The following is a 55,979-nucleotide window of genomic DNA, read 5'->3' as shown; positions in this document are numbered from 1 at the left end:
GCCTATATGGCGCGACTTTACGATCCATTGGGCACCGGCGATCTTAACGGCTGGTTGTCCGGAGTGAACTGTCCTCGCAATGATTATACTTGCTTCCTGGAGACCGCCGCCAACGGTCTTAGTTTTGTGAGTCTCAATCTCTACGGCGTGATCCACAGTATGGATCGGTCGGTAGGGCCTGACGCGGGACAGCCGATAAGCATCGATTACGGAAATCTCATCGGAAGACCTGCCGGAATGGCTGAGAGCCAGATGGTTATCGGCGGAGCGGTCGGCTGGTCTTCACGCGGAGTTTTTATTATCGACGACCAGGGGCGGGTTCGATTGACACACCACGCGGACGCCCACGACATTGCGGCCGAATGGGACAGTCTGGGGGCCATGCTGAAGGCCGAGACCACGCGCATAGCTTCGCTTCTGGATCTGACGGGGGAGCCCCTTTCGACATATACGGCTTTGATGCACCCAGGAGGGCGGCGTTGGGAGACCGAAACGGAGCCGCTGACCACGGTTCACTAAACTCAGAACGACGAAAGCCGGCCCCACCTTGCGGCGGAACCGGCTCCCGTCATCCCTTGACGCACACCACCTGACGCAGGGTGTGCACGACCTCGATCAAGTCGGTCTGGGCCGCGATGACCGCGTCGATGTCCTTATAGGCCATCGGGGTTTCGTCGATCACCTCGGCGTCCTTGCGGCATTCCACGCCCTCGGTGGCGCGGACGTGGTCCTCGATCGTGAAGCGGCGCTTGGCTTCGGTCCGGCTCATGGCCCGACCGGCGCCGTGCGAGCAGGTGCAGAACGAATCCGCATTGCCCTTGCCGCGGACGATGAAGGACTTCGCCCCCATCGAGCCGGGGATGATGCCCAGTTCACCGTCCTTGGCCGACACGGCCCCCTTGCGGGTCAGGAAGACGTCCTTGCCAAAATGCTTCTCCTTCGAGACGTAGTTGTGGTGGCAGTTCACCGCCTCCTGCGTCGTCTTCAGATCCGGCCAGAAGGCCTTCAGCACCCCGAGCACGCTGTCCATCATCACCTCGCGGTTGGCGCGCGCGTATTTCTGCGCCCACGACACCGCCCGTACATAATCGACGAAGCCGTCCGTGCCTTCCGGGAAATAGGCCAGGTCCTGGTCGGGCAGGTTGATGTGCCAGCGGCGCATCTCGTGCTTGGCCCGTTCGATGAAATAGGTCCCGAACCGGTTGCCCACCCCGCGCGAGCCGGAGTGCAGCATCACCCACACGTCGCCGGCCTCGTCGAGGCACAGCTCGATGAAGTGGTTGCCCGTGCCCAGGGTGCCCAGGTGGCCGAAGCCGCGCGGGTGCGCCGCCTTGGGGTGTTCTTCCACCACGGCGTCATAGCCTGCCTTTAGATCGGCCCAGCGCGTCACGGCCGAGGCCGGCGGTTCGGCGGCCCAGGCGCCCTTGTCGTTGCGCCCGCCGTTGTCGGTGCGGCCGTGCGGAACGGCGGCCTCGATGGCGGAGCGGATCGCCGACAGGTCGTCGGGCAGGTGTTCGGCGCGGATCGAGGTCCGCACCGCCATCATACCGCAGCCGATGTCCACGCCCACGGCGGCCGGGATGATGGCCCCCACGGTCGGGATCACCGACCCCACCGTCGCGCCCATGCCCCAGTGCACGTCCGGCATGACCGCGACGTGTTTGTGGATGAACGGCAGCGAGGCCACGTTCTTCAGCTGTTTCAGCGCCGCATCCTCGATGGGCACCCCTCGGGTCCACGCCTTGATCGGCGCGCCCGAGCCTTCGATCACGTCATAGCCTGACATGGCCGACGTCTCCTTCTCTGTCTGTGATCCTCCCGGACCGGACGGAGAGACGTCGCTTGCGGATACAAGAAACCCCTCCGGCCGGTGGCGGGAGGGGTTGCTGGAAAACCGAAGTCGATGACCGGTCGTTCCCTACCTACCCCTCACGCATGCGCATTCGTCCTGGACCGGCAGTCGGTCCAAGCCCTTGGGCGCATTGATGGTGGCGTAGTGAGTGAACATGGGTCTCTCGTCTTCGGAGGTGGGCGGATACACGGCTAAGGTGGTGGGCTGCAACCCCCGACGTTGGAAAAACCTGATACTGCCGTTTTTTGGCGGCAGGTCTGCTAGGCTCGCGCTGTGTCCCGCTCCGAACGTCTTCTCGATCTGCTGAACCTGCTGCGACGGCATCGCCGGCCCGTGAGCGGTCGTGCGCTGGCCGCTGAGATAGGGGTCAGTCTGCGCACCCTGTATCGCGACATCGCCAGCCTGCAGGCGCAGGGGGCGACGATCGAGGGGGAGGCGGGGGCGGCTATGTGCTGAAGCCGGGCTCTCTGCTGCCGCCGCTGATGTTCACGCCGGAGGAAGTGGAGGCCCTGGTGCTGGGCTCGCGCTGGGTCGCGGACCGGGCCGATCCGCGGATGCGGGACGCAGCCCTGGGGGCGCTGGCGCGGATCGCGGCGGTGCTGCCGCCCGATGGGGCGCGCGCATCCTGACGGGAACCGGCTGCGGGTCTATGCCGTGGCGGCCTGACGGTCGGCTTGTCCGAGGTCCGGCGCGCGCGGGATTTCGACCGTGAAACGGGAGCCGCCGTCGGACTCGGCGTCATGGAAGGCCCGGCCGCCGTGGGCGTCCGCGACGGCCCGCACCACGGCCAGACCGAGGCCGGAGCCGGAGGCGTAGGTGGTGTGGCGTTTGAACGGCTCGAAAATCTGGGCGGCGCGATCTTCGGCGATGCCGGGGCCGCTGTCCTTGACGGATACCTGGACCACTCCGCCTTCGGGCGCTGTACGGATGCACAGACGTCCCGGCGTGGCGTGGCGGCGGGCATTCTCGATCAGGGCCATGGCCGCCTGTCGAATCCGCGTCGGATCGCAGACGACGACAGTGGGTTTCAGCGCCCATTCGGTCTCGAAACCGGCGGCGGCGAGGCCCGGCGCCACGGCGCCGCGCAGATCGCCGATCACTTCGGCCAGATCGACGGTCTCGAGCCGCAGGTCGAGGTGATCGCTGTCGGCCAGGCTGACGACCCGCAGGTCCTCGACCACTCTGGCCAGGCCGTCGATTTGGCGCAGCAGACTGGTCAGGGTGCGTTCGTCGATCTCGAACACCCCGTCCGCCACCCCCTCCAGCCGGCCTTTCAGAATGGTGACGGGGGTGCGCAGTTCGTGGGCGATCTTGGCGTTCCAGGTGATCATCCCGGCGGCCAGGGCTTCGAGCCGCTCGGCCATGCGGTTGAAATCCTCTACGAGCTGGGCTGTTTCGCCCAGGGCGCGCTCGCCGACCACGGCGCGGGCGGTCAGGTCGCCGTCGGTGATCCGGCGCGCGGCGGCGGCGAGCGAGGCCAGGGGGAGGACGATCCGGCGGGCCAGTTGCGCCCCGGTCAGGACGGAGGCGCCGACGGCGGTCAGAACGGCGGCGGCGATCACCGCATAGTCGAAAAGCTGCGGGCGCCAGTGGTGCGGGGCGGCGACCGCGTCGGGGTGGTTCTCAAACACCCAGGCGTAGACGACGAAGGCGCAAAGCGCGCTGAGCGCAAACCCGGACAGGGTGACGAGCGCCATGCGAACGGCGATCTTTCGCCCTGTGGCGGAAATCCGCATCAGGCGTCCGGCTCCAGCCGATAGCCGACGCCGCGCACATTGGTCAGCAGTCCCTCGGCGCCGGTGCTCTCCAGCTTGCGACGCAGATGGCTGACGTGGCTGTCGATCGTGCGCTCCAGCACGTCCTGGTTCGGGAAGCAGGCTTCCATGATCTCGGCGCGGGTGAAGACGCGCAGCGGGATACGGGCCATGTGGGCCAGGATGCGAAACTCGGTCAGGGTCAGGTCCAGCCTACGCTTGCCCTCGGGCGTGATGACCGCAGCCAGGTAGTTCTCCAGCTGGACCTCCAGGGGGCCGACGCGAAGAACCTTGGCGTTGGGAGCGCCGACACTGCGGCGCAGTATGGCGTGGACGCGGGCCACGACCTCGATCGGCTTGAACGGTTTGACGATATAGTCGTCGGCCCCGATCCGCAGGGCCTGAAGCTTGTCCAGATCCTGATCCAGGGCGGTGACCATGATGACCGGGGTCTCGCCGCGACGACGCAGTTCTCCCAGAACGTCCCAGCCATCACGCACCGGCATGCGGACATCCAGCAGGACCAGGTCGGGCTTCAGCGAAGCGTGCAGATCTATCGCCTGCTGGCCGTCCGAGGCGATGGCCGTGCGGAACCCTTCGCGACGCATATAGGCGTCCAGAATCTCGACGATCTCGCCCTCGTCGTCGGCGATCAGGATCAAACTGCTCATGACATCTCCATGCCGTCGCCATCGCGCCGGACGCGCGCGAGGTCCAGTACAACTGGACGTCTTCGGATAAATTTCACTCGGTCTCCACAAACACGAGATGCGCCCGAATGACAAAACCCCCTCCCGCCGGGCGGCGGAAGGGGGCTCTGGCCTGTTCGTTCGAAACGATCAGTAGGAGGCGCGCAGCTCGATGCCGAAGGTGCGCGGGTTGTTGAAGTTGCCGTAGTCGCCGATGGTGGCGCGGTTGGACGGGTCACGACGATAGACGTGAGCTTCGTTCAACAGGTTGCGCGACCACAGAGAGACCTCCAGCAGCGGGCCCCCGTCGCGGGTGGTGATGTCGGCCAGGGCCAGGCGACCGTTGACGATGAAGGACGAGTCGTTCTTCAGCTCGAACTGGTCGAAGGCCTGGGTCGCATCGGCGTAGTTGCCGTCGATGTGCGCCTTGAAGGTCCCCGCGAACAGCGGAGCCGTGTAGTCGGCGGCGACGCTGAAGGCGTTTTCGGGGGTGTAGGCGATGTAGACCTGCTGGACGACGCCCGAGAACGGGTTACGCGTCGGCGGCACTTCGGCATCCGTATAGGCGTAGGACGCCGACAGGGTCAGGGCGTTGGTGAGGCGCGCCGTGCCTTCCAGTTCCACGCCCTTAATCTTGGTCGTGCCGGGGGCGTTGATCGTTTCCAGCGTGTTCCGCGTCGAGGAGCCGATCACGGTCACCAGGCTGAAGTCGATCTGGCTGTCTTCACGCTCCGAATAGAAGGCGGCGGCGTTGAGGCGCAGACGGTGGTTCAGCCAATCGCTCTTCATCCCCAGTTCGTAGGACTTGATGTCTTCCGGGCCGAAGGAGCGATAGGTCAGCGAGCGCGAGCTGGCGCCGCCGGCGCGATAGCCGGTGGCGTATTTGGCGTACAGGTTGACGTCGTCGTTGACGTCATAGGCCACCGTCACCATCGGGTTGAAGCGCTCGGTCTTCTTGTCGAAGGTGTAGTTGGTCGCCGCATTATTGACCTTCGACAGCACGCCCGACTTGTCGTCCTGGGTGAAGCGGCCGCCGGCGGTGATGTGCAGGGCGTCGTTCAAGACTGACGGGGTCCAGGTCGCCTGGCCGTAAACAGCCTTGGACTCGGATTCGGCGCGGCTTTGGCGGTCGATCGAGCGGTGGCCGCGGATGGTCGGGGTCGGGTCGTTGATGGTGTAGCCGGTGCCGTCCGCATTCCACTTGTTGGTCGAGGGCGTCGAGGCGTCGTCCGAGGCGATTTCCTTGAAGTAGTAGAGGCCACCGACATAGTCGATGCGATCACCCAGCGAACCGATCGCCTGGAACTCCTGGCTGAACTGGTGTTGCCACAGGCCGGCCAGCGAATAGCGGCTGAAGTTCGAGTTCGGGCCGACGACGGGCGGCCGGTGGGCGCCGGCGATGTTGTCATACTGTTCGACATCGACTTCGCGGTAGGCGCTGATCGAACGCAGTTCCAGATCGTCGTTCAGGTGATACGACAGGTGCAGATCGACGCCCTGGGTGTCGTCGACGCTCCATTGTTGCGGCACGCCGATGTCGGCGACCTTCATGCGGCTGTCGCCGTTGACCTGAACCAGCGGCGACAGGGCGCGGATGCTGCCCGACGGAACGCTGGTCGAGGTGAAGGGCACGACGGTCAGGCCGTTGGGGTTGTAGTTCAGCAGCTGGGTATAGAACGGCGTGTTCTTGTCCTTGCTGATGTCGGCCGCCAGGTCGGCGGTAAAGTTTTCGGTCGGGGTCCAGCGGACCTGACCGCGCAGGCCGCGACGGTCGTAGGCGCCGAAGCCTTCTTCGCCCGGCAGGGTATTCTTGGTGACGGGGCCCTGAACCGAGACCACGCCGTCCATCTTGACGGCGAAGTCGCCGATGGCGGGAAAGTCGACGTGCAGTTCCGAGTTGTAGGAGTCATAGTTGCCGACGCCGGCGACGGCGCGCAGGCCGAACTCGCCCGTGGGCTTGCGCGTCACCAGCGACAGGGCGCCGCCTTCGGTGTTGCGACCGAACAGGGTGCCCTGGGGGCCCTTGAGGACTTCGATCCGTTCGACGTCCAGCAGTGCGGCGCCAAGGCCGTGCTGGCGGCCCATATAGACGCCATCGACGTAGATGCCGACGCCCTGTTCGCGAGCGGGCTGGTTGGCGTCGTTCGGCACGATGCCGCGGATGCCGATGGTCAGGGCCGATTGGCGGGCTTCGAAGGTGGCGACGCGCAGGCCGGGAACGGCGCCGTCAGCCAGGTCCATCAGGCTCTGAACGTGGCGGTCTTCCATAGCCTCTGAGTTCAGCACCGAGATCGAGATCGGCGTGTCTTGCAGATTGGTTTCACGCTTGGTGGCGGTGACGACGATGTCGTCCAGGCCAGCGGGCGCGGCGTCAGCGGGCGCCGGTGCGGTTTGGGCGAAGGCGGAGAAGGGCGCTGCAAGAAGGGCGGTGCCCAGCAGCAACTGGAGGCGGAGTTTGTTTTGACGGTGCATTTATATCCCCTGCTTGGTCGCTGGGGGATTACGGCACTATTGCGATGCGCACTTTACAGCTGTGTAACGCTCGGATGCATTATTGATGTATGGCGACAGTTCGAGTATTCGCGCAAAATACTGACGTTCTCCATCAAATCTCCACAAAGACGGCCTGTCTCCCATTTATTCGACTGACCGCTAAAGCGCCTCCAGGAAGGCGACGAGGTCGGCGCGTTCCTGGGGTGTCAGGTTCCGTTTCGCCAGCAGGGGATCGGTGGTGGGGAAGAGGGGATCGTCCTTCTGGTCCGGACCGGGGCGGGGGCGGGCGCCGCCGGCGTCGTAGAGGGCGACCACGCCATCCAGCGTCGGCAACAGGCCGTTGTGCATCCAGGGGCCGGTACGGCTGATGTTCAGCAGGGAGGGCGTTCGGAAGGCGCCGACGTCGGCGGGGTCGCGGGTGACGTCATAGCGGCCCAGATCCTGGCGTTCGCGACCGTAGAAGCTGAGGCCCAGATTGTGGAATTTCTGGTCGCTGAGCAGGGGGCCGGAGTGGCAGTTGGCGCAGCCGGCCTTGGTGCGGAACAGGTGCAGGCCGCGCAGCTGTTGGTCATTCAGGGCGTCGGCCCGGCCGGCCAGGAAGCGGGCGTAGGGGCCGCTGCGGGGCTTCAGGGTGCGCTGGAAGGCGGCCAGGGCCTTGGCGATGCGGTCGGTGGTGACCTCGGACGAGCCGAAGGCCTGGGCGAAGGGGGCGGCGTAGGACGGGTCGGCGGCGATGCGGGCAGTGACCACGGGCAGGTCGGCGGCCATCTCCTTGGCGTCGACGATGGGGTGCAGGCTCTGCTCTTCCAGGGTCTTCACCCGACCGTCCCAGAACAGGCTGGTCGCCCAGGCGGCGGTGGCCACCGAGGGGGCGTTGCGCCGACCCCTCTGGCGGTCATGACCGAAGGAGGTGCGGAGACCGTCGGCGAAGCCCAGTTCCCGCGCATGGCAGGAGGCGCAGGCGATCTGGCCCGAGGCGGACAGTTTCGGATCCTCGAACAGGCGCTGGCCCAGGGCGGCCTTCTCCGGGGTGGTCGGATTGTCGGTCGGCTCGGGCGCCGGGGGCAGGGGGGCGAACTCGGCGAAGGTCGCGCCCTCTTGCAGGAGCGGGCGGGGCCAGGTCTCGGGCGCGCCGGCGTAGGCGAGGCGGAGCTCGCCGTCGCTGGACGGCGTTTGGACGCGCGACACCGCCGCCCCCACGCCCAGATGGAGCGCAAGGACGGCGACGACGAGGGCGGTGATGTCGCGGGCGGGCTTCAATGTCTTCAGTACTTGTACTTCAGCGTGACCCAGATGTTCCGGCCCAGCTGATAGGGCTGGGTCGTGGCGGTCGAGTTGTTGTTGCGGATGGTGTCGAACAGGTTGTTGACCCGCAGGTCCAGGGTCGCCGTGCCAAACTGGCTGCGGGCGATCTCGGCTTGAAGCGACAGATTGGTGTCGATGGAGGCGTCGTACTGGACCTCGCCGTAGACGTCGTAGGACGAGCCGCCGACGGTGATGTTTTCGCCCGTGTCCTCGACCTGTTTGAACTCGTCCTTGAAGCGGGCGTTGACGTTGGTGCGGATCCGGCCGTTCAGCCAGGTCGATCCCCAGTCGGCGTTGATGATGATGGGGGATGCGTATTCCGGGCGCTGGTTGTCGGCCAGCGCCTTCCACATCGAGACGACTTCGCCCTTGTAATAGACCAGCTCGGCCGCCGTATCCTCAAGCTCGTCATAGTACTCCATCGCCGAGGTTTCGGTGTGGGAGAAGTTGCTGTTGAACGAGATCGTGTGGCGGCCGAAGTTGCGCAGCCATTCGACCGACAGGCCGCGATAGCTGGAGGAGCCGTCGTTGTCCGCGGTCGAGACCGTGCGGGAACGCGTCCCCGAGGTGTCGCTGACATAGGTCTCGGTGGTCGTGGTGAGCGAGAACTGGTCGTGGCCTTCGCGCAGTATGCCCTTGATCCGGTATTCGCCGCCCAGCAGGCCGCCGCTGACGGCCGCCGTCAGTTCGTCGGAATAGGGCGTCTTCAGATCGGAGTCCGAATATCGAGCCGACGACGTGTGGGAATACAATGTCCAGTCACCGTAAACGCCGCCTGAAGCGGTGCGGCGATAGGTGTAGTTGTCGGGTGCGTTTTCACGCAGAGCGTAACCCAGGAAGCCGCGGCTGTAGTAGCGGTTCAGACCGACCGTCGCGGTCATGCCGAACCAGGGCAGGTCGTGGGCGACGGACAGGCGCGGCGAGAAGTCGTGGTTGCCCAGGAAGGTCTCGTGATCGTAGCGGAGACCAGCCCGGACGTCGAAGCCGCGCCAGTCGAAGTTGTAGTTGCCCCAAAGGCTGTAGGTCTGCAGATCCACCTCGGTCTGGTAGGCCTTATAGATCGAATATTGCGCCAGGACGTAGGAGCCGGGGACGCAGGTGAGGGCCGCCGCCTCTTCCGGGTAAAGGCATTTGATCGCCGAACTGACCGTGCTGCGTGAATAGGCGTAGTTGTCCTGAGGGCGGTTCTTTTCCGCCGTCGTATGGGTGAAGTCGAAGCCTGCGGTCAGCTTGCCGCCGGCTAGGGGTTGCGACCAGGTCGTCTTGAGGCCGTAGTCCTGCTGCGACTGTTCCAGATCGCCGAAACTGCCCATGGTGCAGTTGGTGCTGGTGCACCAGTCGACGCTGGCGACGGACGAGGGAAGGCTGAGGTTTATGGCGGGGGCGTCGCGGTCGTTGTCGGAGTCGGCGTAGGTCAGTTGGACGCTCCAGTCGGCGATCCCACGCTTGCCACGCAGGCGCAGGTTGGAGGCCAGGCCGCCGCCGTGCTGGTACATCTGGTTGTCTATCCCGTTGCCCGAGGCGTTCATGCTCTCGTAGGGGCTCCAGGTGATCTGGCCGTCCAGCGTCAGGTCCGCCGCCAGGTCGTACTCGCCCTTCAGCAGGAAGTTCTCGCTCTTGCTGGTTTGGCCGAACGGTCCGCCGCCGTAGGTGTCGCCGCGATAGTAGGTGACCGTGGCCTCTGAGTAGTTGTAGCCGCCGATCAGACGCAGGCGATCATTCACCGGCAGATCGACGGTGAAGCCGTAGCGCGACTTGTCGTAGTCGGGCTTGTCGGGATAGACGCCATTCAGCTCGGCGCGCACGGCGTCGGTCATCCGATAGCTGGCCATGTCCGTCTGGGTGAAGCCGTAATAGGCCGTCGCGCCATAGGTATGGGCCGGGGCGCGGGTCTTGATATCGACCACCCCGCCCAGGAAGCCGCCGTACTCCGCCGAGACGTTCGAATCGATCAGCTTTATCTCGCCGACCAGGCTGGAATCGACCCAGATGGACTGGGCCGAAGCCGCGCCGGCGACTTCGTCATAGTGCTGGGCATTGGTGTTGAATGTGTCGAGACGCGAGTTCACGCCGACGCCGTCCAGGACGAAGAGGTTGTCCAGGTAGCTGGACCCGGAAATCGAGATGCGCGAGGGGCGCAGGTCTTGAAGGCTCTCGTCGTCAGCCATGCCTTCGTCAGCGCTGAACTGGACGGTCGGGGCCAGCTTCAGGAGTTGGTTGGCGTCGCCTGAGCCGGGAGCCCGGTCCTGGACCGACTCGCCGCTGAAGACCGTCGTGCCGGAATCGACGGCGGAGCCGAAGCTGTAGGCGGCGGAGGCCTTCGATTCGTCGGTGACGACTACGGTGGGAATGGCTTCATCCGTTTGGGGCGTGGTTTGCGCTTGCGCGGCGCCGGCCAGCAGAAGCGCCGCCACACTGGCGGATGAGACGAAAACAAGACGCATGATGGTGACCCCGAGCCCAAACAGAAGGGGCCGCGACTTACGCCCAAGAAAACCTACATGCAACTCATTCTTAGTTGCGTTCTCAACAATCCGGTTCTATTCGGTCGCGCATGCCGTCCGAGTTTGTTTCCCCACTCGTCAAGGCGGGGACCGGAGCGGTCGTCGCCGTTGTCCAGATGGGCCTGCTGGCCCTTCTGACCGTAGACGCCGTGCGCGCGCCTGCGCCGGACCAGGGCGGGGCGCCGGTGATCGAGTTGACGCTGACGCCGCGTGCGGCCTTTGACAGTGTAAACGGATCGACGGATTCGACGGCGGCCAAGGCTGAAGACGCCGCCGAAACAGCCCGGAAGCCGACGCCCAAGACTGCGCCGACCCCACTGGAGGCGCGGGTGACGCCGACCCCATTCCCTGCGCTGGAGACGACGCCCATCGCCCTGGCGTCCGTCGCCTCGGCGCCGCTCGCGACGATCCAGACCGAAGGGACGGGCCGGGGAGAGGCGGGCGCGGATGGGGCGCGGGATTCGCGGCGGGGTATGACGGGCGGCGGGGCGGCGGCGACGACCGGCGCCAATGCCGGCGCCCAGGTGGACGACTATTACGCCCAGGTCCTGCGCTGGGTGGAGACGCACAAGCGCCACCCCGGCGGGGTCACGGGCATGGTGACGGTCGCCTTCACCCTGGATCGGCGGGGGCGGGTCAGCAACGAGCGTATATTGACCGGCAGCGGCCGGGCCGCGCTGGACGCCGCGACGCTGAGCCAGATCAGGGCCGCAGAGCCCTTTCCCCGGCCGCCGGCCGATACGACCTGGCGGACGCGCGAGTTCCGCGTGAGGCTGGATTATCGGCCGCGCGAGGGCGGGCGATCCGCGCGCTGAGGCTCAGACCGCGACGGCCGTCGTATCGCGGATGAAGCCGCCGCCCAGGACGCGGTCGGGGTCGGTCGGGTCGTACAGGGCGCAGGCCTGGCCGGGGGCGACGCCTTCTTCGCCCTCGTCGAAGACGATGCGGACATCACCGTCGATCAGAGCCAGACGGGCGGGCGAGGGCTGGCGCGTCGAGCGGACGCGGGCCAGGACGGGTAGGCCGGACGTGGCGGCCTCCTGGATCGTGGCTTCGTCGCCCAGCCAGTTGGTTTCTTCCAGCGTCAGGGACGCGGTCAGCAGGGCTTCGCGCGGGCCGACGATGACGCGGCGGGTTTCGGGCTCCAGCTTGACGACGAACAGGGGCTCGCCCACGGCGACGTTCAGGCCTCGGCGCTGGCCGATGGTGTAGTCGGTGATGCCGGCGTGGGTTCCCAGCACCCGGCCGTCCATGTGCACGATCTCGCCGGCCTCGCGCCCCTGCGGACGCAGGCGGTCGATCAGGGTGCGATAGTCGCCGGAAGGGACGAAACAGATGTCCTGGCTGTCCGGCTTGGCGGCGATCTTCAGGCCCAGTTCGGCGGCGACGCCGCGCACCTGGGGCTTTTCCAGATCAGCCAGGGGGAAGCGCAGATAGTCGAGCTGGTCCTGGGTGGTGGCGAACAGGAAATAGGACTGGTCGCGCGAATGGTCGATCGCCTTGCGCATCTGCGAGCGATTGCCGACGGCGGCGCGGCGGACATAGTGGCCCGTCGCCATGGCCTCGGCGCCCAGGTCGCGGGCGACGTCCAGCAGGTCGCGGAACTTGACCGTCTGATTGCAGCGGATGCAGGGGACCGGGGTCTGGCCCTTCAGATAACTGTCGGCGAACTGATCGATCACCGCGTCCTTGAACCGGCTTTCATAGTCCAGGACATAGTGGGGGATGCCGATCATTTCGGCGGCCAGCCGGGCGTCGTGGATGTCCTGGCCCGCGCAGCAGGCGCCCTTCTTCTTCAGCGCCGCGCCGTGGTCGTAGAGTTGCAGGGTCACGCCGACGACGTCATAGCCCGCCTTGTGCAGCAGGGCGGCGACGACGGTGGAGTCCACGCCGCCCGACATGGCCGCGACGATGCGCGCCCCGACCGGCAGGCCGACCGCCGCCCGCGCGCTCTCTACCGCCGCATCCATGTCGGTGCGGCGAATATCAGGAACGGGGCAAAGGTCTTCGACCAGGGTCATCGCCGCCATTTAGTGCGGAACCGGCGCGAATTCGAGGCCTCAGCGAAAAGCGGTGTCGATATCCATTCTATCATGGAGGACGCGGAGCACGACGACTGTCTGGTCCTTTACGATATAAACCAGACGATGGCGGGGTCTTTGGACCTGCGAGGGAACGGCTCTGAGGTGCAGTGAAAGCACGCCAGGGCGGGTGACCTTGAGCGGGTGAGCCTTTGGTCCGCCGGGATCGTCGCGTATCATCATCAGGCCACTCAGGATCAAACTGCGATACCGATCTGCAGCCGCCTCTCCGAAAGATTTGCGGCTCGAGACCAGTAGACGATCAATGTCTCTGCGCGCCGGCGAGGCGATTATGCTTGCTTTCAATCGCGGCCCAGACCGTCAAGCCAGGCTTTGATATCCTGGACTTCCTCGCAATCACCGGCGTCGAGGGCGTCCAAGCCTTCCTGGACCAGCGCTTCGAAACGTTCCGTCTTGTCACGCCAGTCGGCGACAACAGCCGCAATGGCGCTTTGTCTGTCGACAAATCCGTTCGGCCCCACGTGGCGGTCGATAAACTGAACCAACGGATCGGGCAGTGTCAGAGCGAGGTCGGCCATGTACGGCAGAATAGTCCATCTGCCCGCTCAGGCCAACGCCAGCCAGCCGCAACGACAAGGGCCGCACCCGTTTCCGGATGCGGCCCCTTCTTCTGGGTCGTCTTCGGGGAGAAGCCTCAGGAGCGGTAGCTTTGGATTCGCGTCGTGCGCAGACCCTGCATGCCCCATTTGTCGATGGCCTTCTGCCAAGCGAGGAATTCTTCCGCCGTCAGGCGGTACTTCGCCAGAGCGTCGTCAAGGCTGAGCAGGCCGCCGCGAACGGCGGCGACAACCTCGGCCTTGCGGCGGATCACCCACCGATCCGTATTGGACGGCGGCAGATCGTTCAGGGTCAGGGGCGTGCCAGTCGGTCCGACCACGTATTGTTCGCCTTTGCTATTCAGGCGTCGCTCTTGCAACATGGGCTTATGCCTCTTTCACCAACACCGTAGTGTCATGAATGTAGGCCGGGCCCGCTAAGTTCGGTTTAAGCGTCGTGGTGAAGGAACGAATAAAATCCTTCCCCGCCCGAACGACTCTGTAAACCTTCCTTGAGCGACGATTCATTGAAACTAACGTTTAGTTACTCGCCGATCAGCGTTTGATGTTGATGAGTTCGGCGAGCATTTCGTCCGCCGTGGTGATGATCTTGGACGAGGCCGAATAGGCCCGCTGGGTCGTGATCAGGCCTGTAAATTCAGACGACAGATCGACGGTCGAGGACTCGAGCTGTTGGGCCGCCACGGTCCCTGCGCCGCCGGTGCCCGCCGCTTTCAGGTTGAAGGTGCCGCTTTCCAGGCTGACCGCGTAGGCGTTGCCCGAAACTTCTTTCAGGCTGTCGGGGCTGGGGAAGGTGGCGATGGCGACCTGGGCGATGCGGCGCATGACGCCGTTGTCGAAGATGGCGGTCACGAAGCCGCCTTCGTCGATGGTGATTTCGCTGAGGTTGCCGAAAGCGGTGCCGTTGGTGATGGTCGACTGCACCACCGAGGCGGTGTTCAACTGGCTGAGACCACCGGCGGAGGTATTTAGGTCGAGGGTCACCGTCTGAGCCGCGATGCCCAGGCCATCGGCCCATTTGACCTTGCCGTTATCGGTCGGGTCGGCGGGGTCTATCGTATTGCTCGGATCGGATTCCAGGAAGGACAGGGTCGCCTGTTCCGGATCGTCGAACAGGCCCTTGCCCGCCGGCCACGACTGCATCGTCTCGATATCGAGACGGCCTGATGGGGTGAAGGCGATTAGGCCCGTCTTGATCTGGCCGTTGTTGTAGGGGGCGCCGGTCACGACGTCGTCGGCCGGGACCGCGACCACTTCAGCGTACCACTGGTTCGGTTCGGCGCTCTTGAGGAAGCGGATTTCCAGGTTGCGCTGGCCGCCCTTGGAGTCCGAGACCGGGATATTCATCTTGAAGTCCGGCTTGACGCCCACCGGGTTGTCGTCGTCGGCGTTGTACATCGCCATCGAGTTGACCGAAGGGTCATACTTGGTCTTGGCGATGCCGTCCGAACTCATGCCGATGTCAGCGAAGTTGATCGCGAAGGGCGTGCCGGGAACTGCCGGAGATCCGCTGGTTGGCGTGATGGTGATGGCGGTCGCCGTCGCCGCAGCTGAACCGTTGGTTCCCCCCGAAGGAACAAAGCTCGTCAGGGCGCCGGCCGCATAGGTCGCGGTGCCGGTGATCTTGGTGATGCCGGTTTTGATCGTCACGTCATAGGTGTTGGCGCCGGTGCGGACGTAGGACACCTCCATGTCGTGCTCGACCGGCGGTGCGGCGGCGTCATCGACGCCGGTGTATTTGCTTGCCGCCGCTGCGGTCGAAACTATCTGGGTCGAGCGCAGGTTGGCGTTGACCTGAACGCGGGTGGTGGGTTCAGCCGTACCGCCGACCTGGCCGATGTTGATCGAGCGCAGGCGCGACAGGTCGGACGGATCGGTCGAGATGTCGCCGTTGGAATCGACGGGCCAGCCTTGCAGATACAGACCGGCGCTGTTCTTCAGATAGCCCATGTTATCGACGCGGAAGGCGCCAGCGCGGGTGAACAGGCGCGTATCGGTGGCGCCGACGTTTTCGGCCTGGGTCGTGGTGACGAAGAAGCCCTGGCCGCTGACGGCGAGATCGGTGTTCTCGGTCGTGCGCTGGAGCTGGCCTTCTTGACTGACGAAGGCGCGGGTGTTCGACATGACGCCGCCCGCGGAATAGGAACCGCCCGCGCGGGTCTGGCTGTTGACCAGGGTCTGGAACTCGCCCTGAGAGCGCTTGTAGCCGACGGTGTTGACGTTGGCGATGTTCTGGGAAATCGCGGCCAGGGCGGCGGAGTTGGCGGCCAGGCCGGACACGCCTGCCAGCATTGCGCTGTTCAAGCTCATGAATACGCTCCTTGAATGGAAGTCATCGGGAAGGCGGCGGAGCGCATCATGCGGCCGCCTCCTCGGTCGGGACGTCCGGATTCTCCGTATCGTCATTGTCTGCGGCGGCGGTGATCTCGGTCAGCGAGATCACCGTCGAAAGCGGAAGTATGGAGTCGCCGATCACCAGATAGGGGGACCCGTCGTACATCTCGACGCCGGTGACGCGGCCGCGGATCAGGGCCTGGCTCTCGATCTTGGCGGCTTTGGCGTCGGTGGCTGTTACCTTCAGAGTATAGACGCCGCCGTCCTCGGCCTTGTCGCCGTTGGTCATCGTGCCGTCCCAGGTGAAGTCGTGTAGGCCGATGGTCTTGTCCGGCGCATCGCCTTCCCAGACGACCTTGCCGGTGCTGTCGACCACCTGCAGCTTCGCCTTGTCGGCGGTGGCGGCCAGTTCGTAGCTCCAGTTCGCCTTGCCGTCTTCCAGGGACGTCGCCGTCCAGGCGGCCGTCACCTGTTTGCCGATATAGTTTGCGGCGCTGTCCAGGGTGCCGGTTTGAGCGTTGACCAAGCTTGTCAGCAGGTCGTTGGTCAGCAGCTGTTGTTCCACCCCAGACATCTGGGTCAGCTGGGCGGTGAACTCGTTGGAATCGAGCGGGGACAGCGGATCCTGGTTCTTCATCTGCGTGGTCAGCAGGCTGAGGAAGGTCTCCATGTTGGAGGCCAAGGTCGCCTTCCCGCTGGTCAGGCGGCCCTGGGCGTCGACGGATGAAATGGCGGTAGCCATAGGGTCAGACCCTCACATCGACGCGGTCGCGCGTCTGGGAATGGTTGGTCCAGGCGCCCGGAGGGGGCGTGACGGAGAGATCGGCCTGGGTGGTCTGGTGCGCGGCGCCGCCAAACAGGGGCTGGCGTTGCTGTTGCTGGCGGTCGAAACCGCCGCCGGACGAGGTGTCGCGTTGGGTGAAGTCGAGCGAGTCGCTCGCGACCTGGAAACCGGCGTCCTGGAGCTGACGGCGCAGTTCGTCCGCCCGGCCGCGCAATTCGGCGGCGGCGGCCGGATTGTCGAAGGCGAGACGGGCGGCCAGCTGGCCGTCGGAGCCGATTTCGAGACTGACATCGACCCGACCCAGATCTTCGGGCGTCAGGACCATGTCGAACCGGGTCGAGCGGCCTTCCAGCTTGCGCGCGATCTGGGCGGCGAGATGGGCCGTTGTTTCGATCGTGGCCTGGGACAGGGAGGAGGCGGCGGCCTGGGTCGTGATGGTCGCCCCGTCGAGCGCGCGGGCTTCGGCAGGCGCGTCTACGGGCGTCATCGGGTCGAGCGATGGCGCAGCAGCGTTGATGAGCGGGGCGGCGGCGGGCGTCGCGCCGTCAGTCGTCGGTGCGGCCTGGCCCAGCGTCGCTTGCCGGGTCTGACTCGTGGTCGATGCGGCGTCGGCCATGGCGACATGGTCCGTGACGAGGGCTTCGGATCCGCCTTGCGTCGCCGGGGTCGCGTTAGTTGACGCGCCCTTGTCCTGTCCAGAGCGCAGAGGGGCCGAAAGCGTGGACGGATCCGCCGCCGCCTTGGGGGACGCCGCCAGCGACGCTTGCGCGGCCTTGGGCGTGAGGACGGGGGTATCGGACGGGGCTGTCGCAGGCGCTTCTGCCTGGGCTTCCATCGCCTGGGTCTCTACCGCCAGGGCCTCTACCGTCTGGGCCTCCACAGCCTTGACCGCTTCAGCAACCGCCAGGTTGGAGACGACGGCCGCAGTCTGAACAGGCGTGACGGTCTGAGCGGCGGCCGCCGCCGGTTGGACCGAGACCTTGATTTCTGCCTTGGTCGATGAGGGATCGATCAGGTGTGGCGTCTCGGTCGCCTCGGGCTTGGCGGGGGTGCTGGAAACAGGCTTCGCCGCCGGTTTTTCGGTCGCGGTTGCGACGGCCGCCTGCATCTCGAGGGCGGAAGCAGCGACGGCGACGGACGGTTCGACCTTGGCCGAGGCTGACCCCGCGGAATTTGACGGTGGCGGCGACGCGGCGGCGACCGCCGTAGCGGCCGGACGAGGCGGCGGAGCAGCCTCAGGCGTCGGCGGCGCGGTCGTGACAGCATCAAGAGATGCGAGCGCCGTCTCGGCGGCCGTCTGTTGATCCTGGGTGGACGCCGTCTGGGTCGAGGACGACGAAGCAGCCAATTCAGACCGCTTTGCGGGCGTCGCAGCGCCGTCGGTGGTCAGGCCCGACGCCGGGGTCAGGACGAGGGCGTCCTGGGCGACCTGGACGGCGGATGTCCGAGCCGGACCTGCGTCCTCGGTCGCGCCGGCGATAGAGGCGGACTCGGCCGGCGGCGTCGGGGTCGGTATGGCGATAGGGGCCGTCTGGGGGACCATCGGCGGCAGAGGCGTGGCCTCAGAGTCCGAGATCTCAACGGCGGCTTCCGCCGGCGCGTCTTCTTCACCCGGCGCCGGAAGCTCGGACGTGACCGGCGCGACTGCGACGTCCGCTTCGGGAGCGACAGCGACACTCGCGGTGGCCGCCGCCTCGGCGTCGCTCAGGTCCGTGGCCGAGAGGGCCTGGAGGGAAAGCCGGCCTGGCGCGCGATGAGGGGCTTCGACCTTCGTCGTGTCCGTCTGGCCCAGGCCTTGGACGACGTCGGCGAGTTTCGAAGAGAACAGACCTGCGGTCTCGCCGTCTGTACCGCCGGCCGCAGCAGCGGGCGTTCCGGCGGAGGCCGGAGAGGCGGAGGCGAACAGGGCGAATGCGGACGGCATGAGGGCGCAGGCGACTTTCAGGGTCTGGGCGGCGCCTGCTGCGCCTGGTTCTTCGGGACGGCCGTCGCAAAGGACGGGCCAACTGAAGCGGTGTTGAAAATAAAGGGGAAAATCTGCCATCCCAGCCGGCTGAGCGCTTGAGGTCGGTCGTTTCTTGCCGTCCCTTCGCTACTTTTTGCCCGGCATCGAATGCATCGAACCTGTGTCGATATGGTCAGGAAGCGGTGCATCAGATTTCGTAATCGACACATTTGGCCCAGAGCTTGCGCGCCTTACCGGTCATGAAGACTGCGCGATCGGCAATGTCGTTTGAAAACAACGCTCTGGTTGAGCGGTGGCGGCGCGTGGCCGGGCAAGATTTGCGCGCTGCAGGGCAGGGCCTGCCGGGTAAGGCGAGGGAGACGGTTCCATGTCGCTGACGTCCATCATGAACATCGCGACCACGGGTTTGCAGGCCGCGCAGACCCAGTTGCGCGTGACGTCGGACAATATCGCCAACGTCAACACGGCCGGCTATGTCCGCAAGATCGCGGATCAGGCCGCCGCCGTGACCGAGGGCTACGGCGCGGGCGTGGATGTCTCGCGCGTTCGTCTGGCCACCAATCGGTTCCTGCAAGCCGCCGGCATGGGGGCGAACGCCGACGCCGCGCGCCAGAATGTGCGTTACGAACTGTACGATCAGATCCAGACCCAGTTCGGCGATCCCAGCGGCGACGGCGGTTTCTTCGCCAAGGTCGACAAGCTGTTCGCCAGCTATGCGACCCTGGGCGAAAGTCCGACCTCATCGGCGGCGCGGCAGGACACGGTCTACAAGACCCAGGCCATATTCAACGATGCTGCGGACATCGCGGCGGACATCCAGTCGGCGCGGCAGGAGGCGGACAGTCGTCTGTTGAGCGCCGTCGAAACGGTCAACCCGCTGCTGGAACAGATCGACAAGCTGAACAAGACGATCGCCGCCGGCTCGATCATCAATCAGGACGTGACCGGGGCCCAGAACGCCCAGCAGACGCTGATCAACGAGCTGTCCCAGTACATGGACGTCAAGATCGAGTCGCGGGCCAACGGGGGCGTAACTCTGCGAACCGGGGCCGGTATGACCTTGGTCGGCGACGGCCATGCGACCCTGTCCTACAAGGCTGCGGGTACGGTCGATCCCACTACGGCCTTCTCCGACCTCATGGTCACCGAGCCCAACGGCACGCGGTGGCCGCTGTTGGACGGGGTCTCGTCGGGCGAGATCCGCGGTCTTATCGAGTTGCGCGACACCGACGCGCCAGCCGCGGCGGCGCGGCTGGGCGAGCTGACGGCCAAGCTGGCGGACGAGCTGAACCGCGCGCACAACGCCAACAGCAGCGTTCCGGCCCCGACCGTGCTGAACGGTCGAAACACCGGTCAGTCGCTGACGAACGCCCTGACAGGTTTCACCGGCAAGACGACCATAACGGCGGTGGACAGCGCGGGCGTGATCCAGGCCTCGGCCGAGATCGTCTTTTCCGGCGCCACCATGACCGTCAACGGGGTGGCCGCCGACCCGACCACCTTCCTGGCGACGGTCAATGCTCAGTTGGGCGGCGAGGCCACGGTCGGCTTCTTCGACGGACAGCTGCGGGTCGAGGGGCAGGGCGGCAATGGCGTCGCTGTCGCCGATGACGCGACCACGCCCAGCAGCAAGGGCGGGCGTGGCTTCTCGCACTGGTTCGGCTTGAACGACCTGGTCAGCACGACGACCCCCAGCTTCTACGACACGGGCCTGACCCTGACGTCGCAGCATGGTTTCGACACCGGGGAAAGCCTGACTTTCCGTATCGGCAGCGCCTCGGGCGCAAGGCTGCGGGATATCTCCATCGCCGTTCCGAGCGGGACTGGCACGATGGGCGAACTGCTGACCGCGCTGAACGATCCGGTGGCGGGCGTGGGGCGCTACGGCGCCTTCAGTCTGGACGCCGGGGGGACGCTGAGCTTCAAGGCCTATGACTCCGCCTCCACGACCCTGAGCGTCGTAAAGGACAATACGACCCAGAATCCCTCGGGCGTGACGATGTCGCAACTGTTTGGTCTGGGCGAGACGGGTGCGACACGCGCCAGCGCCTATTCCGTCCGCAGCGACATCCAGAAGGACCCGGAAAAACTGGCCCTGGCGCAGTTGAACCTAGCGGCGCCGGCGGGAACTTCGGCCTTGAGCAAGAACGACGGTCGCGGCGGTCTGCTGCTGGCCGATGCAGGCCGCAAGAACGTCAACTTCGCCGCCGCCGGCGGCAATAGCGGCGGAACCAAGAGCCTGTCGGCCTATGCGGCCGACTTCGCCGGCGACATCGGCGGCAAGGCCGCAGCAGCCAAGACCGCCAGCGAGACCGCGACGGCCCTTGCCCAGGAGGCGGACAGCCGCCGCAACTCCGCCGAGGGGGTCAATATGGACGAGGAACTCGTCAACATGACCACCTTCCAACAGGCCTACAACGCCTCCGCCCGCCTGATCCAGGCGAGCAAGGACATGTACGACGTGCTGATCGGGATCCTGCAATGACGCGTGTCGCCACCTTCGGAAATTATCAGTCCGCGCTCCTCAATCTGATGAGCGCCCAAAACCGCGCCGAGTTGGCGCAGCAGCGCATCGACAGCGAGACCATCGCCACCGACATGTCCGGTTACGGACGGGGCGCCGAGCAGCTGACCAGCCTGACCTCGACCCAGGCGCGGCTGGAAGGGTTTATCGGGGCGGGCGAGAGCGCGGCGGCGCGGCTGAGCGCTCAGGACCTGGCGATGAACCGCATCTACGACGCCGGCACGGCTGCGCGCGAGGCGATCGCCAACGGCATAGCGGCGGGCAACATCACCAATATGATGACCGAGCTGGGTCTTCAGTACCAGACCGTCCAGAGCGGGCTGAACGCCCAACACCAAGGGGCCTATCTGTTCGGCGGCGGGCGCGGCGATGCGGCGCCGGCGACGGCCAATACGATGGCGGATCTGGCCGCCGCCCCCTCGACCGCCTCGACCTTCGTCAATGACGATCTGAAACAGAAGTCGCGCATCGACGAGAACACCATGGTCGAGACGGGCTTTCTGGCCAACGAGATCGGCGGGCCCCTGACTGAGGTGTTTCGCAACATGCAGGCCTATCAGAACGGAACCCCGGTGATCATCGGCGGCGTCACCTATACGCCCGCTGGTGCAGGCGCCCTGACCGGTCAGCCCGGCGCGAACGTCGTCGCCTTCCTGACCGCCCAGATGGGGGAGTTCAGCAAGGCGAACGAGGGTGTGACGAACCAGACGGCCAAGAACGGCCTGGTTCAAAACCAGGTCGAAACCGCCCTGGATGCGCACGAATCCCAGAAGCTGGCCCTCACCAAGCTGATGACCGACAAGGCGGGATATGATCCGGCTCAGGCGATCACCGACCTGCAGGCGGCCCAGGTGGCGATCGAGGCGTCGGCCCAGGTGATCAATTCGCTTCGCAGCACCTCGCTGCTCGATCTTCTCCGCTAAGCGGTCGGCCCAGCCGATGTCGAGCGTGGGGTTCCGGCCTGTCGCTGGCGGCTGGATTCGTTGATGATCTGATCGCGACGGTGCGCCTTATAAGGTGGAGACCCGAACGAATCGCACTCGGCGGCGTTTGCATAGGTCGTCAGCGTGGCGGTTAGGGAGATCAAATGGGGCGCGCAGGTTCGACACAGTGCAAAAGGAAAGCGCCAAACAGATGTCATCGCACGTTGACTTCCCCGGGAGGCTTGACCATTAGGCGGATCAGGATTTCGGCTGGTCCTCGCGTAGCTTGGGATCGTCCGGGGGCCGTTCTGACTTCCGGGGCGCGATGAGCCAGACCGATTACGAAATCACGGATGCGGGCGACGGCGCGGCGAAGCTGCGTCTTGTCGGCGACTGGACGACGACCGCGCTGGGGCGCCTGCCTCAAAGGCTGGACAAGGATCTGAACGGTCGCAAGATCGAGAGCATAGACACTCGCGACCTCGGCCGTTTCGATACGGCCGGGGCTCTGGCCCTGGTTCAGGCGTCGCATTGCGGCCTTCCTGAGTCGGCCTGGGCGGATCGGCCTGAGGCCGGTCGCATCTACACGATGATCGAGACGCTGGAACGCAAGAGCCCGTCTCCGCCGCCGCGGGCCGGCGCCTTCACCCGCAGCTTCTCCAAAATCGGGCGCGGCATCTATGATTTCGGGGGCGAGGCGATGTTGTCGCTGGCCTTCCTGGGGCGGTTGATGGCGGCCGTGGTCGAGGCGGCCAAGCACCCGGGCGGAATCCGCTGGCCCGCCTGGGTCAGCCAGGCCGAGCGCGCTGGGCTGGACGCCATCCCCATCGTGATGATCACCAACTTCTTTATCGGGGCGGTGGTGGCCTTCATCGGCGTGGACCTGCTGACCGATTTCGGCGCCCAGGTGTTTGCGGTTCAGCTGATCGGCGTGGCCATGTTCCGTGAGTTCGCCGTGGTGATCGCCTCGGTCCTGCTGGCCGGGCGCTCGTCTTCCGCTTTCGCCGCTGAGATCGGTTCGATGCGGATGAACCAGGAGGTCGACGCCATGCAGGTGATGGGCGTCAATCCGTTCCAGGCTCTGGTGGTGCCGCGTCTGGCGGCCCTGGTGCTGATGCTGCCGCTGCTGACCTTCATGGGGATGATCGGCGGGCTTTTGGGCGGGCTGATCGTCTGCTGGACCTCGCTGAACCTGGGGCCGGCCTTCTTCTTCCAGCGGCTGGTCGAGGACGGCGCCATGGCCCAGCACATGATGGTGGGGCTGGTGAAGGCGCCGGTCTTCGCCCTGGTGATCGCGGCCATCGGCTGCCGTCAGGGCATGTCGGTGGCGGGCGATGTCGAGAGCCTGGGGCGGCGGGTGACGGCGGCGGTGGTGCAGGCGATCTTCGCCATTATCCTGCTGGACGCCCTGTTCGCCCTGATCTTCCTGGAGCTGGACATATGACCGACGCGACGATGTCGGCCGCCGCGCCGGAAGACAAGGTCGAGAACCTGATCGAGGTGCGCGGCCTGTTGAGCCGGTTCGGCGAACGGACCATCCATGAGAACCTGGATATCGACCTCAAGAGGGGCGAGGTCATGGGCGTGGTGGGGGGATCGGGCGCGGGCAAGACCGTGCTGCTGAACACCATCATCGGCCTGAAGGAGCCCGAGGGCGGGTCGGTCAAGGTGCTGGGCTATGACCGCGCCACCCTGACCGGCGACGAGGCCGCGGACATTGAACAAAGGACGGGCATCCTGTTTCAGCAGGGGGCGCTGTTCTCATCGCTGACCGTGCTCGAGAATGTGGCCTCGCCGTTGGTGGAGCACACCAAGCTGCCGAAGTCGGTCATGTACGAACTGGCGGAGCTGAAGATCGCCATGGTGGGCTTAAAGCCCGAGCACCATCATCTGAAGCCGGCCGAACTGTCGGGCGGGATGAAGAAGCGGGCCGGCCTGGCGCGGGCCTTGGCGCTGGATCCCGAACTGGTGTTTCTGGACGAGCCGACGGCAGGGCTGGACCCCATCGGGGCGGCGGCGTTTGACGAGCTGATCCGCCAGCTGTCGGACGATCTGGGGCTGTCCGTCTTCATGATCACACACGACCTCGATAGCCTGTACGCCATCTGCGACAAGGTGGCGGTGCTGGCCGACAAACGGGTCGTGGAAAAAGCCACGGTGCAGGAGCTGGAAGGCTCTGATCATCCGTGGATCAAGGAATACTTCCTGGGGCCGCGCGGTCGCGCGGCCACCAAGGCGGCTTGAGGAGAGCCACGTATGGAAAGAGACGCACATTACGCCGCCGTCGGGATCGCCACCGTCTGCCTTCTGGCGGCCCTGGCGGTGTTCACGATCTGGCTGGCGCGGCTACAGTTCAACAGCGACTATGATCTGTACGACATCGTCTTCTACGGGCCGGTCAACGGCCTGTCGGAAGGGGGCGAGGTGCACTTCAACGGCATCCGCGTCGGTGAGGTGACGGACCTGAACATCGACACCAAGCGCGGCGACCAGGTCATCGCCCGGGTGCGGGTGGACGGCACGACGCCGGTCCGCGTGACCTCGCGCGCCCAGCTGGAGCCGCAGGGCATCACGGGGCTGAACTACATCCAGATCACGGCGGGCTCGCCCAACAGCGCCCTGCTGAAGGACCAGTATCCGGACAATGTGGTGCCGGTGTTGCAAAGCCAGCCGTCGCCCATCGCCGAACTGCTGAGCGGTTCGGGCACGGTGCTGGCTCAGACGGTGGATGCGTTGAACCGGATCAACCGGGTCATGTCGGACGATAATATCCGCAGCTTCTCGACCAGCGTGAAGAACGTCGAGGCCCTGACGACCGAGCTGGAGGCCCGCAAGGCCATCTTCGCCGAGCTGGAAGAGGCGGTGAAGAACGCCAACGCCACCATAGTGGAATACCAGGGACTGGCGGCCGACTTGCGCGCCGTGGTCAATACGGACGGCCGCGAGGCCATCGCCAATATCAACCAGGCCACGGCTGAGGCGCGTGTCGCCATCGCTTCGGCCAACCGCTCGATCAACGGCTTGGAACGACCGCTGGGCGACTTCGCGACGACCAGCCTGCCGCAACTGAGCGGAACCATCGAGGAACTGCAGGAGGCGACCCGGTCGCTGCAGGCCCTGATCGACGACGTCCGCGCCAGCCCGCGCGACTTCATCGGGAAACCGCAATCGAAAGAGCTGGAGGTGCAGCCGTGATCCGTTCTCTGGTTCAACTGGGCGCCGTCGCCGGCGTCGTCGTGTCGCTGAGCGGCTGTTCGCTGCTGTCCACGCCGGATCCGGTGCAGAACTATCGGTTCGGCCTGCCGCTGGATGCGCCGTCGGTCGAAGGCGAAACGCCGGCGCCCCTGTCGGTGTCGATCCGCCGGATCGAGTTTCCGGCAGCGAGCGGCGACGACAGGATCCTGGGCGTCACCGGGACCGAGACGGCCTATATCGGCGGCGCGCGCTGGGTGTCGCCGGCTTCGACCCTGTTCGACGACAGCCTGAAGGCGGCGTTCGCCAATCGGGCGGACCAGATCCGCGTCCTCGGCCGGCGCGAGCCCGGCACGCCGCCGCTGGTGCTTCAGGTGACGGTGACGAGCTTCGAGGCGCGCTATGCCGCGCGGGGGGCGACGCCGGACGTGGTGATCACCGCCCGCGCCCAGTTGCGCACGACGCCCGAGCGTCGCGCGGGCGGGGATGCGGCGATCCGCCCTGAAGAGGGACGGTCGGTCGAGCGGGTGTTCACCGTGACCCAGCCGGCGAGCGAGAACCGAGTGTCGGCCATCGTCGCCGCCTTCGACACGGCGACGCGGGACATCAACACCCAGATCGCAGACTGGACGATACAGTCGGCCAAGTGAGGGCGGACGCCCGGCTCAGGTGACCCACTGGAGGGACTCGGCTTCGACCGGGTTCCTGTAGGGGGCGTCGTCGCGCTGGGCGCGGAGCAGGGCGGCCTTCGAGGCGAAATAGAAGGCGGACGGGCGGTCCGGGTCGCCGGCGAAGACCAGCGGCAGATGCGGGCTGCGGCCTTCCAGCCGCTCCAGTATGGCAACATCCTGACGCAGGAAGGTGCGGCCCCAGGCCGACAGCAGCGGGCTGCCGAACCGCAGGGCGGTGGCCGAGCAGAGGATCAGGTTGCGGATCACGACGTCGCCCTCCGCCTGGGGCGTGACGGTGGTCAGGTTGATCAGCTCGAACCCGCGGGCCGTGACGCGTTCCAGCCGGATCGACGGCAGGCGGAACTCGATACTGACCTTGCGGTCTTCGGACACCAGATCATAGGCGGGGGTGGAGGCGAAGGCGTCGGCCGCGACGGCGGTGAAGCCGAAAGGCGAGGGGCTGTAACTCTTGGTCTTGGTGCGTCGCGCCTGGCTGCGCCACCACCAGGCGTTATGGATCATCGGCACATGGGCCGGGTCCAGCAGACCCAGGACCGCCTGGTCGTAATCGGCGCGCGCGGGAGCCTTGGAATAGGCGATCAGGGCCAGGGGCGCCTCGGGCGTCGGAGGAAGGTCCGGCGGGTCGATGGAGCCGGCGGGGCAGGCCCAGATCAGTCCCAGGCGGTTGATCAGTCGCCAGCCGCCACAGGCGGTCGTCTGGACGGCGTCCGGCGCGACGGTCGCGGGCAGGTCGATCCATTCGCCATGAAGCCGGGCCCGCGAGGCGGTTCGGGTCCGTGCGGCGCGCACGGGGTACCAGGCGTGGATCGGGGCGCCGAAGCGGCGGTCGCCAGGCTGGCGCGCGATCAGACGGGCGCCGAGGTCGAGCGCGTCCGGCAGGGCGGTGCCGTCGGAGTCTGCGGGCCGCGCCTGGAGCGAAGTCGCCATGTGACGGAGGTCGCCTGTTCTCGCCCCGGGAGGCGTCGGATGCCGGGGGCGGGCGCCCGGGGTCGCACCCCCAGGATCGCGGAGGACCTCGGGATGAATCACACTAGCGGGGCTGTTATCGACCAACAAGGTTCGATTAGGCGATCCCGAACAGGTGGAGATCAGGCCGCCTTCAGCCCCTCCGCCACGGTGTAGGCGGCTTCGGTCTTGGCGGCGACCTCGTCCAGGGTGACGCCGTCGGCGAGTTCGATCAGCTCAAGGCCAGACCCGTCCGGCTTGACGTCGAAGGTGGCCAGGTCGGTGATGATGCGGCTGACCACGCCTGTGCCGGTCAGGGGAAGGGTGCAGGCTTTCAATACCTTGGACTGGCCATGCTTGTTGGCGTGCTCCATGACCACGACCACGCGCTTGACGCCGGCGACCAGGTCCATGGCGCCGCCCATGCCCTTCACCAGCTTGCCGGGGATCATCCAGTTGGCGATGTCGCCGTTCTGGGCCACCTCCATCGCGCCCAGGATCGACAGGTTGATGTGGCCGCCGCGGATCATGGCGAAGCTGTCGGCGCTGCTGAAGTAGCTGCTCTCCGGGATCTCGGTGATCGTCTGCTTCCCGGCGTTGATCAGGTCGGGATCCTCGTCGCCCTCATAGGGGAAGGGGCCCATGCCCAACATGCCGTTCTCAGACTGGAGGGTCACGGTCATGCCGGCGGGGATGTAGTTGGCGACCAGGGTCGGGATGCCGATGCCGAGGTTCACATAGAAGCCGTCCTGAAGCTCCTGCGCGGCGCGTTCGGCCAGTTGTTCGCGTGTGCGGGGCATGATGGTTCTCTTCAGACGAGTTGGGCTGAAAGCGTCGTCACATCTTCAGACGTGTTGACGGCCAGCACCACCAGATTGATCTGCGGGCGATTTTTCGGCTTAAGCCAGTACTCTTCGCCCAGTTCGAATTGGTCGGTCAGCGCATCGATCTCTGCCTGAGCGACATCGGCCGGAGGGAGGATATCCGCCCCGGTCTCAATGTTCTTCCAGACGAGCTTCGGCATGGTCAGGCTTCCGTGCGTTGCCGCACCGTTCGCTGTTCGATGCGCTTCTCGGACACGGTCTGGACCAGGCGGTCGACGTAGACGCCGGGCGTGTGGATGTGGTCGGGATCCAGGGCGCCGACGGGGACGATCTCCTCGACCTCGACGACCGTGACCTTGCCGGCGGTGGCCATCATCGGGTTGAAGTTGCGGGCGGTCTTGCGGAAGACGAGGTTGCCGCGCTCGTCGGCCTTCCAGGCCTTGACGATGGACAGGTCGGCGATCAGGCCGGTCTCCATGACGTAGTCGCGGCCGTTGAAGTTGCGGACCTCCTTGCCCTCGGCGACCAGGGTGCCGACGCCGGTGGCGGTGAAGAAGGCGGGGACGCCGGCGCCGCCGGCGCGGATGCGCTCGGCCAGGGTGCCCTGGGGGTTGAACTCCAGCTCCAGCTCGCCGGCCAGATACTGGCGCTCGAACTCCTTGTTCTCGCCGACGTAGGACGAGATCATCTTGGCGATCTGGCGGGTGCCGAGCAGCTGGCCCAGGCCGAAGCCGTCGACGCCGGCGTTGTTGGAGATGACCGTCAGGCCTTTGACGCCGCTGTCGCGCAGGGCGGCGATCAGGTTTTCGGGGATGCCGCACAGGCCGAAGCCGCCGGACATGACCGTCATGCCGTCGAAGGTCAGGCCCTCTAGCGCGGATGTGACGTCAGCGTAGATCTTACCCATCGCTCTCCCTTTTCACTGCCTGATGAATATCGGCGCGTTTGACCACGCGTAACGCGGAGGGGGGCGGGGGGCAAGTCGGGAGGCGGGGGAGGCGCTGCATTTTACACGGAATCCACTCGATAATTTTTGAGTCTATTTTCGTGTATTTTCCGACGTGCGGGTCCGGGGATGGAAGTGTCGGAGCTGCGGGCGGCCTGCCTCATATAACCGCGTTCGTGTGATCCTGGATGTGGGCTCTGTCGTGCGCCGTTCAAGGCCCGTGCATCCGTAAATGACGGTCAGGCGTATTGAGAGAACAAGCCTGACCACGGACGCCCTATGAGCCTGACCAATGTCGCCATTCGCCAGTTGCAGGACGCGCCCTTTCCCGATTTCGTGACCCGCCCGGCGATCGACAGCCTGGTGACGGAGGCGCGCAAGCGGCTGGATCGCGACGGTCCCCACGATCAGGCGGCGTTCGCACGCGAGATGGCCGAGCGGGTCATCGCCGAACATGCGGATGCGGCGAACCGGCAGCATTACGAGCTGCCGCCCGAGTTCTTCCGCCTGTGCCTGGGCGAGCGGCTGAAATATTCGTGCTGCCTGTATCCAACCGGAACGGAGACGCTGGACCAGGCCGAGGTGGCCGCCTTGCTGGAGACCTGCGCGCACGCCGATCTGGCGGACGGCCAGACCATTCTGGAAATGGGCTGCGGCTGGGGCTCGCTGTCGTTGTGGATGGCCGAGACCTATCCACGCGCGCAGATCACGGCGGTGTCGAACAGCCACGGGCAGCGGGGTCATATCGAGGCCCAGGCCAGGGCGCGGGGGCTGAGCAATCTGACGGTCGTGACCCAGGACATGAACCTGTTCGACACCGACCAGAGGTTCGACCGGATCGTCTCGGTCGAGATGTTCGAGCATATGGCCAACTGGCGCGCGCTGCTGACCAAGGCGAAGTCCTGGCTGAAGCCGGACGGGCGGATGTTCATCCATGTCTTCACCCACCGCGACGCCCCCTATCGGTTCGACCACACCGACAGCGGCGACTTCATCGCCCAGCATTTCTTCACCGGCGGCGTCATGCCCAGCCACGGTCTGATCCGGCAGTTCCCTGACCTGTTCGCGGTCGAGCAGGAATGGACCTGGAACGGCGGCCATTACGCCCGCACCGCCAATGACTGGCTGGCCAATATGGATCGCAATGCGGCCCGGATCGCTGTGCTGATGCGCGAGACCTATGGCGCGGACGCCAAGCTGTGGACCCGGCGCTGGCGGCGTTTCTATCTGGCGACCGCCGGTCTGTTCGGCAACGACGAAGGCCGCACCTGGGCGGTCAGCCATTATCGCCTGAAACCCGCCTGAGGAGGCCGTCGTGATCAAATATGTCTTCGCCTATCTGGGAGCCGGGATCACCTTTGCGGTGATCGACGCCGTCTGGCTGACCACCATGACCAACCGCTTCTATAAGCCGGTGTTGGGGCCGATCCTGGCGGACAAGCCGGATATGAGGGCGGCGGTGCTGTTCTATCTGATCTCCATCGCCGGGACGGTCTTCCTGGCCATCGCCCCGGCCCTGAAGGACGGAAGCTGGACGCGGGCGGCGATCAATGGGGCGGCGCTGGGCTTCGTCGCCTACGCCACCTATGACCTGACCAATCAGGCGACGCTGGAGATTTGGCAGACCAAGTTGACCGTCGTCGATCTGATGTGGGGCACGGTCCTGACCACAGTGTCGGCGACCGGCGGCTATTTCGCAGCCCGCTGGGCCGAGGGTCGTTTCGGCTGAAGCTGTTCTGTGTTTCGCCTGACGCGGGACCGGCATGGCGCAGGCCGGGGTCGTTAAGCTATAGCTAACCCTGTTTCGACGGGGGCGGACTTGCGCGCAGGCATCAACGGATTGACGGCGGCCCTGGTCGTCGGGGTCGTGATCGGCCTGGCCCTGACGCCGGACGGGCGCGACTGGCTGCGCCATCCGACCCTGATGCTGGGCGGAGCCGCCAACGCCTCGGCCAGCCCGCCCGCAGTCGTCGCGCCGGTCGAGAGCCTGACGTCCGCGCCGGTCGCCACGGCGATGGTGACGCCGCTGAAGACGCGGCTCGCGCGGGGCGAACTGAGGATCGGGGTGTTCGGCGATTCGATGGCGGACGGCCTGTGGGCCGCCCTGTATCGCGATCTGCACGGCGAGACGGGGGTGACGGTGACCCAGTTCAGCGCGGTCTCCACCGGCCTGTCGCGCTATGACTATGTGGACATCCAGGCCAAGACGGCGCGGCAGTTGAGCGAGACGCCGGTCGATGCGGCGGTGGTGATGTTCGGGACCAATGACGCCCAGGGCATCAGCCTGGACGGTGTGATCCATGATTTCGGCACGCCCGGCTGGAAGGCGGCCTATGGGAAGCGGATCGACGATCTGGTCGGCCTGCTGCGGTCCAGGGACGTGGCCGTCTATTGGGTCGGACTGCCCAAGATGAAGCGGGCCGGGTTCGACGCCAAGATGGCGGTGATCAACGCCGTGGTGCGCGAACGGATGGCGGCCCTGGGCGTGCCCCTGATCGAGACGACCGGCGTCACCGCCGATGCGGCGGGCGAATATGCGGCCTATCTGCCCGGCGCGAGCGGGCGGCCGCAGCTGATGCGGGCCAATGACGGAATCCACATGACCATGGCCGGCTATCGCCGCATGGGCGCGCCGGTGGTGGAGCGGCTGAAGCGCGACGCGGGCCTGGATGCGGCGGCGGCCCGGCAGCAGACGACCGGCTGACCATGAGCCTGGGGGCCGTGGGGGCGGCGATGCTGATGCTGGGGATGCAGAGCGGGACCGAGGTCCCCTATGCGCCCATGCCCGCGCCGGCGCCGGGGGCGTCGGTCTGTCCCGATGGGATCTGCGGCGTCGAGGCGCTGGAGGGGGTGTTCGAGGCCTTGCAGGCGGCGGAGGTCGGCCAGGGCGAGCGGCCGGTCCATATTCTTCAGATCGGCGACAGCCATACGGCCGGGGATCGGATCACGGGCGCTCTGCGCGCGCGGTTGCAGGCCCGGTTCGGGGCGGGTGGGCGCGGGGTCTTGCCGCCAGGGGTTCCCTATGCCGGCTATGGGCCGATGCAGGTCGAGGTGACGGCTAGTGATTGGCCCATATCGGTCGCGCCCCTGACCGGGCCGGACGGGGCGGCGACCCTGAGGGCGGGGTTGAGCGGGGCGCGGTCGGAGGCGGGCGAGGGGGCGGTGCTGAGCCTGACCGCCGAGCCGGGCGCGGCCTTCGATATCGTGGGGCTGTGCGGCGACAGCGGGCCGCAGGCGGGACGGATCACGGTGACGACGCCGGAAGAGACGGTCGAGGCGGACTTCCGCGCGACCGAGGCGGGGCCCCTGTGCCGGAGCCTGCGGCTGGGCGCTGCGACGACTTCCGTCAGGCTGAGCCCGACGGGGGCCGTGACCCTGCACGATGTCTGGATCGAGCGGAGCGGGCCGGGCGTGGTCGTGTCCAGCCTGGGCGTGGTCGGGGCGAAGTTGCGGGATCTGGCGGCGCGGGATCAGACCGTGGTCGCGGCGGAGCTGGAGGCGTGGCGGCCGTCGCTGATCATTCTGGCCTTTGGCGTCAATGATGGATTTGAAGGGGTGGAGGCCGAGGCCTACGCCGGCCTGCTGCGGTGGCAGATCGAGCGGCTGCGGCGGCTGGCGCCGGGGGCGTCGCTGCTGATCCTGGCGGCGCCGGAGGGGCTGAAGTCCGGCTTGGCGGGCGGTTGTGGGGCGGACGGATCGCGGGCGGCCCCGGCGTCTCTTGCGGTGGTCCGGGATGTGCAGCGTCGGGTCGCGGGCGAGACGGGCGTCGCCTTCTGGGACTGGTACGGACGAATGGGGGGCGACTGTTCGGCGGAGCGGCTGGCGACTAGCCCTGAGCCCTATATGCGGCCCGACCGGGTGCATTTCACCTCGATCGGGGCGGAGTGGATCGGCGGGGTGCTGAGCGACGATCTGACGGGGGCCTATGATCGCTGGACGGCGGCGCAGGGGGAGGCGGACTGATGCTGTTTCCGACCCTGGCCTTCGCGGTCTTTTTCCTGTGCGTCTATCTGGTCAGCTGGAGCCTGGATCGGGAGAACGGGCGGCGCAAACTGTTCCTGCTGTTGGCCAGCTGGTTTTTCTACGCCCAGTGGGATTGGCGGTTCGTGGGGCTGCTGATCGCGTCGGCCGTGCTGAACTGGGGCGTGGCGGCGCTGATCGTGCGCAGCGACCGGGCGGGGCGGCGGAAGTTGTGGGTCGGCCTGGGTGTTGCCGCCAATCTGACCATCCTGGGCTTCTTCAAGTATTACGGCTTCTTCGTCGAACAGGCCGTTGATCTGCTGGCGCAATTGGGTTGGGAGCGTGATCTGCCGCTGTTGCAGGTGGTGCTGCCGGTGGGGATCAGCTTCTTCACCTTCCAGGGCGTCAGCTATGTGGTCGACGTCTATCGCGGCAAGACGGCGCCGGCCGAGAGCCTGCTGGATGTCATGCTGCTGATGAGCTTCTTCCCCCATCTGGTGGCGGGTCCCATCGTGCGGGCGTCGGACCTGTTGCCCCAGTTCGCGCGGGTGCCGCGGCTGACGCGCGAGATGGCGACCCACGGGCTGCTGCTGATCGTCTGGGGCCTTTTCAAGAAGACGGTGATCGCGTCCGAGTTGGCGACGCGGCTGGTCGATCCGGTCTTCTTCGACCCGTCGGCCTATGGGGCGATCGACATAGCGGCGGCGGTGTACGGCTATGCGGTTCAGATCTATTGCGACTTCTCGGCCTATTCGGACATGGCCATCGGGATCGCGGCCCTGCTGGGCTATTCCTTCCCGCGCAATTTCGACCAGCCGTATCGGGCGGCCTCGATGCAGGCCTTCTGGCGGCGGTGGCACATCAGCCTGTCCAGCTGGCTGCGCGACTATCTGTATGTGCCGCTGGGCGGGGGGCGGAAGGGGCTGTGGTCGTCGTGCCTCAATGTGATGATCACCATGCTGCTGGGCGGGCTGTGGCACGGGGCGGCCTGGACCTTTGTCGCCTGGGGCGCGCTGCACGGCGGAGCGCAGGTGGTCGAGCGTCTAGGGCGGGCGGTGTTCAAGGACCGCAAGGTCATCCCGACCTGGTTGGGGGTTCTGATCACCTTCCACGTCGTCTGTCTGGGCTGGATCCTGTTCCGGGCCGAGACCTTTGACCTGGCGATGCAGATGCTGGTCGGGCTGGGGCGGTTCGAGACGTTCAGCCTGGTGACGCCCTTCGTGCTGGTGTTGATCGTCGGCGGGCTGGCGATGCACGGGCTGCCGCCACGCGCGGTGGAAGGGCTGGCCGAGCGGCTGAAGACGGCGCCGTCGCCGACCCTGGGGGTGCTGATCGGGGTGGCGATATTGCTGGTCGAGGCGATGCGGCCCGAGGGCGTGGCGCCCTTCATCTATTTCCAGTTCTGAGGCGTTGATCCGACGATGAGCGATCCCAAGGACCCGGTCGATCCCTTCCCGACACAGGCGCAGCCGCCGGTGTCGCCGTTTCCGCCGCTGGACCCGCCCAGCGACTGGATCGATACGGCCGACGCTCACGATCTGCCGACGCGGGAGAACGCCCTGGTGGCGCTAGGCCGGTTCGCCTTTCCCCCTGCGCCGGCTCTGGATGAGGAGGGCGAGGCGTCGCGGGCCCGACGCTGGACCAGCCAGACCCTGTTCGTCGTCTGCGCCTTCCTGATGATCTTCAACGCCGGGTCGGTGCAGAACTGGGCGCGTCAGCAGCCGCCGGGCTGGAGGCAGTCAACAGTTGATCGACTGGCGACCGTCTGGGTGGACCAGCTGGATCTGCTGGGCGCGAACCTGCCGGTGGACGGGATGCGCCAGGCTTGGCGCGAGCTTCAGGCGGTGCGGTTCGACGGGCGCGGGGACGAGCCGGCCTAAACCACGACGCCTTGCCGTTCTGATATCGACGTGTATTAACTTCTCGCACAGGTTGCTGTCGCAGGGGCGATAATGGACGGGGGCGGGCGGCCATTGTTGTCGGCCAGGGGCGTGATCGACGCCGGGCTGGTCTATGGCGCCCACGGCCTGCGGTTCCTGGCGCCGCTGTTGCTCTATCCGGTGCTGACACGTCGGTTCGGGGTCGAGGGGTTCGGCCTCTATGTGGCGGCCGTGTCGCTGGCGGCGATGACGGCTGTGGTCGTCGACTATGGCGCGTCGCTGTCCGGACCGCGCGACATTGCTGCGGCGCGACAGGCGGCGGGGGCGATCATCGGACGGACGCTGGCGTTGCGGGCGGTGCTGGTTCTGTCCGCCGCCGTGCTGGGGCTTTGGCTGGGGTGGATCAATCCGGTGCTGGACGGCGCCTGGGCGGTGGTCGGGGCGGGGATCGCCCTAGGCGTCGGGCAGGGGGCGAGCCTGGTCTGGGTGTTTCAGGGGCTGCGCGAGCCTGGGCCGGCGGCCTTGGCCGAGGTCGGGGGGACGCTGGCCGCGGCAGCGGTGGTGATGCTGTCGCCGGGACTGGGCGTGGCCGGAGCCCTGGCCGTGCAGGCGGCGGGGCTGTGGCTGGGCGTCGGGGTCGGAGTGGGGCTGATGTTGCGGCGGGTCCGGCTGGAATGGCCGGGGCGGGGCTTTGTCCGGCAGGGACTGATCAAGGGCGGCGCGCTGTTCGCCAGTCGGGCGGCGGTCGTGGCCTACACGGGGGCGGGAGGCTTTGTCGTGGCGGCCCTGGCGGGGCCGGGGCAGGCGGCGATCTATGCCGTGGCGGATAAGGTCGTGGCGGCGGCCGGGTCGCTGATGCGGCCGCTGGCGGGACTGGTGGGGCCGAGGATTGCGGGCCTGCTGGCCGAGGATGCGCCGACCGCCTTTCGCACCGCACGGTGGAGCCTGATCGTGACGCCGGGGGTGTTTCTGGGCGTGGCGGCGGCGCTGTGGCTGGCGGCGCCGGTGGTCGTACGGTTGCTGGTCGGGGAGGGGTTCGAGGACGCGGTCGGGGTGTTGAGGGCGCTTGCCTTCGTCCTGCCGCTGGTGGCGGCCAGCCAGGTGCTGGGGCTGCAACTCATGACGGCGCTGCGGATGGACGGGCGGTTCGCCCTGATGGTGAGCGTCGGCTGTGTCGCCACCCTGGGGCCAGCGGCGGTGCTGGCGCCGGCAGGGGGTGCTCTGGGCATGGCCTGGGCGCGGCTGATCGGGGAGGCGGTGGTGGTGCTGACCTGTCTGGCCTGCCTGCGGCCTCACTGGCGTTTCCTGTTCATAAGGGGGCGTCATGTCCCGGCGGTATGACTGGCTGATCGTCGGGGCGGGCTTCACCGGCGCGACGGTGGCCGAGCGGCTGGCGCGGGGGCTGGATCAGACGGTGCTGGTCATCGACCGGCGCGACCATGTCGGCGGCAACGCCCATGACCGGCGCGACGAGGATGGGCGGCTGATCCACCCCTACGGCCCGCACATCTTCCACACCAACAGCCGGCGCATCTTCGACCACCTGGGCCAGTTCACTGAGTGGCTGCCGTATTTCCATCGGGTGCGGGGGCATGTGGACGGCCAACTCGTGCCGATCCCGTTCAACCTGGATTCGATGCGGATGCTGTTTCCGGCGGGAATGGCGGAACGGCTGTCGGAACGGTTGATCGCCGCCTTCGGCTTCGGGGCGCGGCCGACCATCGCGGATCTGAGGCGGGCGGGGGAGGATGCCGAACTGCGGTTCCTGGGCGACTATGTCTTGGACAAGGTCTTCGCCCACTACAGCCGCAAACAGTGGGGCATGGAACCCGAGGGGCTGGACCCGTCCGTCACGGCGCGGGTGCCGGTGGCGGTCAGCCGCGACGACCGGTATTTCACCGACCGCTATCAGGCCATGCCGCGCGACGGATATGCGGCCCTGTTCCAGCGGATGCTGGATCACCCGAACATTCATGTCTCGCTGAACACCGACCTGTCGCAGGTCGATCCGCGGCGGTTCGAGCGGATGGTCTATTGCGGGGCGCTGGACGACTATTTCGGCCGGGTGGCCGGGGCGCTGCCGTATCGGAGCCTGAGGTTCGAACACCAGGTCGTGGGGGCGGAGGACGGTCTGCCGGTCGGGACGGTCAACTATCCGAACGAGTTCGATTTCACCCGCGTCACCGATTTTCGCCATCTGACCGGCGAGCGGGGCGAGACGACCTGTCTGCTGACCGAATATCCGATCCCGCATGAGCCGGGCTTGACCGAGCCCTTCTATCCGATCCCGACCGAGGCCTCGCAGGCGCTGGCGGACCTGTACCGGGCCATGGCGCGGACGCTGGAGGGGCGGGTCTGGTTCGCCGGGCGACTGGCCGACTATCGCTACTACAATATGGATCAGGCGGTGGGTCGGGGGCTGAGCCTAGTCGAGAAAGCCTTGGCGCCGGCGATCCTGAAGGCGGCGGCGTGAGCGCGGCTTCGAGGGTCTGGGCCGTGGTCGTGACCTGGAACCGGCGGGATCTGCTGGAGCGGTGCCTGAACCATCTGGCCGCCCAGACACGGCCCTGCGACCGGATTCTGGTGGTGGACAACGCCAGCGACGACGGCACGGCGGAGTGGCTGGACCTGGCGTGGACGGGTCGGATCGATCGGTTGAGGCTGTCGGTCAATACGGGCGGGGCGGGCGGCTTCAACGCCGGCATCCGGGCGGCGATGGAGGTCGGGGCGGGGCGGCTGTGGCTGATGGACGATGACGTCCTGCCGGCGCCAGACGCGTTGGAGCGGCTGTTGCAGGCCGAGGCCGAACTGGCGGCGGAGGGGGTGGAGCCGGCCTTCCTGTGTTCAACCGTGCGGACGCCCGAGGGCCTACTGACCAATACGGCCGAGATCGATCTGCGGACCAACGCCCTGGGCTATGCCGCCTGGGGCGAACGGCTGGAGCGGGGGATTGCGCCCGTACGACAGGCGACCTTTGTGTCCCTGTTGGTCGCACGGTCGGCGGTGCAGAGATACGGCCTGCCGCTGGCGCCCATGTTCATCTGGGGCGACGACACCGAATATACGCTGCGGCTGTCGGCGGAGCGGCCGGGGTTTCTGGTCGGGGCCAGTCGGGTCGAACATGTCCGGGCCGCGCCGGGCGGGCTGAGCCTGGAGACCGAGACCGACCCGCGACGCGAGCGGCTGCACCGGCTGCTGACGCGCAACGTCATCCTGGCCAAGCGCCGCCATGAGGGGGCGGGGTCGGCCCTGCGCTATGCGGCGTCGCGGGGGCGGATCGCGCTGAGGCTGGCGGCGAAGGGACAGTGGCGCAAGGCGGGGGTGCTGATCGCCGGGGTTCTGGACGGGGTCCGGTTCGATCCGGAGGTCGAATATTGCGCCTCCTGATCCCGCGCGCGGCGCCGTGGCGGGGCGTTCGGCTGTGGGAGGTCAGGACGGCCTATGAGGCCTGGGTGCTGGTGCTGCTGGGCGTGGGGGTGACCCTGCCGGTGTTTCTGATCCCCGGTTGGGTCAGCGCGCCGCGCCTGGGCGATCTGGCCCTGGCGACGGCCCTGCCGCTGACGGCGCTGCAATGGGGGCGGATGGGGGCGGCGGCGCGGGCGGCGGGGCCGGTCGCGGCCTTGGTGCTGCTGGCGACGATGCTGGTTCAGGCAGCCGGCATTGGGCAGACGTTGAATGTGTCGGACGTCGCCTTCTGGTTCCGCTGGCTGGCGGGTGTTCTGGTCGCGCCGGCGGTGGCGGCCATGATCGTTAAGGACGCAGGGCGGCGTCGGCTGTTTTTCGCCGCCGTTCTGGCGGGAGCGGTCTGTCATCTGGCGACCTATGGGCTGTTGGCTCTGGTCGGGCGAGACGGGCTTCAGGCCGTGGGGCTGGCCTCGCCGCGCGCGGCCTATACGTCGGTCGTGGCCCAGGTGCGGATCACGACCGTGGCCGAGCATCCGAACGCCGCCATGGGGATGATCGGGTTAGCCGTCCCCGCGGCCTTCGAAGTGCTGAGCCGGCGGTGGTCGCGGCGGACGGTGGCGCTGTCGGCGGCGGGCGTGGCGGCAGTGGGGTTCCTGTGCACCCTGTCGCGGGGCGGGCTGATCGCGGCGGCGGCGGCCTGGCTGGCGCGGGTGGCGGTCGGACGCCGGTGGCGAGAGCCGGGCAGTCCGCTGGGTCTGTTGCTGGCCGTCTGTCTGCTGGCCGGTGGTCTGGTGGCGATCCAGGTGTCGCGGGTCGAGGTGGATCTAAGCCGGTTCGCGGCCCGGCTGGACAGGGAGCAGATGGGCGAGAACCTGCGCGGGCGGATTGAGACCTGGACCCGCACCCTGGATTTCGTGGCGGAGCGGCCGCTGGGCGTCGGCTGGTCCACGGCCGACGAACTGGGGACGTTTCGGGCGCTGACCGTCAGCCACAACGGCTATCTGTTCATGGGGCGGACGGTGGGGGTTTTGGTCGCGGTCGTGGCCTTGGGGCTGCACCTGTGGTCGGCGGCGCGGCTGGACGCCTTTACGCCCCTGTCGGTCTATCTGCTGACGATGATGTTCAGCGAGGACCTGGCCCAGGGGGCGGGGTTCGTTTTTCTGATCTGTCTGGTCGCAGCCCTGGCCTGGCGCCGGCCGGTCGCGCCGTGAGGGTGCTGCTGGTCAACAGCCTGTATCCGCCGCTGGACGTGGGCGGGGCGGAGCGCAGCGTCGAGCAACTGGCGCGCGGGCTGTCGGCGGCGGGCGTGACGGTGTCGGTGGCGACCTTGGTCGAGAAGGACGGGGGCGTCGAGCTTCGTGAAGGGGGGCGGGTCCATCGTCTGCCGTTGCGGCATCTGTATTGGCCCTATGGCGGGCGGCGACGGGCGGGCGCGCTGCGCGCCCTGTGGCATGGGCTGGAAGCGGTCAGTCCTCTGATGGACCGGGCGGTGGCGCGGGTGGTGCAGGAGGAACAGCCGGACCTGATCCACACCCATGTGACGACCGGGTTCGCAGGGTCGGTTCATCGTGCGGCCCGGCGGGCGGGACTGCCGCTGGTGCAGAGCTTGAGGGACTATTCGACGCTGTGCAGCCGGGCGGCCCTGTTTCGACGGGGGCGTGTGTGCGAGCGGCGGTGCGGGGATTGCGTGCTGTTGAGCGAGCCGAGGCGGCGGGCGACGGCGAGGGTGGATCATGTCGTGGGGATCAGCCGGGCGGTGCTGGAGCGGCATCGGGCGGCGGGCTGTTTTCGAGGCACGCCTGCGACGGTCATCGGCAATGCGGCCGGATCGGTCAGGCGCGGCCTTGAGGTGGTTCGCGACGGCCCGCCGGTGTTCGGCTTTATCGGACGGATCGAGCCGGAGAAGGGGATCGAGGTCTTGCTGAAGGCCGCGACGGAACTGGGCGGCGACTGGCGGATGAGGATCGCGGGGCGGGGGGAGGCGGCCTATGTCGCGCGGCTGCGGCGGGCCTTTCCCGATCCTCGCATCGACTGGCTCGGGCAAGGGGAGGCGGAGGTGTTTTACGGCGGCGTTGATGTCGTCGTGGCGCCGGCGATTTGGGCCGAGCCGTTCGGGCGGACGGTGGTCGAGGCCTTGGCGCGGGGGCGGGGCGTGATCGCCTCACGTATCGGCGGCCTGCCGGAAGCGGCGGCGGCCGGGAAGCGAGTGACCCTGGTCGCGCCCGGCGATGCGGGGGCGCTGGCGGCGGCGTTGCAGGCGGTGGTCGAAGCGCCGGACGTCTGGCGAAATCCGGGGGCGCCGTTCAATCCTCTCTGGACCGAAGCATCGGTGGCCCAGGCCCATCTCGCCGTCTATCGCGAGGTGTTGGCGGGGCGGTCCTCGGCCAGCAGGGATTCGAGCCGCCGCGCCGATCCGTCCCAGGTGTAGAGGGCCAGGCGGGCACGGCCCTGTGCGAGACGCTGCGCAGGAGGGCGTGCGCGCAGCAGGGCGGCCATGCGGTCCGCCAGGGTCGCATCGTCGTGCGGATCGAAATAGTCGGGGGCGTCGCCGCAGACCTCGCGCACGGCCGGAATGTCTGAGGCGATGACGGGGCAATCCTGGGCGAAGGCCTCGAGCGGCGGGATGCCGAAGCCTTCATAAAGGCTGGGGAAGATCAGGGCGCGGGCGTCGCGCAGCAGGGCTGCGACCTCGGCGTCGGTGCGGCGGCCGGCGAAGAGGATGCGGGGATCGGAGGCGGTTGCGGACCGGTCAAAGACGGCGGGATCGTCGGCGCCGATCAGGACCAGCCGCAGGTCTGGGTCGGGCAGACGGCCCAGGGCGCGGATCATGACGGCGATGTTCTTGTTCGGCGCCAGATTGCCCAGGGCGACGAAATAGGGGCGGCCGGACAGGTTCAACGCAGCGAAGGCGTGATGGTCCGGCGCCGCGCGCGCCAGATGGTCTGCGCCGTTCGGGACGACCGTGATCTCGGATGCGGGCCTGTTCAGCACCATCGCCAACTCGTCGCGGGAAAACTGCGAGACCGTCGTCAGCCGGGCGCGGCGGGCGAGGAGACGCCCCAGGGCGCGGTGGAAGGCGGCGTAGCCCCGGCGGAAATGCTCCGGGTGGCGGAAGACGGCGGCGTCGTGGATGACGACCCGCTGGCGCGGATGAAGGATCGGGCCCGCGCCGCCCAGCGACAGCAACTGTCCATGGCGCGCGGCCCAGGCCAGGGCCGTCTGCTCCCACAGATGACCGCCCCCGCCGCCGACGGGACGAACGGGGATGGATCGCAGGTCCAGGTCCGATGCGTCGGCGCCTTGGGGCGCCAGCAGCACATAGCGGACGTCGGCGCCGGGCCTGCGGTCCAGGGCGCGAACCATCTCGCGCCCATAGCGCTGCACGCCGCTGAGAGGCTGGGTCAGGAACCGGCCGTTGATGAAGACGGTCGGCTCAGCCATGGGGCGCCCCGCGACGGGCATGGGCCAGATGGTAGACGGCGAGCGTGTCGGCAGTCATGCGCGCGGCCGAGAAGCGGTCGAGAAGAGCCGGCGGGATCGAGGGCCGCGCCTGGCGCTGGAACGCCGCGACGATGGCGTCGGCCCATTGCCGGGGTGTCGCCCACAAGGGCATGGGGGTGATGTGCGCCCCGGCGTCCGCCAGGGTCGAGACCCCGCCTACGGCCGTCGTCAGAATGGGCAATCCCGCCGCCGCCGCCTCCACCATGGCGTAGGCGAAGCCTTCGTAGCGGCTGGTCATGGCGAACAGATCGAACCCGGCCATCAGGGGGCGGGCGTCGAGGGCGCCCATCATGCGGACTGCGGGGCCTCCGATGGAGCGGGCGTCGTCGAACAGCGGGCCTTCGCCGATTATGGCGCCGATGATGCGGGGATCGCGCACGTGGGCCAGGCGGAGAGCCTGGGCGAAACGGACCGGATCCTTCTGGAAACAGAGCCGGCCGACGAAACCCACGACCCAGGCGTCGTCGGCCAGGCCCATGATCTGGCGGGCGGCGAGACGGTCTGCGGGCTCGCAAGCCGTCACACCGTTGGGGATCGTGTGCAGACGTTCGATCGGAAAGCCCCGGCGGGCGGCGTGAAGCGCTTCCTCGTCCGACACGGCGATGACAGCCTCGCTGGCCAGCCGCGCCAGTAGGGTCTCGACCAGGCCATAGGGCGTCGCGCCGACCTTCACCGGGTTCTGCGTGGCCAGGGCGTGGGGCGTGTAGATCCGGGCGGCGGCCAGGGGCGCCGCCAGTCGAGCGAGGGCGCCGGCCTTGGCGCTGTGGCCGTGGATGATGTCGAAGGGCCCCAGGCGCGCGATCAAACGGCGCAGGCCAATCAGGGCGCCGATGTCCCAGGGGCCGACGGCGCGGCGCAGGGGCAGGCGTTCGAGGTGTCGGAGGGGGAGGGCGGCGGCCTCGGCTTCGAAGCGCGGCTCGGCCCGGGTCGGCGAATAGATCAGGGAAACGGCGTGGCCGTTCTCGATCAGACCCTGGGCCAGATCGACGACATGACGCCCGGAGCCGCCGCCGGACGGCTCTATCACCAGCAGTATGCGCACCCCACGTCCCCCGCGGATCGTATCGGTATGCAACCGACACGATCTACGGAAAACGTCAAGGTTGTAGGGTTAGTTTACCGTGGCCTTGACGATCTTGCCCGGCGCGCGCGGCGGCTCGCCCTTGGGCAGGGCGTCGACGTGTTCCATGCCGGATTCGACCTGGCCCCAGACCGTGTACTGGCGGTCCAGGAAGGTGGCGTCGTCGAAGACGATGAAGAACTGCGAGTTGGCGCTGTTCGGATCCGAGGTGCGGGCCATCGAGCAGACGCCGCGCACGTGCGGCTCGGCCGAGAACTCGGCCTTCAGGTTCGGCTTCTTGGAACCCGAGGTGCCGGTGCCGGTCGGGTCGCCGCCCTGGGCCATGAAGCCGGGGATCACGCGGTGGAAGACGACGCCGTCGTAGAAGCCTTCCGAGGCCAGTTCGGTGATGCGTTCGACATGGCCGGGGGCCAGGTCCGGGCGCAGTTTGATGACCACGTCGCGGGCTTCGCCGTCGCCGGTGTCCAGGGTGAAGGTCAGGGTGTCGGCCATTTCGGTCGTCCTCTTGGGGGTTGATTTGAGGCGGGACATAGCCCGCAACGCCGGTCGGGGCTATGTGGGAACGATGAGTGAAGATGAAAAGCCGCAGGAACGTCGCCGAATGGTGAGGCCGCCCACGGGCGGAACCGCCGCCGGGCGCGGCATGGGCACTAAAATGAAGACGGCCGACACCAAGTCGATGTCGAGCCAGCAGTGGATCAAGCGCCAGCTGTCCGACAAGTGGTCCGAGAAGGCGCGGGCCGAAGGCTGGCGCTCGCGCGCCGCCTTTAAACTGATCGAGATCGACGACCGGTTTCATCTGATCAAGCGCGGCAGCAAGGTCATCGACCTGGGCGCGGCGCCGGGCGGCTGGATCCAGGTGGCGGTCAATCGCGGGGCCGGCGCGGTGGCCGGGGTCGATCTGCTGATGATCGAGCCGGTGCCTGGCGCGACCCTGTTTCAGGCGGACTTCACCCATCCGGGCGTGGACCAGCAGCTGATCGACGCCATCGGCGGGGCGCCGGATCTGGTGCTGTCTGACATGGCGCACAATACGGTCGGCCATCGCCAGACCGACCACCTGAAGATCATCGCCCTGATCGAGATCGCCGCCGACTTCGCCATCCGCACCCTGCGGCCGGGCGGGAATTTCGTGTCCAAGAACTTCCAGGGCGGCGACGCCGGCGGGGTTCTGGCGCGGCTGCGCGAAGAGTTCGAGACGGTCAAATACGTCAAGCCGGCGTCCAGCCGGAAAGACAGCGCCGAGGTGTTTCTGGTGGCGCTGAACAAGCGGTGAGGAATGCCCGCGGGCTCCGGACTTGCGCTACGAGCCTGCGAGCCGGCTCGTTGAGCGGACACCCCAGTATGGGCGCCACGGATCTCCTTTTTTGATCGAGTTCGCTTAGACTTCGTCAGCTATATGCTGAGGAATGCATAGATGAATCCGGACCGTAACCAAACATTCGCTGATCTCTGTGTTTCTCACATGAACACAGATCAACTAAAGTCGACGTTGCTGGGCTATATTAGCCCTGCAAGCAACCGGTGGACCGCTCAGCGCAAGGTGGCTGCTTTGACTCTGGTCCGTACGCGTCTGTTGGCCGAGGAAGAGCTGTGTCGCACCTATGGCGTCGGTCAAGGTGAGTTGGCGGCCTGGGGGCGCAATTTCGACGAACGGGGCATCGAAGGGTTGATGGCCACCAAGTTAAAGCCTCGGCGCCGGACGCCGCGTCGGTGAATGGGGCTGGGGGAATGGGGCAGAGCGGCGCGCGCGATATCTTCTTCCATATCCGGTTGGTTGGGCGTCAGTGGGACAGGGATCTGTTGCAGCTCGCCTTTTTAAGCGGCGGTGGGGATGTGGTCATATCCACATTCGCATGGAGTCCGGTGACGGACGTGCAGACCGAAAGAATGGTCGGCGCGTCCGTTCTGAAAGTTCTGGGCCCTGTGACCCCGTCCGTGGGTTTTATGACGCCGCTGATCCATCAGGTTTGCCTGGGCGCAAACCTGATCGCCATGGATATCGACCGACAACGTCGATTGGTCCCGTCTGGATGTCTGACTGCCGCCAGAAGCGTCACTGAACTGCCTGCGCATCTTGCCCCCCTTGTTCAAGAGGGGGGGGCGACCGGCGAGGTGCTTTCAGAGGCCATCGACCGCACGCAAGATGCGGTGACGGTCACCTTTCGGCTGCTTTACCTATGGTCCGGCGCGCGTCCGCAAGGGCGCCATATGCCGATGCTTCATGAGCGATGGGAAGGTCTTCAAGTATGCGGGCGGTGATGTCGTCTTGCACGGCATTGCCTGAATAGTAGTGCAATCCGTCGTCGCCGCGAGTGATGCTGCCTTCCGCCACGAGTTTAGCGACCTTACGGCGCACCGTCTCTCTGGGAATGTTCGTGATATCGGAGATAGAAAGCAAATTGACACCCTGCGGGCGACGTCTGAACGGTTTGTCTATAGATTGAGCATGAACCATCATTTGGTGGTAATCAGAAGTAAGGAGAAGGGCGTAAAGAATCAAATATTCTTCAAAATCGCCGCCATGTTTGGTTCTGATGTTTCGCAAAAGTTCAAATAACTTACGCCCAATATTGTATTTAAATCTATGATGAGTTAAAGACTCTTCTTTTTGTCTTGTTTTTATTTCATTTATGTCAATTGGATTTAAAATTGATTCATTTGTATCGGTATTACCAGAAAAGTGAGCGTCAAACATTGTAGCCCCTCAGCAAGCTCATTACCGAATTCGATAAAGTACAACCTATATATGTATGTTTACTTAAATGCAGTATGGTTACCGCCCAAATTGGGCGCCGTGGAGCGGCTTGTAGTTTGTATTGGCGCTGTCGATATTTGAAGGTGTGGGAAGTGCACGTTAAGATTGAGGAGTTTGCCGGGCCTCGCCTTAACGTAGCCCCTAGGCTGCGTCGGGCGGCGATTTGCGTGTCCGCTTCTGATGGCGTCACATTTCGCGAGGCGGAAGCAGCGGCCCGTGGCGCGCCGATAACCCGGTTCCGAAGCGGTATGCTCTGCCAAGCGGGGTGGCCTGACTTGCAATCGTTATCGCCGTGGGCGTGTCGCCTGTGACGACGGGGCCGTTGGCTGTTCTGCCAGGCAGGGCGCGGCTATCACTACGGCCACGGAACGCCCAAATTTAGCGGGCGGAAAGATCGTTATCTTTTGATCGCTGCTGACTTCGCCATCCGCACCGTGCGGGCAGGGCGGGAATTTCGCGTCCAAGAACTTCCAGAGCGGCGATGCAGGTGGGGCCGCGCGCCGGCCGAGGCTTAGGCCGTCGCCGGCTGCCGGCTGGTGCGGCGTTCCTCGATCCGCGACCAGATGCGGTCGTGGAAGGTGAAGAAGACCGTTTGGACCAGGGGTTCGATCACGCCGATGGCCAACGCGGTGCGGATGTCCTGGGTCAGGGCGAAGGCGACGGCTACGGCGACGGTGAAGTGCATGACGCCGTAGGTGACGGTCTTGACCGCCACCTGTTTGAACGAGCGGGGCAGGGCGTGGCTGTGGCCCTGGTGGTCATGGACGCGGGTCTGTTCGTCCGGCGACATGATGTCGAGCCGGGCGGTGAAGGCCTCGGCCGCCTCTTCGATGTTCGAGGCCATGCGGCGGCGTTCGATCCGGTGCCAGACGCGGTCGTGAATCGAATAGGCGATGGTCTGGAAGAAGGGTTCGACCATCCCGACCGCCAGGGCGATGCGCCAGTCGCGGGTGATGGCGAAGGCCACCAAAACGGCCACCACAAGGTGCATGACGCCGTAGCTGGCGATCTTCAAAGCCAGTTTGCGCGCGGTGCTGAGGATGACGCCGACCATGCTGCAAGAATGGTCATTGGCCGTCTCGGTTGCAAACCAATAAAATCTATCGGGTCGATAAGCGGCAAGACCCTTGCCGTAGCCCCCCGCACCCCGTTATACGCGGCCCGCAAAACGGAGACTCCCTATGGAGATACGCGAAGGACTGACCTTCGATGATGTTTTGCTCGAACCCGGCCCGTCCGAGTTCATGCCGGCGATGGTCGATGTCTCGACCCAGCTGACACGCGACATCAAACTGAACATCCCGCTGCTGTCGTCCGCGATGGACACGGTGACGGAAAGCCGCCTGGCCATCGCCATGGCCCAGTCCGGCGGCCTGGGCGTGCTGCACCGGAACATGACCGTCGAGGAGCAGGCCGATCAGGTCCGCGCCGTGAAGCGGTATGAAAGCGGCATGGTGGTCAACCCCGTGACCGTGGCCCCGACCACGACGCTCGGCGAAGTGCGTGAGATCGTCGCCGCCAAGAAGATCACCGGCTTCCCGGTGGTCGATCCGGCGACGGGCAAGCTGGTCGGGATGTTGACCCATCGGGATATGCGCTTCGAAAGCGACCTGAACGTCACGGCCGCCTCGCTGATGACGACGGGCGACCTGATCACGGTGCGTGAGGGCGCCGGCAAGGAAGAGGCGCGCCAACTGCTGAAGACCCGCAAGATCGAGCGGGTCATCGTGGTGGACGAAGATTATCGGGCCGTCGGCCTGATCACCATGAAGGACATCGAGAAGGCCCAGGCCTTCCCCCATGCGGCCAAGGACGACCAGGGTCGTCTGCTGGTCGGTGCGGCCTCGACCGTAGGCGACGCCGGATACGAGCGGGCCATGGCTCTGGCCGACGCCGGCGTAGATGTGGTGGTGATCGACACCGCCCACGGTCACTCGGCCTCGGTCGCCCAGGTGGTCGAGCGGATCAAACGCGAGAACAACCGGCTGCAGATCATCGCAGGCAATGTCGCCACCTATGACGCGACGCGGGCTCTGATCGACGCGGGCGCGGATGCGGTCAAGGTCGGCATCGGTCCGGGCTCCATCTGCACCACCCGCATCGTCGCGGGCGTGGGCGTGCCGCAACTGACGGCCGTGATGGACTCGGCACGGGCCGCCAAGGGTACGGGCGCTTCGGTCATCGCCGACGGCGGGATCAAATATTCGGGCGACCTGGCCAAGGCCATCGCGGCCGGCGCCAATGTGGCCATGATGGGTTCGATGTTCGCCGGCACCGACGAAAGCCCCGGCGAGGTCTTCCTCTACCAGGGCCGGTCCTACAAGTCGTACCGCGGCATGGGTTCGGTCGGCGCCATGGCGCGCGGCTCGGCCGACCGCTACTTCCAGAAGGAAGTCTCGTCCGAGAAGCTGGTGCCCGAGGGCATCGAGGGCCAGACGCCGTACAAGGGGCCGATAACCCCGGTTCTGCACCAACTGGTCGGGGGGCTGCGCGCCTCCATGGGCTATGTCGGCGCCGGCACCATCGCCGACTTCCAGGAGCGCGCCCGCTTCGTGCGCATCACCGGCGCGGGCCTGCGGGAGAGCCACGTCCACGACGTGATGATCACGCGCGAGGCGCCGAACTATCGGCAAGGATAGTGTTTTAGCCCGTCATCCTCGGGCTTGTCCCGAGGATCCATAATCCCGGTGTTCGACGGCTGGTTTCCGACCTCAGATGTCGGTGTTTATGGATCCTAGGCACAGGGCCTAGGATGACGGTTTGGAGGATAAGGCCATGACGACCGAACTGACCTATCTGGCCCTGACGCTGATCCTGGCGCTGGTGCAGGTCTTCCTGCCGGCCGGGGCGCGGACGGTCGAGTTCGGTTTGAAGTGGAACGCGGGTCCGCGCGACGAGACGCCGGCTGCGACCAAGCCGCTGACCGGTCGTCTCGAGCGGGCCCAGGCCAACCTGTATGAAACCCTGCCGCTGTTCATCGGCGCGGTGCTGATCGCCCATGTGATCGGGGCGTCCAGCGTCCTGACCGTGTGGGGTTCGGCCCTCTATTTCTGGGCGCGCGTCGTTTATGTGCCGTTCTACGCCCTTGGCGTTCCCTATATCCGGTCGCTGGTCTGGCTGGTCTCGCTTGCGGGACTGGCCATGGTCCTGGCCTCCCTATTTCTTTGATCTCTGAAAGTCCGCATTGACCCCAGCCGCCCGTCTCGCCGCCGCCGCCTCCGTCCTGGACTCCATCGCCCAGGGCAACCAACCGGCGGAAACCGTCCTGAAAGCCTGGGGGACCGCCAACCGCTATGCCGGGTCCAAGGATCGGCGGGCCATCGCCGATCATGTCTACAAGGTGCTGCGCGCGCGCGGCCGCCTGTCGTGGATCATGGGCGGACGCGAGGATGGCCGGGCCCTGGTGATCGGATCGCTGCACGCCATTGACGGCCTGTCGGTGGACGAGATCGAGGCTCTGCACTCGGGCGACGGCTATGGCCCGCGGCCCCTGTCGAAACAGGAGCGCAGCCGGATCACGGCGGGGCAGGGCGAACTGCCCGGCTGGGTCGCGGCGGGCCTGCCCGAGTTCGTGGTCGAGGATTTCAAGGCGACCTTCGGGGAGCGCTGGGCGGAAGAGGCCCACGCCCTGATGGCGCCGCGCGCGCCCATCGACCTGCGGGTCAATGATGCGGCCGCCACGGTGGACGAGGTTGAGGCCGAGCTGAAGGCCGCCGGGCTTGAGGTGTCGCGTACGCCCTGGTCCGTCCAGGGCCTGCGCGTGCCGTCGGAGCCGCCGCCCAACATCCAGGCCCTGGAGGGCTTCAAGGCCGGCAAGTTCGAGATCCAGGACGAGGGCAGCCAGGTCGTCTGCTGGCTGGCCGGCGCGCAACCCGGCGCGACGGTGGTGGACTATTGCGCCGGCGGCGGCGGCAAGACCCTCGGTCTGGCTCAGGCCATGACGGGGCAGGGCAAGTTGATCGCCTCCGATGTGGTCAACAAGCGGCTCGAGAACATCCGGCCCCGCCTGCAACGCGCGGGCGTCGAGGCCGAGCTGGTGCTGATCGGCCAGAACGGGGGCGGGCTGGAAGCCGTCAACGGCCAGGCCGATCTGGTCTTAGTCGACGCCCCCTGTTCGGGATCGGGCACCTGGCGTCGCCGGCCTGAAGACGCCTGGCGTCTGACGGCCGAAGAGGTCGAGAAGCTGCACGCGCTTCAGGTCCGCATCCTGAGCCAGGCGACCAAGCTGGTGAAGCCGGGCGGCCGTCTGGTCTATGTCACCTGTTCGATGCTGGCGCGCGAGAACGAGGCCAGCGCCGACGCCTTTGAGGCCGCCAACCCCGACTTCCGCCCCGTTCCCGTCGCCGACGTCCTGTCAGCGCCGCAACTGACCGAGGCCGCGCGGGCCAGGTTCGCCGAACTGGCGTCCGGCGCGCGTTTGCGCCTGTCGCCGGCCTCGGCCGACACCGACGGCTTCTTCGCCGCCGTCTATCAGCGCGCCGCCTGATGGGGGCTGGGCTGGCGCAGTATGGCGAGGTTTCAGTCCTCCACGTCATGGCTGCGCCCGCCGAATACGGCGACCATCTGCGCGCGCGCATCCAGCCCCTGATGACCGGCGTCGGCCCGGTCGAGGCCGCCGTCGTCCTGACCGCCGCCCTGGCGCGACTGGAGGCGGCGGGCGACCTGCCGGACCTGATCGTGTCGCTGGGGTCGTGCGGCTCGCGGGTGCTTCAGCACGCCTGCGTCTATCAGGCCGCGTCGGTCGCCTATCGCGACATGGACGCCAGCGTCCTGGGTTTCGCCAAGGGCGTGACCCCGCTGCTGGATCAGCCTGCGATCCTGCCCCTGCCGTGCCCCATCCCCGGCGTGCCGACCGCCACCCTGTCGACCGGGGCCAATGTCGTCTCCGGCGCCGCCTATGACGCCATAGACGCCGAAATGGTGGACATGGAGACCTGGGCCCTGGTCCGGTCGGCCCAGACCTTCGGTGTGCCTCTGATCGCCCTGCGCGGCGTGTCTGACGGCCACGTCGAACTGAAGGCGCTGGAGGACTGGACCTCGACCCTGCATCATGTGGACGAGAACCTGGCCGCCGCCCTGAACCGTCTGATCGCCGTGCTGGAGGCCAAGGGCCTCGCCGCGCTTGAAATTCCGGCCTCACAAGGCCAAGACCCCGCGCAACTCTCCCCGGATTCGATCACGCCATGACCACGCCGCACGACCACCAGAAGGTCCTCATCGTCGATTTCGGCAGCCAGGTGACGCAGCTGATCGCGCGCCGCCTGCGCGAAGCCAGCGTCTATTGCGAAATCCATCCGTTCCAGAAGGCCGAGGCGGCGCTGGCGGGGATGAACCCGGCGGCCATCATCCTGTCGGGCGGTCCCGAGAGCGTGCACGAAGAGGGCAGCCCCCGCGCGCCCCAAGCCGTGTTCGAGGCCGGGGTGCCGGTGCTGGGCATCTGCTACGGCGAGATGACCATGTGCGAACAGCTGGGCGGCAAGGTCGAGGGCGGCCACACCCGCGAGTTCGGCCGCGCCGAGATCACGGTCGAAAAGGCTTCCCCCCTGCTGGCCGATTTGGCCCCTGTGGGCGAGGAGGAGACGGTTTGGATGAGCCACGGCGACAAGATCGTCGCCATCCCCGAAGGCTTCGACGTCGTCGCCTCTTCGGCCGGTTCGCCCTATGCGGTGATCGCCGACGAGACCCGTCGCTTCTACGGCGTGCAGTTCCACCCGGAGGTGATGCACACCCCGCGCGGCCACCAGATGCTGAAGAACTTCACCCACGGCATCGCCGGGCTGAAGGGCGACTGGACCATGGCTGCCTATCGCGACGAGAAGATCGCTCAGATCCGCGAACAGGTCGGCGACGCCAAGGTGATCTGCGGCCTGTCCGGCGGCGTCGACAGTTCGGTCGCGGCCGTGCTGATCCACGAGGCCATCGGCGACCAGCTGACTTGCGTCTTTGTGGACACCGGCCTGCTGCGCAAGGACGAGGCGAAACAGGTGACCACCCTGTTCCGCGAGCACTACAATATCCCGCTTGTACACGTTGATGCGTCGAAGGAATTCCTCGGTGAACTGGCGGGTCAGTCGGACCCGGAGACCAAGCGCAAGATCATCGGTCGGGTCTTCATCGAGGTTTTCGACCGCGAGGCGAACAAGATCGAGGGCGCCGAGTTCCTGGCCCAGGGCACCCTCTATCCCGACGTGATCGAGAGCGTGTCCTCGTCCAGCGGCAAGGCCCACGTCATCAAGAGCCACCACAATGTCGGCGGCCTGCCGGACTATATGAAGCTCAAACTCGTCGAGCCCCTGCGCGAACTGTTCAAGGACGAAGTCCGCGCCCTGGGCCGCGAACTGGGCCTGACCGACGCCTTCGTGGGCCGCCACCCCTTCCCCGGACCGGGCCTGGCCATCCGCATCCCCGGCGAAATCACGCCCGAGGCCGTCGAGACCCTGCAACAGGCCGACGCCATCTATCTGGACGAGATCCGCAAGGCCGGCCTGTACGACAGCATCTGGCAGGCCTTCGCCGTCCTGTTGCCCGTGAAGACGGTGGGCGTCATGGGCGACGCCCGCACCTACGAAAAGGTCCTGGCCCTGCGGGCGGTCTCCTCCACCGACGGCATGACCGCCGACTTCTACCAGTTCCCCTGGGACGTCCTCGCCAAGACCGCCACGCGCATCATCAATGAAGTCCGCGGCGTGAACCGGGTGGTCTATGACGTGACGTCGAAGCCGCCCGGGACGATTGAGTGGGAGTGAGGGGCGGCCGTAATTCGTTCCCAAAGGCTACCATGCTCGGCAAGCTCTTCGAAGCGGGTGATCTGCGGTAGAAAAACTACGGGATTGGGGAAGCAAGTCCCCGTTCTTGGTTAAACCGTTAAAGGCTTGCCATTTGGCTCTCAGTTTGAGGCGTCCTGAACGACGAACAACATCCCGACAGCCTCGGCCGTCTAATCACCACGGCGCAGACTGTGTTGGGCAGGCCCGCCGCCGCGCCGTCAGACGACGGCGCGGCGGGATAAGAAGGTGCTACTGCGCTTCGGCGTATAGACGGTTGACCGTGTTCCAGTTCACGACGGTCCACCAGGCGGTGAGGTAGTCGGCGCGCTTGTTCTGGTACTTCAGATAATAGGCGTGTTCCCAGACGTCGACGGCCAGGACGGGGGCGCCGCGGACTTCGACGACGTCCATCAAGGGATTGTCCTGGTTGGCCGTCGAGGCGATCTGCAGCTTGCCGTCCTTGACGATCAACCAAGCCCAGCCGGAGCCGAAGCGGGTCGTGGCGGCCTGGTTGAAGGCGGCTTTGAAAGCGTCCATCGAGCCGAAATCTCGGGTGATGGCGGCCGACAACTCGGCGGACGGTTCGCCGCCCTGACCGATCGGTGCCATCAGGGTCCAGAACAGGCTGTGGTTCCAGTGGCCGCCGCCGTTGTTGCGGATGGCCGGCGGCAGGGTGGAGACGCGGCCCAGGAGGTCTTCGATGGAGACGCCGGCGAGCGCGGGGTTGGCGGTCACCGCCCCATTCAGATTGTCGACATAGGCCTTGTGGTGCCGGTCGTGATGGATCCGCATGGTTTCGGCGTCGATGGCCGGTTCGAGCGCCTCATAGGCGTAGGGGAGGGCCGGGAGGGAGAAGACGGCCGCCGCTTGGGCCTGGGTCGAAGCGGCGGGCGAGGGCGTCGTCTGGGCCTGAACGGGCGCGACCGCGAGCGCGGCCAGCGCCAGAATCGAAGTGAGGGCGATGGGTCTGATCATGAGAAATCTCCTAAAGTGTCACGCGTGAACGCCCAGGATAGACCAAACGCCCGCCCCTGCGACGCTTTGCACCGGCCTCCAACTGACCGGGTGGCGCAGGGACGGGCGCTGGGCCCTCAGAAGCGGGTCTTCACGCGGCAAGGGGCGGACGAGTCAGCTCCGCGCCGAGCGCGCCGTCTCGGCGAAGGCGTGGATGAACTCGGCGTGCCAGTCCCTGACGTTCGCGACCACGGCGGCCGGCGCGGTATCCGGCGTGCCGGCGTTGAGCGGAGGCTCCGGCGCATATTCCGCGAGAAGTTGGGTCGTCTGGGCGCAGTCGAGCGGACGAAGCCGCCTGAGCAGTTCCAGGCCCAGGTCGAGACCCGCCGACACGCCGGCGCCGGTCGCGCGGTTGCGGTCGATGACCATCCGTTCGTCCACCTCGATCGCGCCGAAACGCTCGAGAAGCGGCCGTCCGATCCAATGGGAAGTGGCGCGGTAGCCACGCAACAGACCGGCTTGACCAAGCAGGAGGGAGCCGGTGCAGACGCTGGTGACCCAGCCCGCGCGCGAGCCCCGGTCGGCTAGGAAGTCCAGCGTCGCGTCGTCTCGCATCGCCGCCAGGGTCCCCGTCAGGCCGCCGCCCGTCAGCAGGATGTCGAGGTCGCGCGGACAACTGTCGAAACTGGCGGTCGGGGTGATGATGAGGCCGCTGTCGCTGGTGACCGGCGCTTCGGTCCTGGCGACCAGATGAATGGTCGCCCCCATCATCCCCGCCAGGAAGAATTGCGGGCCGACGATGTCGAGCGCCGTCATCTGGTCGTAGATCAGGATGCCGATTTGCTCGGCGCCGACCCACGAGGGGGGAATTCCGCTCATGTCCATGGCTGGTTCCTCGCCCGCCGAGAGGGCGGGCGAGGGCGTTTTCACTTTATCCTGGGCCAGGGCCGCGCCGGCGAGGAGGGGGCTTAGTCCCGGCGTGAGCGCCATCAGTTGAAGCAGGCTTCTGCGGTCTGTCATGATCGTGGCCCCTAGAACGCCGCGCGCAGCGTGACGGCGACGGTGCGGGGCGCGCCGAGCGCAATCCAGTCGGACGAGAACTGGTGGCTGCCGGTGTAATACAGCTCGTCGAAGACATTGTTGAGGTTGAGCTGCAGCGTGGTGTCGGGTCCGACGGATCGCAGCGAATAGGCCGCCATCAGGTCCACACGGGCATAGGCGGGCAGTTGGAAGGTGTCGCCGATATCGCCGGCGCGTTCGCCCTGGTAGAAGACGCCGCCGCCGACGGTCCAATCCCGGTCGATGACGTAGCGGCCCCACAGGCTCGCGGCATTGGTGGGGACGTTGGCGAGCCGGACCCCGCTGTAAGGGCCGTCGTCCAGCACCTCGGTCTCGGTATAGGCATAGGAGCCAATGACCGAGAGCCGCGACGAGACCTGACCGATGACATCGAGTTCGAGACCGCGCGAACGGGCCTTGCCGATCGTCTGAACGATCGGGAACAGAGAGAAGTCGGCGCGGTTGCGCTTGGTCAGTTCATAGGCCGCCAGGGTCGCGTTGAAGCGGCCATCGGCGGCGACGTATTTGTAGCCGATCTCCGTCTGGCGCGACTTCTCGGGGTCCAGAGCCGTGCCGTCGAAGTTGCGCCCGTTGTTGGCCGACAACGCCTCCTGATACTGGGCATAGATCGACTGACCGGGCCTGAACGCCCAGACTAGGCCGATGCGCGGCGTGGTGAAGGAGATGTCGTTCGGCTCGACGTCGGCGGAGGCGTAGACGGCGCTGGTCGAGTCATGGCGCAAGGCCAGGACGGCGTGCAGCCCGCTGCCGAAGTCGATCTGGTCCTGGGCGAAGACGCTGACCCAGCGGTTGCGGTCGATCCGGTCATCAGCGACCGATAGCGCTGGATCCAGGGACGGGGCGTTGCCGAGAACCGGATTGTTCACGTCCACCGATGTGATCTGCTGAAGGTAGGCGACGCCGGTCTTTTCGCCCTCATAGGCGTCGACGCCGAACAGAAGCTGATGGCTCCAGCGACCGGTGCGGACCTTGCCGAACAGCTCGACCGTGCCCTGGTTCAACGTGTAGTCAGCGTTCGGGCGGATGTTGAAATAATAGCGGCACATATTGGCGCCCGTCCCGTCGCAGGTCTGACCGGGATTGAGACCATAATCGACGCGATAGGTCGCCAGGTCAGCTTCGACCAGGTCGGCGCGGATGACCACGCCCCGCGCCTTAAGTTCCCAGTCGGCGTTGAAGGCGTGGCGCGCCTCCAGCAGCGCCGATACGCTTTCGGTGCTGGAGAGGTTGGGCGAGTCGTTGAACTGACGCGAACGTGGCAGGTCCGCCGGCCGGTTCCCGATGGCGGGGACGCCGTAGTCGGTGCGGTAGTCCTGATCGATATAGTTCAGGGTCAGGGACACGGTGTTGTCAGCGTCGGGCGCCCAGGAGAGGCCTGCGTTGACGGCGGCGACCCGTTCCTCGACGAAATCGCGATCGGACTCTGTGGTGAAATAGGAGGCCGAGGCCTTGCCGATCAGGGTTTGATCGGCATTCAGCGCCCCGCCGCCCTGGATCACGGAGCGTGACAGCCCATAGCTGCCCAGGGTCTGTGAGACGCTGAACTGACGCTCGGCGGCAAACTGGCGCGACACGACGTTGACGATGCCGCCCGGCTCGGCGCGTCCGTAGAGGACGGTGTTCGGACCCTTGACCACCTCGACCTGTTCGACGTCAGCCATATTGACCGGCAGGCCCGAGACCTTGACCCCGTCAAGGTAGTAGGTCGAAGCCCCGCTCATGGCGCCCGAGGCCGACATGGACGTCGTGCTGAAGCCGCGCAGGATCAGTAGCGGCTGAGTCGAGCCGTTGAAGCCGAAGTCGGTGGATACGCCGGCGACGTTGCGGACCGCGTCGGTCAGGACCAGGGCGTTCTGGTCGTTCAACACGGCGCGCGGCACGACCTGGACAGACTGGGGCGTCAGCAGGATGGGAGTGGTCGTGCGGGTTGCGGCCGTGCTCTCGGCCGAGACGTAGCGGTCAGCGGTGACGACGACTTCCTCAAGCGTGGTCGCCGCCTGGGACGTCTGCGGCGCCGATTGGGCCAGGACGGGGTCGGCGAGCGCTACAGCGACGCCGGCGAGGAGGAGGGTCTTGAAGGTCATGATAGGCCTTGGGGAAACTGGCCGGATGGCCATGGTTTGAGGAGAGAGGCGGTGGTCGTCAGGCGTGGTGAGACTGATGGTCGTGCATCGTGCAGCCGCAGGCCCCCGCCGGCGTCGGTCCTT

54 protein-coding genes (1 of these 54 only partly in view) are annotated in these 55,979 nt (G+C 66.6%); 28 read left to right on the top strand and 26 right to left on the bottom strand.

Translation table 11 applies throughout. From position 1 onward, the window contains the following. The first annotated feature begins 6 nt into the window (after positions 1-6). The gene (locus ACW177_RS12615; protein ID WP_492026039.1) at positions 7-519 is read left to right on the top strand and encodes a hypothetical protein; all 513 of its coding nucleotides are present in this window, start codon (positions 7-9) and stop codon (positions 517-519) included. Positions 520-568: 49 nt separating this feature from the next. Here ACW177_RS12615 and ACW177_RS12610 read toward each other — a convergent pair whose 3' ends face one another. Beyond that, positions 569-1,786: an RtcB family protein gene (locus ACW177_RS12610; RefSeq protein WP_492026038.1), complete on the bottom strand. Its 1,218-nt coding sequence runs from the start codon at positions 1,784-1,786 to the stop codon at positions 569-571. 339 nt (positions 1,787-2,125) lie between these two features. On the opposite strand from ACW177_RS12610, the gene ACW177_RS12605 reads away from it, so the two are divergent. Together ACW177_RS12605 and ACW177_RS12600 are read left to right on the top strand one after the other, a co-directional pair. Beyond that, on the top strand, positions 2,126-2,308 hold the full coding sequence (locus ACW177_RS12605; protein ID WP_492026037.1) for a helix-turn-helix domain-containing protein: 183 nt from the start codon (positions 2,126-2,128) through the stop codon (positions 2,306-2,308). Beyond that, the gene (locus tag ACW177_RS12600; RefSeq protein ID WP_492026036.1) at positions 2,302-2,481 is read left to right on the top strand and encodes a hypothetical protein; all 180 of its coding nucleotides are present in this window, start codon (positions 2,302-2,304) and stop codon (positions 2,479-2,481) included. Before ACW177_RS12605 ends, ACW177_RS12600 begins: the two co-directional genes overlap by 7 nt. Positions 2,482-2,499: 18 nt before the next feature. On the opposite strand, the gene ACW177_RS12595 is transcribed toward ACW177_RS12600, so the two are convergent. The 5 genes from ACW177_RS12595 to ACW177_RS12575 all read right to left on the bottom strand — a co-directional run bounded on the left by ACW177_RS12595 (position 2,500) and on the right by ACW177_RS12575 (position 10,537). Then, positions 2,500-3,588, bottom strand: a complete 1,089-nt coding sequence (locus ACW177_RS12595; protein WP_492026035.1) for an ATP-binding protein — start codon at positions 3,586-3,588, stop codon at positions 2,500-2,502. Continuing rightward, the gene (locus tag ACW177_RS12590; RefSeq protein WP_492026034.1) at positions 3,588-4,277 is read right to left on the bottom strand and encodes a response regulator; all 690 of its coding nucleotides are present in this window, start codon (positions 4,275-4,277) and stop codon (positions 3,588-3,590) included. The genes ACW177_RS12595 and ACW177_RS12590 overlap by 1 nt, the downstream gene beginning before the upstream one ends. 168 nt (positions 4,278-4,445) lie before the next feature. Beyond that, positions 4,446-6,767: a TonB-dependent receptor gene (locus ACW177_RS12585; RefSeq protein WP_492026033.1), complete on the bottom strand. Its 2,322-nt coding sequence runs from the start codon at positions 6,765-6,767 to the stop codon at positions 4,446-4,448. Between the two features lie 180 nt (positions 6,768-6,947). Next, positions 6,948-8,048, bottom strand: coding sequence for a cytochrome-c peroxidase (locus ACW177_RS12580; RefSeq protein WP_492026032.1), 1,101 nt, complete (start codon positions 8,046-8,048; stop codon positions 6,948-6,950). A gap of 5 nt (positions 8,049-8,053) precedes the next feature. Then, positions 8,054-10,537: a TonB-dependent receptor plug domain-containing protein gene (locus ACW177_RS12575; RefSeq protein ID WP_492026031.1), complete on the bottom strand. Its 2,484-nt coding sequence runs from the start codon at positions 10,535-10,537 to the stop codon at positions 8,054-8,056. A 110-nt stretch (positions 10,538-10,647) separates the two neighbouring features. On the opposite strand from ACW177_RS12575, the gene ACW177_RS12570 reads away from it, so the two are divergent. Further along, a complete protein-coding gene (locus ACW177_RS12570; protein ID WP_492026030.1) occupies positions 10,648-11,412 on the top strand; it encodes a TonB family protein in 765 nt (254 codons plus the stop codon). Positions 11,413-11,415: 3 nt separating this feature from the next. Here the strand turns inward: ACW177_RS12570 and mnmA are convergent, their stop codons facing one another. The 7 genes from mnmA to ACW177_RS12535 all read right to left on the bottom strand — a co-directional run bounded on the left by mnmA (position 11,416) and on the right by ACW177_RS12535 (position 18,298). Next, positions 11,416-12,627 carry a tRNA 2-thiouridine(34) synthase MnmA gene (gene mnmA, locus ACW177_RS12565; RefSeq protein WP_492026029.1) on the bottom strand — a complete coding sequence of 404 codons (1,212 nt, stop codon included), beginning with the start codon at positions 12,625-12,627 and terminating at the stop codon, positions 11,416-11,418. Between the two features lie 30 nt (positions 12,628-12,657). After that, a complete protein-coding gene (locus tag ACW177_RS12560; RefSeq protein ID WP_492026028.1) occupies positions 12,658-12,984 on the bottom strand; it encodes a type II toxin-antitoxin system RelE/ParE family toxin in 327 nt (108 codons plus the stop codon). Then, complete coding sequence (locus ACW177_RS12555; RefSeq protein ID WP_492026027.1) at positions 12,981-13,217, bottom strand: hypothetical protein; 237 nt, start codon at positions 13,215-13,217, stop codon at positions 12,981-12,983. Before ACW177_RS12555 ends, ACW177_RS12560 begins: the two co-directional genes overlap by 4 nt. A 116-nt stretch (positions 13,218-13,333) precedes the next feature. Next, positions 13,334-13,618, bottom strand: a complete 285-nt coding sequence (gene sciP, locus ACW177_RS12550; protein WP_026108337.1) for a CtrA inhibitor SciP — start codon at positions 13,616-13,618, stop codon at positions 13,334-13,336. A 172-nt stretch (positions 13,619-13,790) separates the two neighbouring features. Further along, positions 13,791-15,566, bottom strand: a complete 1,776-nt coding sequence (gene flgE / locus ACW177_RS12545; RefSeq protein WP_492026026.1) for a flagellar hook protein FlgE — start codon at positions 15,564-15,566, stop codon at positions 13,791-13,793. 46 nt (positions 15,567-15,612) lie between these two features. Beyond that, complete coding sequence (locus ACW177_RS12540; protein ID WP_492026025.1) at positions 15,613-16,332, bottom strand: flagellar hook assembly protein FlgD; 720 nt, start codon at positions 16,330-16,332, stop codon at positions 15,613-15,615. A 4-nt stretch (positions 16,333-16,336) separates the two neighbouring features. Next, complete coding sequence (locus ACW177_RS12535; RefSeq protein ID WP_492026024.1) at positions 16,337-18,298, bottom strand: flagellar hook-length control protein FliK; 1,962 nt, start codon at positions 18,296-18,298, stop codon at positions 16,337-16,339. A 409-nt stretch (positions 18,299-18,707) separates the two neighbouring features. On the opposite strand from ACW177_RS12535, the gene flgK reads away from it, so the two are divergent. From flgK to ACW177_RS12505, 6 genes are all read left to right on the top strand, one after another. Then, the gene (gene flgK / locus ACW177_RS12530; protein ID WP_492026023.1) at positions 18,708-20,825 is read left to right on the top strand and encodes a flagellar hook-associated protein FlgK; all 2,118 of its coding nucleotides are present in this window, start codon (positions 18,708-18,710) and stop codon (positions 20,823-20,825) included. Then, positions 20,822-21,787: a flagellin gene (locus ACW177_RS12525; RefSeq protein ID WP_492026022.1), complete on the top strand. Its 966-nt coding sequence runs from the start codon at positions 20,822-20,824 to the stop codon at positions 21,785-21,787. Before flgK ends, ACW177_RS12525 begins: the two co-directional genes overlap by 4 nt. A gap of 325 nt (positions 21,788-22,112) precedes the next feature. Continuing rightward, the gene (locus ACW177_RS12520; protein WP_492026021.1) at positions 22,113-23,231 is read left to right on the top strand and encodes an MlaE family ABC transporter permease; all 1,119 of its coding nucleotides are present in this window, start codon (positions 22,113-22,115) and stop codon (positions 23,229-23,231) included. Further along, the gene (locus ACW177_RS12515) at positions 23,228-24,031 is read left to right on the top strand and encodes an ABC transporter ATP-binding protein (RefSeq protein WP_492026020.1); all 804 of its coding nucleotides are present in this window, start codon (positions 23,228-23,230) and stop codon (positions 24,029-24,031) included. Before ACW177_RS12520 ends, ACW177_RS12515 begins: the two co-directional genes overlap by 4 nt. A gap of 12 nt (positions 24,032-24,043) precedes the next feature. Then, on the top strand, positions 24,044-24,982 hold the full coding sequence (locus ACW177_RS12510; RefSeq protein ID WP_492026019.1) for an MlaD family protein: 939 nt from the start codon (positions 24,044-24,046) through the stop codon (positions 24,980-24,982). After that, positions 24,979-25,629: an ABC-type transport auxiliary lipoprotein family protein gene (locus ACW177_RS12505; RefSeq protein ID WP_492026018.1), complete on the top strand. Its 651-nt coding sequence runs from the start codon at positions 24,979-24,981 to the stop codon at positions 25,627-25,629. The genes ACW177_RS12510 and ACW177_RS12505 overlap by 4 nt, the downstream gene beginning before the upstream one ends. 15 nt (positions 25,630-25,644) lie before the next feature. Here the strand turns inward: ACW177_RS12505 and ACW177_RS12500 are convergent, their stop codons facing one another. From ACW177_RS12500 to ACW177_RS12485, 4 genes are all read right to left on the bottom strand, one after another. Beyond that, positions 25,645-26,598 carry a hypothetical protein gene (locus tag ACW177_RS12500; RefSeq protein ID WP_492026017.1) on the bottom strand — a complete coding sequence of 318 codons (954 nt, stop codon included), beginning with the start codon at positions 26,596-26,598 and terminating at the stop codon, positions 25,645-25,647. Positions 26,599-26,759: 161 nt separating this feature from the next. Continuing rightward, a complete protein-coding gene (locus ACW177_RS12495) occupies positions 26,760-27,416 on the bottom strand; it encodes a 3-oxoacid CoA-transferase subunit B (protein WP_492026016.1) in 657 nt (218 codons plus the stop codon). 11 nt (positions 27,417-27,427) lie between these two features. Continuing rightward, positions 27,428-27,640: a hypothetical protein gene (locus ACW177_RS12490; protein ID WP_492026015.1), complete on the bottom strand. Its 213-nt coding sequence runs from the start codon at positions 27,638-27,640 to the stop codon at positions 27,428-27,430. A 2-nt stretch (positions 27,641-27,642) separates the two neighbouring features. Then, positions 27,643-28,347 (bottom strand): CoA transferase subunit A, encoded by a 705-nt coding sequence (locus ACW177_RS12485; RefSeq protein ID WP_492026014.1) that lies wholly within the window; start codon positions 28,345-28,347, stop codon positions 27,643-27,645. A gap of 318 nt (positions 28,348-28,665) precedes the next feature. On the opposite strand from ACW177_RS12485, the gene ACW177_RS12480 reads away from it, so the two are divergent. From ACW177_RS12480 to ACW177_RS12430, 11 genes are all read left to right on the top strand, one after another. Next, positions 28,666-29,691 (top strand): SAM-dependent methyltransferase, encoded by a 1,026-nt coding sequence (locus tag ACW177_RS12480; RefSeq protein WP_492026013.1) that lies wholly within the window; start codon positions 28,666-28,668, stop codon positions 29,689-29,691. A gap of 10 nt (positions 29,692-29,701) precedes the next feature. Next, the gene (locus ACW177_RS12475; protein WP_492026012.1) at positions 29,702-30,115 is read left to right on the top strand and encodes a DUF2177 family protein; all 414 of its coding nucleotides are present in this window, start codon (positions 29,702-29,704) and stop codon (positions 30,113-30,115) included. Between the two features lie 90 nt (positions 30,116-30,205). Beyond that, a complete protein-coding gene (locus ACW177_RS12470) occupies positions 30,206-31,090 on the top strand; it encodes an SGNH/GDSL hydrolase family protein (protein WP_492026011.1) in 885 nt (294 codons plus the stop codon). A gap of 2 nt (positions 31,091-31,092) precedes the next feature. After that, a complete protein-coding gene (locus ACW177_RS12465) occupies positions 31,093-32,349 on the top strand; it encodes a GDSL-type esterase/lipase family protein (protein WP_492026010.1) in 1,257 nt (418 codons plus the stop codon). Beyond that, a complete protein-coding gene (locus ACW177_RS12460) occupies positions 32,349-33,752 on the top strand; it encodes an MBOAT family O-acyltransferase (protein ID WP_492026009.1) in 1,404 nt (467 codons plus the stop codon). The genes ACW177_RS12465 and ACW177_RS12460 overlap by 1 nt, the downstream gene beginning before the upstream one ends. 15 nt (positions 33,753-33,767) lie before the next feature. Then, the gene (locus ACW177_RS12455) at positions 33,768-34,226 is read left to right on the top strand and encodes a hypothetical protein (protein WP_492026008.1); all 459 of its coding nucleotides are present in this window, start codon (positions 33,768-33,770) and stop codon (positions 34,224-34,226) included. Positions 34,227-34,322: 96 nt separating this feature from the next. Further along, a complete protein-coding gene (locus ACW177_RS12450) occupies positions 34,323-35,567 on the top strand; it encodes an oligosaccharide flippase family protein (RefSeq protein ID WP_492026007.1) in 1,245 nt (414 codons plus the stop codon). Then, a complete protein-coding gene (gene glf, locus ACW177_RS12445; RefSeq protein ID WP_492026006.1) occupies positions 35,551-36,699 on the top strand; it encodes a UDP-galactopyranose mutase in 1,149 nt (382 codons plus the stop codon). Before ACW177_RS12450 ends, glf begins: the two co-directional genes overlap by 17 nt. Continuing rightward, a complete protein-coding gene (locus ACW177_RS12440) occupies positions 36,696-37,613 on the top strand; it encodes a glycosyltransferase family 2 protein (protein ID WP_492026005.1) in 918 nt (305 codons plus the stop codon). Before glf ends, ACW177_RS12440 begins: the two co-directional genes overlap by 4 nt. Beyond that, a complete protein-coding gene (locus ACW177_RS12435) occupies positions 37,601-38,842 on the top strand; it encodes an O-antigen ligase family protein (RefSeq protein ID WP_492026004.1) in 1,242 nt (413 codons plus the stop codon). Before ACW177_RS12440 ends, ACW177_RS12435 begins: the two co-directional genes overlap by 13 nt. Then, on the top strand, positions 38,839-40,059 hold the full coding sequence (locus tag ACW177_RS12430; protein WP_492026003.1) for a glycosyltransferase family 4 protein: 1,221 nt from the start codon (positions 38,839-38,841) through the stop codon (positions 40,057-40,059). The genes ACW177_RS12435 and ACW177_RS12430 overlap by 4 nt, the downstream gene beginning before the upstream one ends. On the opposite strand, the gene ACW177_RS12425 is transcribed toward ACW177_RS12430, so the two are convergent. Genes ACW177_RS12425 through ACW177_RS12415 form a run of 3 tightly spaced genes read right to left on the bottom strand, consistent with a single transcriptional unit; the run spans position 39,984 to position 42,705 of the window. Beyond that, positions 39,984-41,072 carry a glycosyltransferase family 4 protein gene (locus tag ACW177_RS12425; RefSeq protein ID WP_492026002.1) on the bottom strand — a complete coding sequence of 363 codons (1,089 nt, stop codon included), beginning with the start codon at positions 41,070-41,072 and terminating at the stop codon, positions 39,984-39,986. The two genes, ACW177_RS12430 and ACW177_RS12425, sit on opposite strands and share 76 nt — an antisense overlap. Then, positions 41,065-42,207 (bottom strand): glycosyltransferase family 4 protein, encoded by a 1,143-nt coding sequence (locus ACW177_RS12420; RefSeq protein ID WP_492026001.1) that lies wholly within the window; start codon positions 42,205-42,207, stop codon positions 41,065-41,067. Before ACW177_RS12420 ends, ACW177_RS12425 begins: the two co-directional genes overlap by 8 nt. A gap of 36 nt (positions 42,208-42,243) precedes the next feature. Next, a complete protein-coding gene (locus ACW177_RS12415; protein WP_395943283.1) occupies positions 42,244-42,705 on the bottom strand; it encodes a peptidylprolyl isomerase in 462 nt (153 codons plus the stop codon). 73 nt (positions 42,706-42,778) lie between these two features. Here ACW177_RS12415 and ACW177_RS12410 point away from each other — a divergent pair, with 73 nt between their 5' ends. Continuing rightward, complete coding sequence (locus tag ACW177_RS12410) at positions 42,779-43,489, top strand: RlmE family RNA methyltransferase (protein WP_492026000.1); 711 nt, start codon at positions 42,779-42,781, stop codon at positions 43,487-43,489. A gap of 141 nt (positions 43,490-43,630) precedes the next feature. Then, positions 43,631-43,930 (top strand): DUF1153 domain-containing protein, encoded by a 300-nt coding sequence (locus ACW177_RS12405; RefSeq protein WP_492025999.1) that lies wholly within the window; start codon positions 43,631-43,633, stop codon positions 43,928-43,930. A gap of 441 nt (positions 43,931-44,371) precedes the next feature. On the opposite strand, the gene ACW177_RS12400 is transcribed toward ACW177_RS12405, so the two are convergent. Both ACW177_RS12400 and ACW177_RS12395 read right to left on the bottom strand, forming a co-directional pair. Continuing rightward, the gene (locus ACW177_RS12400; protein WP_492025998.1) at positions 44,372-44,911 is read right to left on the bottom strand and encodes a hypothetical protein; all 540 of its coding nucleotides are present in this window, start codon (positions 44,909-44,911) and stop codon (positions 44,372-44,374) included. Positions 44,912-45,482: 571 nt separating this feature from the next. Next, positions 45,483-46,025, bottom strand: coding sequence for a DUF2061 domain-containing protein (locus ACW177_RS12395; RefSeq protein ID WP_492025997.1), 543 nt, complete (start codon positions 46,023-46,025; stop codon positions 45,483-45,485). Between the two features lie 127 nt (positions 46,026-46,152). Here ACW177_RS12395 and guaB point away from each other — a divergent pair, with 127 nt between their 5' ends. The 5 genes from guaB (at position 46,153) to guaA (ending at position 51,717) form a co-directional block, all read left to right on the top strand. After that, the gene (guaB, locus tag ACW177_RS12390) at positions 46,153-47,610 is read left to right on the top strand and encodes an IMP dehydrogenase (RefSeq protein ID WP_492025996.1); all 1,458 of its coding nucleotides are present in this window, start codon (positions 46,153-46,155) and stop codon (positions 47,608-47,610) included. Positions 47,611-47,746: 136 nt separating this feature from the next. After that, positions 47,747-48,139 carry an MAPEG family protein gene (locus ACW177_RS12385; protein ID WP_492025995.1) on the top strand — a complete coding sequence of 131 codons (393 nt, stop codon included), beginning with the start codon at positions 47,747-47,749 and terminating at the stop codon, positions 48,137-48,139. Between the two features lie 16 nt (positions 48,140-48,155). Beyond that, complete coding sequence (locus ACW177_RS12380) at positions 48,156-49,457, top strand: RsmB/NOP family class I SAM-dependent RNA methyltransferase (protein ID WP_492025994.1); 1,302 nt, start codon at positions 48,156-48,158, stop codon at positions 49,455-49,457. Further along, a complete protein-coding gene (locus tag ACW177_RS12375; RefSeq protein WP_492025993.1) occupies positions 49,457-50,158 on the top strand; it encodes a 5'-methylthioadenosine/S-adenosylhomocysteine nucleosidase in 702 nt (233 codons plus the stop codon). Before ACW177_RS12380 ends, ACW177_RS12375 begins: the two co-directional genes overlap by 1 nt. After that, positions 50,155-51,717: a glutamine-hydrolyzing GMP synthase gene (gene guaA / locus ACW177_RS12370; protein WP_492025992.1), complete on the top strand. Its 1,563-nt coding sequence runs from the start codon at positions 50,155-50,157 to the stop codon at positions 51,715-51,717. Before ACW177_RS12375 ends, guaA begins: the two co-directional genes overlap by 4 nt. A 270-nt stretch (positions 51,718-51,987) precedes the next feature. Here guaA and ACW177_RS12365 read toward each other — a convergent pair whose 3' ends face one another. The 4 genes from ACW177_RS12365 to ACW177_RS12350 all read right to left on the bottom strand — a co-directional run. Then, the gene (locus tag ACW177_RS12365; protein ID WP_492025991.1) at positions 51,988-52,713 is read right to left on the bottom strand and encodes a superoxide dismutase; all 726 of its coding nucleotides are present in this window, start codon (positions 52,711-52,713) and stop codon (positions 51,988-51,990) included. Between the two features lie 153 nt (positions 52,714-52,866). Continuing rightward, positions 52,867-53,712, bottom strand: coding sequence for a DJ-1/PfpI family protein (locus ACW177_RS12360; RefSeq protein ID WP_492025990.1), 846 nt, complete (start codon positions 53,710-53,712; stop codon positions 52,867-52,869). 11 nt (positions 53,713-53,723) lie between these two features. Beyond that, complete coding sequence (locus tag ACW177_RS12355) at positions 53,724-55,856, bottom strand: TonB-dependent siderophore receptor (protein WP_492025989.1); 2,133 nt, start codon at positions 55,854-55,856, stop codon at positions 53,724-53,726. 58 nt (positions 55,857-55,914) lie between these two features. Then, a protein-coding gene (locus ACW177_RS12350) for a hypothetical protein (RefSeq protein ID WP_492025988.1) crosses the window boundary here: on the bottom strand, positions 55,915-55,979 show its 3' portion. Its footprint extends 112 nt past the window's final position; 65 of the gene's 177 nt are visible here — the last part of the coding sequence; the start codon falls outside the window, past its right edge — the gene reads right to left on this strand; it ends in the stop codon at positions 55,915-55,917.

Source organism: Brevundimonas sp. AVps23W (genome assembly GCF_058681395.1).
This window is presented reverse-complemented; position numbering and strand designations above follow the sequence as displayed.

What these genes read in the sequence shown, in the direction of transcription:
- ACW177_RS12415 (WP_395943283.1), bottom strand. Translation starts at nt 42,705, where the DNA reads ATGGCCGACACCCTGACCTTCACCCTGGACACCGGCGACGGCGAAGCC.
- ACW177_RS12575 (WP_492026031.1), bottom strand. Translation starts at nt 10,537, where the DNA reads ATGCGTCTTGTTTTCGTCTCATCCGCCAGTGTGGCGGCGCTTCTGCTG.
- ACW177_RS12375 (WP_492025993.1), top strand. Translation starts at nt 49,457, where the DNA reads ATGGGGGCTGGGCTGGCGCAGTATGGCGAGGTTTCAGTCCTCCACGTC.
- ACW177_RS12585 (WP_492026033.1), bottom strand. Translation starts at nt 6,767, where the DNA reads ATGCACCGTCAAAACAAACTCCGCCTCCAGTTGCTGCTGGGCACCGCC.
- ACW177_RS12535 (WP_492026024.1), bottom strand. Translation starts at nt 18,298, where the DNA reads ATGCCGTCCGCATTCGCCCTGTTCGCCTCCGCCTCTCCGGCCTCCGCC.
- ACW177_RS12365 (WP_492025991.1), bottom strand. Translation starts at nt 52,713, where the DNA reads ATGATCAGACCCATCGCCCTCACTTCGATTCTGGCGCTGGCCGCGCTC.
- ACW177_RS12495 (WP_492026016.1), bottom strand. Translation starts at nt 27,416, where the DNA reads ATGCCCCGCACACGCGAACAACTGGCCGAACGCGCCGCGCAGGAGCTT.
- mnmA (WP_492026029.1), bottom strand. Translation starts at nt 12,627, where the DNA reads ATGGCGGCGATGACCCTGGTCGAAGACCTTTGCCCCGTTCCTGATATT.
- guaA (WP_492025992.1), top strand. Translation starts at nt 50,155, where the DNA reads ATGACCACGCCGCACGACCACCAGAAGGTCCTCATCGTCGATTTCGGC.
- glf (WP_492026006.1), top strand. Translation starts at nt 35,551, where the DNA reads ATGTCCCGGCGGTATGACTGGCTGATCGTCGGGGCGGGCTTCACCGGC.
- ACW177_RS12520 (WP_492026021.1), top strand. Translation starts at nt 22,113, where the DNA reads ATGAGCCAGACCGATTACGAAATCACGGATGCGGGCGACGGCGCGGCG.
- ACW177_RS12400 (WP_492025998.1), bottom strand. Translation starts at nt 44,911, where the DNA reads ATGTTTGACGCTCACTTTTCTGGTAATACCGATACAAATGAATCAATT.
- ACW177_RS12590 (WP_492026034.1), bottom strand. Translation starts at nt 4,277, where the DNA reads ATGAGCAGTTTGATCCTGATCGCCGACGACGAGGGCGAGATCGTCGAG.
- ACW177_RS12555 (WP_492026027.1), bottom strand. Translation starts at nt 13,217, where the DNA reads ATGGCCGACCTCGCTCTGACACTGCCCGATCCGTTGGTTCAGTTTATC.
- ACW177_RS12480 (WP_492026013.1), top strand. Translation starts at nt 28,666, where the DNA reads ATGAGCCTGACCAATGTCGCCATTCGCCAGTTGCAGGACGCGCCCTTT.
- guaB (WP_492025996.1), top strand. Translation starts at nt 46,153, where the DNA reads ATGGAGATACGCGAAGGACTGACCTTCGATGATGTTTTGCTCGAACCC.
- ACW177_RS12405 (WP_492025999.1), top strand. Translation starts at nt 43,631, where the DNA reads ATGAATCCGGACCGTAACCAAACATTCGCTGATCTCTGTGTTTCTCAC.
- ACW177_RS12540 (WP_492026025.1), bottom strand. Translation starts at nt 16,332, where the DNA reads ATGGCTACCGCCATTTCATCCGTCGACGCCCAGGGCCGCCTGACCAGC.
- ACW177_RS12615 (WP_492026039.1), top strand. Translation starts at nt 7, where the DNA reads ATGGCGCGACTTTACGATCCATTGGGCACCGGCGATCTTAACGGCTGG.
- ACW177_RS12510 (WP_492026019.1), top strand. Translation starts at nt 24,044, where the DNA reads ATGGAAAGAGACGCACATTACGCCGCCGTCGGGATCGCCACCGTCTGC.
- ACW177_RS12410 (WP_492026000.1), top strand. Translation starts at nt 42,779, where the DNA reads ATGAGTGAAGATGAAAAGCCGCAGGAACGTCGCCGAATGGTGAGGCCG.
- sciP (WP_026108337.1), bottom strand. Translation starts at nt 13,618, where the DNA reads ATGTTGCAAGAGCGACGCCTGAATAGCAAAGGCGAACAATACGTGGTC.
- ACW177_RS12425 (WP_492026002.1), bottom strand. Translation starts at nt 41,072, where the DNA reads ATGGCTGAGCCGACCGTCTTCATCAACGGCCGGTTCCTGACCCAGCCT.
- ACW177_RS12485 (WP_492026014.1), bottom strand. Translation starts at nt 28,347, where the DNA reads ATGGGTAAGATCTACGCTGACGTCACATCCGCGCTAGAGGGCCTGACC.
- ACW177_RS12385 (WP_492025995.1), top strand. Translation starts at nt 47,747, where the DNA reads ATGACGACCGAACTGACCTATCTGGCCCTGACGCTGATCCTGGCGCTG.
- ACW177_RS12465 (WP_492026010.1), top strand. Translation starts at nt 31,093, where the DNA reads ATGAGCCTGGGGGCCGTGGGGGCGGCGATGCTGATGCTGGGGATGCAG.
- ACW177_RS12355 (WP_492025989.1), bottom strand. Translation starts at nt 55,856, where the DNA reads ATGACCTTCAAGACCCTCCTCCTCGCCGGCGTCGCTGTAGCGCTCGCC.
- ACW177_RS12595 (WP_492026035.1), bottom strand. Translation starts at nt 3,588, where the DNA reads ATGCGGATTTCCGCCACAGGGCGAAAGATCGCCGTTCGCATGGCGCTC.
- ACW177_RS12525 (WP_492026022.1), top strand. Translation starts at nt 20,822, where the DNA reads ATGACGCGTGTCGCCACCTTCGGAAATTATCAGTCCGCGCTCCTCAAT.
- ACW177_RS12570 (WP_492026030.1), top strand. Translation starts at nt 10,648, where the DNA reads ATGCCGTCCGAGTTTGTTTCCCCACTCGTCAAGGCGGGGACCGGAGCG.
- ACW177_RS12515 (WP_492026020.1), top strand. Translation starts at nt 23,228, where the DNA reads ATGACCGACGCGACGATGTCGGCCGCCGCGCCGGAAGACAAGGTCGAG.
- ACW177_RS12610 (WP_492026038.1), bottom strand. Translation starts at nt 1,786, where the DNA reads ATGTCAGGCTATGACGTGATCGAAGGCTCGGGCGCGCCGATCAAGGCG.
- ACW177_RS12500 (WP_492026017.1), bottom strand. Translation starts at nt 26,598, where the DNA reads ATGGCGACTTCGCTCCAGGCGCGGCCCGCAGACTCCGACGGCACCGCC.
- flgK (WP_492026023.1), top strand. Translation starts at nt 18,708, where the DNA reads ATGTCGCTGACGTCCATCATGAACATCGCGACCACGGGTTTGCAGGCC.
- ACW177_RS12395 (WP_492025997.1), bottom strand. Translation starts at nt 46,025, where the DNA reads ATGGTCGGCGTCATCCTCAGCACCGCGCGCAAACTGGCTTTGAAGATC.
- ACW177_RS12460 (WP_492026009.1), top strand. Translation starts at nt 32,349, where the DNA reads ATGCTGTTTCCGACCCTGGCCTTCGCGGTCTTTTTCCTGTGCGTCTAT.
- flgE (WP_492026026.1), bottom strand. Translation starts at nt 15,566, where the DNA reads ATGAGCTTGAACAGCGCAATGCTGGCAGGCGTGTCCGGCCTGGCCGCC.
- ACW177_RS12490 (WP_492026015.1), bottom strand. Translation starts at nt 27,640, where the DNA reads ATGCCGAAGCTCGTCTGGAAGAACATTGAGACCGGGGCGGATATCCTC.
- ACW177_RS12455 (WP_492026008.1), top strand. Translation starts at nt 33,768, where the DNA reads ATGAGCGATCCCAAGGACCCGGTCGATCCCTTCCCGACACAGGCGCAG.
- ACW177_RS12360 (WP_492025990.1), bottom strand. Translation starts at nt 53,712, where the DNA reads ATGACAGACCGCAGAAGCCTGCTTCAACTGATGGCGCTCACGCCGGGA.